This is a genomic window from Labilibaculum sp. K2S, from assembly GCF_030372765.1.
GTDB lineage: Bacteria > Bacteroidota > Bacteroidia > Bacteroidales > Marinifilaceae > Labilibaculum.
In genome coordinates, this window is record NZ_JAUCMW010000015.1 from 1 (window position 1) to 57,671 (window position 57,671).

The 57,671-nt window shown below is 35.4% G+C and carries 46 protein-coding genes, 1 tRNA gene and 1 rRNA gene (1 of these 48 running past the window's edge); 21 read left to right on the plus strand and 27 right to left on the minus strand.

The genetic code is table 11. The features are described 5' to 3' along the window. Nucleotides 1-146: 146 nt before the first annotated feature. Nucleotides 147-256, plus strand: a 5S ribosomal RNA gene (gene rrf / locus QUH73_RS15160). A 422-nt stretch (nucleotides 257-678) separates the two neighbouring features. Continuing rightward, entirely contained in the window at nucleotides 679-873 is a 195-nt protein-coding gene (locus QUH73_RS15165) for a transposase (RefSeq protein WP_289531285.1), read from the plus strand. A gap of 102 nt (nucleotides 874-975) precedes the next feature. Here the strand turns inward: QUH73_RS15165 and QUH73_RS15170 are convergent. Next, nucleotides 976-1,049: transfer RNA gene (locus QUH73_RS15170), tRNA-Ile, on the minus strand. 101 nt (nucleotides 1,050-1,150) lie between these two features. Between QUH73_RS15170 and QUH73_RS15175 the strand changes: the two genes are divergently transcribed. Further along, complete coding sequence (locus QUH73_RS15175; protein ID WP_289531286.1) at nucleotides 1,151-1,774, plus strand: HAD family hydrolase; 624 nt, start codon at nucleotides 1,151-1,153, stop codon at nucleotides 1,772-1,774. A 12-nt stretch (nucleotides 1,775-1,786) separates the two neighbouring features. On the opposite strand, the gene QUH73_RS15180 is transcribed toward QUH73_RS15175, so the two are convergent. Both QUH73_RS15180 and ispG read right to left on the minus strand, forming a co-directional pair. After that, on the minus strand, nucleotides 1,787-2,467 hold the full coding sequence (locus tag QUH73_RS15180; RefSeq protein ID WP_289531287.1) for a hypothetical protein: 681 nt from the start codon (nucleotides 2,465-2,467) through the stop codon (nucleotides 1,787-1,789). Between the two features lie 175 nt (nucleotides 2,468-2,642). Beyond that, nucleotides 2,643-4,595, minus strand: a complete 1,953-nt coding sequence (ispG, locus tag QUH73_RS15185) for a (E)-4-hydroxy-3-methylbut-2-enyl-diphosphate synthase (RefSeq protein ID WP_289531288.1) — start codon at nucleotides 4,593-4,595, stop codon at nucleotides 2,643-2,645. A 157-nt stretch (nucleotides 4,596-4,752) separates the two neighbouring features. Between ispG and gldA the strand changes: the two genes are divergently transcribed. The 4 genes from gldA (at nucleotide 4,753) to QUH73_RS15205 (ending at nucleotide 8,861) form a co-directional block, all read left to right on the plus strand. After that, nucleotides 4,753-5,652, plus strand: a complete 900-nt coding sequence (gene gldA, locus QUH73_RS15190; RefSeq protein ID WP_289531289.1) for a gliding motility-associated ABC transporter ATP-binding subunit GldA — start codon at nucleotides 4,753-4,755, stop codon at nucleotides 5,650-5,652. A gap of 44 nt (nucleotides 5,653-5,696) precedes the next feature. Continuing rightward, nucleotides 5,697-6,074, plus strand: coding sequence for a GxxExxY protein (locus QUH73_RS15195; RefSeq protein WP_289531291.1), 378 nt, complete (start codon nucleotides 5,697-5,699; stop codon nucleotides 6,072-6,074). A gap of 758 nt (nucleotides 6,075-6,832) precedes the next feature. After that, the gene (gene metK / locus QUH73_RS15200) at nucleotides 6,833-8,089 is read left to right on the plus strand and encodes a methionine adenosyltransferase (protein WP_289531292.1); all 1,257 of its coding nucleotides are present in this window, start codon (nucleotides 6,833-6,835) and stop codon (nucleotides 8,087-8,089) included. Nucleotides 8,090-8,546: 457 nt separating this feature from the next. Continuing rightward, nucleotides 8,547-8,861, plus strand: a complete 315-nt coding sequence (locus tag QUH73_RS15205) for a helix-turn-helix domain-containing protein (RefSeq protein WP_289531293.1) — start codon at nucleotides 8,547-8,549, stop codon at nucleotides 8,859-8,861. Between the two features lie 291 nt (nucleotides 8,862-9,152). On the opposite strand, the gene QUH73_RS15210 is transcribed toward QUH73_RS15205, so the two are convergent. Together QUH73_RS15210 and QUH73_RS15215 are read right to left on the minus strand one after the other, a co-directional pair. Continuing rightward, complete coding sequence (locus tag QUH73_RS15210; protein WP_289531294.1) at nucleotides 9,153-10,163, minus strand: NAD-dependent epimerase/dehydratase family protein; 1,011 nt, start codon at nucleotides 10,161-10,163, stop codon at nucleotides 9,153-9,155. Nucleotides 10,164-10,227: 64 nt separating this feature from the next. Next, nucleotides 10,228-10,638: an OsmC family protein gene (locus tag QUH73_RS15215; protein ID WP_289531295.1), complete on the minus strand. Its 411-nt coding sequence runs from the start codon at nucleotides 10,636-10,638 to the stop codon at nucleotides 10,228-10,230. Between the two features lie 1,263 nt (nucleotides 10,639-11,901). On the opposite strand from QUH73_RS15215, the gene ileS reads away from it, so the two are divergent. The 4 genes from ileS to QUH73_RS15235 all read left to right on the plus strand — a co-directional run bounded on the left by ileS (nucleotide 11,902) and on the right by QUH73_RS15235 (nucleotide 17,682). Beyond that, entirely contained in the window at nucleotides 11,902-15,342 is a 3,441-nt protein-coding gene (gene ileS / locus QUH73_RS15220; protein WP_289531296.1) for an isoleucine--tRNA ligase, read from the plus strand. Between the two features lie 35 nt (nucleotides 15,343-15,377). Next, on the plus strand, nucleotides 15,378-15,752 hold the full coding sequence (locus QUH73_RS15225) for a TraR/DksA family transcriptional regulator (RefSeq protein WP_289531297.1): 375 nt from the start codon (nucleotides 15,378-15,380) through the stop codon (nucleotides 15,750-15,752). Nucleotides 15,753-15,875: 123 nt separating this feature from the next. Beyond that, nucleotides 15,876-16,484: a lipoprotein signal peptidase gene (locus QUH73_RS15230; protein WP_289531298.1), complete on the plus strand. Its 609-nt coding sequence runs from the start codon at nucleotides 15,876-15,878 to the stop codon at nucleotides 16,482-16,484. A gap of 454 nt (nucleotides 16,485-16,938) precedes the next feature. After that, nucleotides 16,939-17,682 carry a LytR/AlgR family response regulator transcription factor gene (locus QUH73_RS15235; RefSeq protein WP_289531299.1) on the plus strand — a complete coding sequence of 248 codons (744 nt, stop codon included), beginning with the start codon at nucleotides 16,939-16,941 and terminating at the stop codon, nucleotides 17,680-17,682. Nucleotides 17,683-18,019: 337 nt separating this feature from the next. Here the strand turns inward: QUH73_RS15235 and QUH73_RS15240 are convergent, their stop codons facing one another. The 4 genes from QUH73_RS15240 to QUH73_RS15255 all read right to left on the minus strand — a co-directional run bounded on the left by QUH73_RS15240 (nucleotide 18,020) and on the right by QUH73_RS15255 (nucleotide 21,252). Beyond that, nucleotides 18,020-18,295, minus strand: coding sequence for a hypothetical protein (locus tag QUH73_RS15240; protein ID WP_289531300.1), 276 nt, complete (start codon nucleotides 18,293-18,295; stop codon nucleotides 18,020-18,022). 299 nt (nucleotides 18,296-18,594) lie between these two features. Next, entirely contained in the window at nucleotides 18,595-19,794 is a 1,200-nt protein-coding gene (locus QUH73_RS15245; RefSeq protein WP_289531301.1) for an IS256 family transposase, read from the minus strand. Between the two features lie 142 nt (nucleotides 19,795-19,936). Then, the gene (locus tag QUH73_RS15250) at nucleotides 19,937-20,323 is read right to left on the minus strand and encodes a hypothetical protein (protein WP_289531302.1); all 387 of its coding nucleotides are present in this window, start codon (nucleotides 20,321-20,323) and stop codon (nucleotides 19,937-19,939) included. A gap of 167 nt (nucleotides 20,324-20,490) precedes the next feature. Next, nucleotides 20,491-21,252 (minus strand): Cbp1 family collagen-binding glycoprotein adhesin, encoded by a 762-nt coding sequence (locus tag QUH73_RS15255; protein ID WP_289531303.1) that lies wholly within the window; start codon nucleotides 21,250-21,252, stop codon nucleotides 20,491-20,493. Nucleotides 21,253-21,697: 445 nt separating this feature from the next. Here QUH73_RS15255 and QUH73_RS15260 point away from each other — a divergent pair, with 445 nt between their 5' ends. After that, nucleotides 21,698-24,244, plus strand: coding sequence for a response regulator (locus QUH73_RS15260; RefSeq protein WP_289531304.1), 2,547 nt, complete (start codon nucleotides 21,698-21,700; stop codon nucleotides 24,242-24,244). A gap of 8 nt (nucleotides 24,245-24,252) precedes the next feature. On the opposite strand, the gene QUH73_RS15265 is transcribed toward QUH73_RS15260, so the two are convergent. Together QUH73_RS15265 and rnr are read right to left on the minus strand one after the other, a co-directional pair. Next, nucleotides 24,253-25,605 carry a sigma-54-dependent transcriptional regulator gene (locus QUH73_RS15265; RefSeq protein ID WP_289531305.1) on the minus strand — a complete coding sequence of 451 codons (1,353 nt, stop codon included), beginning with the start codon at nucleotides 25,603-25,605 and terminating at the stop codon, nucleotides 24,253-24,255. Between the two features lie 181 nt (nucleotides 25,606-25,786). Then, nucleotides 25,787-27,952, minus strand: a complete 2,166-nt coding sequence (rnr, locus tag QUH73_RS15270) for a ribonuclease R (protein WP_289531306.1) — start codon at nucleotides 27,950-27,952, stop codon at nucleotides 25,787-25,789. Between the two features lie 552 nt (nucleotides 27,953-28,504). On the opposite strand from rnr, the gene cysS reads away from it, so the two are divergent. From cysS to QUH73_RS15285, 3 genes are all read left to right on the plus strand, one after another. Beyond that, a complete protein-coding gene (gene cysS, locus QUH73_RS15275; RefSeq protein ID WP_289531307.1) occupies nucleotides 28,505-29,977 on the plus strand; it encodes a cysteine--tRNA ligase in 1,473 nt (490 codons plus the stop codon). Nucleotides 29,978-30,102: 125 nt separating this feature from the next. Next, complete coding sequence (locus tag QUH73_RS15280) at nucleotides 30,103-31,230, plus strand: glutaminyl-peptide cyclotransferase (protein WP_289531308.1); 1,128 nt, start codon at nucleotides 30,103-30,105, stop codon at nucleotides 31,228-31,230. A 164-nt stretch (nucleotides 31,231-31,394) separates the two neighbouring features. Next, nucleotides 31,395-32,519 carry a glycerate kinase gene (locus QUH73_RS15285; RefSeq protein ID WP_289531309.1) on the plus strand — a complete coding sequence of 375 codons (1,125 nt, stop codon included), beginning with the start codon at nucleotides 31,395-31,397 and terminating at the stop codon, nucleotides 32,517-32,519. A gap of 40 nt (nucleotides 32,520-32,559) precedes the next feature. Here the strand turns inward: QUH73_RS15285 and QUH73_RS15290 are convergent, their stop codons facing one another. Genes QUH73_RS15290 through QUH73_RS15300 form a run of 3 tightly spaced genes read right to left on the minus strand, consistent with a single transcriptional unit; the run spans nucleotide 32,560 to nucleotide 35,621 of the window. Beyond that, complete coding sequence (locus QUH73_RS15290; protein ID WP_289531310.1) at nucleotides 32,560-33,405, minus strand: DUF3108 domain-containing protein; 846 nt, start codon at nucleotides 33,403-33,405, stop codon at nucleotides 32,560-32,562. A 15-nt stretch (nucleotides 33,406-33,420) separates the two neighbouring features. Beyond that, nucleotides 33,421-33,732, minus strand: coding sequence for an MTH1187 family thiamine-binding protein (locus QUH73_RS15295; RefSeq protein ID WP_289531311.1), 312 nt, complete (start codon nucleotides 33,730-33,732; stop codon nucleotides 33,421-33,423). A gap of 2 nt (nucleotides 33,733-33,734) precedes the next feature. Beyond that, nucleotides 33,735-35,621, minus strand: a complete 1,887-nt coding sequence (locus QUH73_RS15300; RefSeq protein WP_289531312.1) for an Ig-like domain-containing protein — start codon at nucleotides 35,619-35,621, stop codon at nucleotides 33,735-33,737. 78 nt (nucleotides 35,622-35,699) lie between these two features. Between QUH73_RS15300 and QUH73_RS15305 the strand changes: the two genes are divergently transcribed. The 4 genes from QUH73_RS15305 to QUH73_RS15320 all read left to right on the plus strand — a co-directional run bounded on the left by QUH73_RS15305 (nucleotide 35,700) and on the right by QUH73_RS15320 (nucleotide 41,233). Continuing rightward, entirely contained in the window at nucleotides 35,700-37,028 is a 1,329-nt protein-coding gene (locus QUH73_RS15305) for a hypothetical protein (RefSeq protein WP_289531313.1), read from the plus strand. Between the two features lie 98 nt (nucleotides 37,029-37,126). Further along, the gene (locus QUH73_RS15310; RefSeq protein WP_289531314.1) at nucleotides 37,127-37,492 is read left to right on the plus strand and encodes a hypothetical protein; all 366 of its coding nucleotides are present in this window, start codon (nucleotides 37,127-37,129) and stop codon (nucleotides 37,490-37,492) included. A 129-nt stretch (nucleotides 37,493-37,621) separates the two neighbouring features. After that, entirely contained in the window at nucleotides 37,622-40,069 is a 2,448-nt protein-coding gene (locus tag QUH73_RS15315; protein WP_289531315.1) for a TonB-dependent receptor, read from the plus strand. 276 nt (nucleotides 40,070-40,345) lie between these two features. Then, nucleotides 40,346-41,233, plus strand: coding sequence for a hypothetical protein (locus QUH73_RS15320; protein ID WP_289531316.1), 888 nt, complete (start codon nucleotides 40,346-40,348; stop codon nucleotides 41,231-41,233). 80 nt (nucleotides 41,234-41,313) lie between these two features. On the opposite strand, the gene QUH73_RS15325 is transcribed toward QUH73_RS15320, so the two are convergent. From QUH73_RS15325 to QUH73_RS15355, 7 genes are all read right to left on the minus strand, one after another. After that, nucleotides 41,314-41,772 (minus strand): hypothetical protein, encoded by a 459-nt coding sequence (locus QUH73_RS15325; RefSeq protein ID WP_289531317.1) that lies wholly within the window; start codon nucleotides 41,770-41,772, stop codon nucleotides 41,314-41,316. A 26-nt stretch (nucleotides 41,773-41,798) separates the two neighbouring features. After that, nucleotides 41,799-42,695 carry a hypothetical protein gene (locus QUH73_RS15330; RefSeq protein WP_289531318.1) on the minus strand — a complete coding sequence of 299 codons (897 nt, stop codon included), beginning with the start codon at nucleotides 42,693-42,695 and terminating at the stop codon, nucleotides 41,799-41,801. Nucleotides 42,696-43,020: 325 nt separating this feature from the next. Then, nucleotides 43,021-43,800 (minus strand): radical SAM protein, encoded by a 780-nt coding sequence (locus QUH73_RS15335; protein WP_289531319.1) that lies wholly within the window; start codon nucleotides 43,798-43,800, stop codon nucleotides 43,021-43,023. A 91-nt stretch (nucleotides 43,801-43,891) separates the two neighbouring features. Further along, nucleotides 43,892-44,707, minus strand: coding sequence for an amidohydrolase family protein (locus tag QUH73_RS15340; RefSeq protein ID WP_289531320.1), 816 nt, complete (start codon nucleotides 44,705-44,707; stop codon nucleotides 43,892-43,894). Then, on the minus strand, nucleotides 44,704-45,531 hold the full coding sequence (locus QUH73_RS15345; RefSeq protein ID WP_289531322.1) for a DUF4296 domain-containing protein: 828 nt from the start codon (nucleotides 45,529-45,531) through the stop codon (nucleotides 44,704-44,706). The genes QUH73_RS15340 and QUH73_RS15345 overlap by 4 nt, the downstream gene beginning before the upstream one ends. A gap of 67 nt (nucleotides 45,532-45,598) precedes the next feature. Beyond that, nucleotides 45,599-46,351: an ABC transporter ATP-binding protein gene (locus QUH73_RS15350; RefSeq protein WP_289531324.1), complete on the minus strand. Its 753-nt coding sequence runs from the start codon at nucleotides 46,349-46,351 to the stop codon at nucleotides 45,599-45,601. Next, nucleotides 46,348-47,088 (minus strand): MlaE family ABC transporter permease, encoded by a 741-nt coding sequence (locus QUH73_RS15355; RefSeq protein ID WP_289531325.1) that lies wholly within the window; start codon nucleotides 47,086-47,088, stop codon nucleotides 46,348-46,350. The genes QUH73_RS15350 and QUH73_RS15355 overlap by 4 nt, the downstream gene beginning before the upstream one ends. Before the next feature lie 178 nt (nucleotides 47,089-47,266). On the opposite strand from QUH73_RS15355, the gene QUH73_RS15360 reads away from it, so the two are divergent. Next, nucleotides 47,267-48,355, plus strand: coding sequence for a mannose-1-phosphate guanylyltransferase (locus tag QUH73_RS15360; RefSeq protein ID WP_289531326.1), 1,089 nt, complete (start codon nucleotides 47,267-47,269; stop codon nucleotides 48,353-48,355). Nucleotides 48,356-48,401: 46 nt separating this feature from the next. Here the strand turns inward: QUH73_RS15360 and porN are convergent, their stop codons facing one another. The 6 genes from porN to topA all read right to left on the minus strand — a co-directional run bounded on the left by porN (nucleotide 48,402) and on the right by topA (nucleotide 56,914). Then, complete coding sequence (porN, locus tag QUH73_RS15365; protein WP_289531327.1) at nucleotides 48,402-49,247, minus strand: type IX secretion system ring protein PorN/GldN; 846 nt, start codon at nucleotides 49,245-49,247, stop codon at nucleotides 48,402-48,404. A 15-nt stretch (nucleotides 49,248-49,262) separates the two neighbouring features. Then, entirely contained in the window at nucleotides 49,263-50,810 is a 1,548-nt protein-coding gene (porM, locus tag QUH73_RS15370; protein WP_289531328.1) for a type IX secretion system motor protein PorM/GldM, read from the minus strand. Nucleotides 50,811-50,833: 23 nt separating this feature from the next. Further along, nucleotides 50,834-51,784, minus strand: coding sequence for a type IX secretion system motor protein PorL/GldL (gene porL, locus QUH73_RS15375; protein WP_289531329.1), 951 nt, complete (start codon nucleotides 51,782-51,784; stop codon nucleotides 50,834-50,836). A gap of 47 nt (nucleotides 51,785-51,831) precedes the next feature. Next, complete coding sequence (gene porK / locus QUH73_RS15380) at nucleotides 51,832-53,166, minus strand: type IX secretion system lipoprotein PorK/GldK (protein WP_289531330.1); 1,335 nt, start codon at nucleotides 53,164-53,166, stop codon at nucleotides 51,832-51,834. A gap of 46 nt (nucleotides 53,167-53,212) precedes the next feature. Further along, on the minus strand, nucleotides 53,213-54,145 hold the full coding sequence (locus QUH73_RS15385) for a PorP/SprF family type IX secretion system membrane protein (RefSeq protein ID WP_289531331.1): 933 nt from the start codon (nucleotides 54,143-54,145) through the stop codon (nucleotides 53,213-53,215). A gap of 378 nt (nucleotides 54,146-54,523) precedes the next feature. Continuing rightward, the gene (gene topA, locus QUH73_RS15390; RefSeq protein ID WP_289531332.1) at nucleotides 54,524-56,914 is read right to left on the minus strand and encodes a type I DNA topoisomerase; all 2,391 of its coding nucleotides are present in this window, start codon (nucleotides 56,912-56,914) and stop codon (nucleotides 54,524-54,526) included. A gap of 209 nt (nucleotides 56,915-57,123) precedes the next feature. Here topA and QUH73_RS15395 point away from each other — a divergent pair, with 209 nt between their 5' ends. Further along, nucleotides 57,124-57,671, plus strand: partial view of a penicillin-binding protein 1A gene (locus QUH73_RS15395; RefSeq protein ID WP_289531333.1) — the 5' end (the start) only. It continues 1,834 nt past the right edge of the window; only the first 548 of its 2,382 coding nucleotides appear in the window; its start codon is at nucleotides 57,124-57,126; its stop codon lies off the right edge, out of view.

A 57,671-nucleotide genomic window follows, 5' to 3' on the forward strand; every position in this document is an offset into this window, starting at 1 on the left:
GTCGACGCCAACTTTTAAAAGAGTCTTGTTCCACAATGGAATGAGACTCTTTTTTGTTATAATATTTTTTTGTGCCGGAGTGGTCCGGTACAATATAGAAGCGTATATTTTTTTATTGATGCAAGTCAAAAAAGGATCAAAATAATTAAGGTGTTTATTGCAGCAAGGTTCCACCTCTAACCATTCCGAACAGAGAAGTTAAGCTTGTTAGCGCCGATGGTACTGCCGGTGGTGGGAGAGTAGGTCGATGCCAACTTTTAAAAGAGTCTTATTCCATTGTGGAACAAGACTCTTTTTTTTGAAGTCGTGTCTGTGCGAAATAACTTAGTTTAAGAAAGTATTTATTCGGATTAAGATATTATAATATTTATTGGAAGTTGAAACAAAGACATCTATTTATTTGATGCTTTACTCTGTGGATTGTGTTTCTATTTTTGATTGGAAAAACAGTTAAGTTCTTATACTTTGTGCACATCAATAAAATGCAATAGAACATTGATGGGATACCATAGATAAAGACTATAAAACCAAAAGAGAAGCAAGAAATGCACTATTGAGAACTTTTTAAAGCAATTTTCAGCATTTCTTTAATAGTCTCAGATTGATATTTTCACAAGTTAAGGACAAAGGTGTTGCCTATGCTAAACTTGCCAGATGGTGTAATCAGGTTGAAGAAACATGATTGAAATATTTTCGGGTAGTTCCAACATCATACAAACCCATTACATTGGAATCCTAAACCATTTCGATAATCGGAGCACAAATGCTTCAGCTGAATCTTTTAATGCCAAAATTAAAGCTTTTAGGTCATCACTGAGAGGGGGAGAGATATATCTTCCTGTTTTTGGGTGGCTAAAATATATGCCTAAATAAAGATACTCTATCTAGAATCTGAATTGATCCCTGAATTGATCCCAGATTGTTGTAGATAAAAAAAGCAGCTACAACATTGTTGTAACTGCTTAATATTGGGGGTGGGCCCACATGGGCTTGAACCATGGACCCCCTGATTATGAGTCAGGTGCTCTAACCAGCTGAGCTATAGGCCCGATGAAAACAAGACGATAAAAGTATTTTATTTACCTTTGTTTTGCGAGTGCAATGTTACATATTTGTATTGAATTATTCAATATTTGAAACCACTTTTTTTATGCAAAAATACAATTCAATCCCAAATATAGTTTTCGATTTTGGTGGTGTGCTTCTTAATATTAATACTGATCAGGCAGTTAAGAGTTTTAAAGAAATTGGACTGACTGATATTGGTTTGGTAAAAAAAGAATATCAAACCAATGGTTTGTTTGATCGTTTGGAAAAAGGCATTATAAATGCAGATCAGTTTAGACTTGAAATCCGTGAGCACATTCTCGGGGAGGTTACCGATGAACAAATTGATAGGGCGTGGAATTCCATGCTTCTAGACCTACCTTATGAGCGTTTAGAGGTACTTGAAAAGCTTAAAAAGAATCATAGGATATTTCTCTTGAGCAATACAAATATCATTCATTGGGAAGCTTATATGGAAATGATTAAAAATGTTCATGGTGTCTGTCTTTCCGATTTCTTCGAAAAAGATTATTATTCCCATAACATGGGATTGAGAAAACCGGATCCTAAGATTTATACAACTCTTCTTAAAAAAGAAGGATTGATTGCTTCAGATACTTTATTTATTGATGATATGCTTGTTAATATTGAAGCGGCTCAATCGGTAGGTATGAAAGCACACTATTTGAATTTGGAAAAAGGAGAAACGATTCTTGATTTATTTTAAAATAAAGGCAAATTATTTTTTGCGGAAACTTCCCATTGTATTGTCGTAATTGATGTAATACAATCCATTTTGCAGCTCTTCCAATTTTATTTTATTGCCAAAGCCTTTAAACACAATATTTCCATAGTTATCGTATATCTCGTAAAGAGTTTCATAGGTGAATAGTAATTCATCTTTTACTTTCTCGGGGCCAAATGTAATTGCTGGTAATGTAGATTGATATTTAATATCTGAGGAATAATTAGGAGTTCCTGTATAATCGACCTGATAAATTCTGAAAATATTTTCTCCCGAATGCGGGCGGACATTCAGTTGATATTTATTTAATTGAGGGGTTCCAATACCTTCCACTTCACCAATTGTGATCCATTTGTTCCAACGATATTGTTGCACGATAAATGGCAATGAGCCTCGTTCATCTTTAGTAGCCCAATTCAGGACTCCTTTTTTGTCGATTACAGCACTTTGCAGGTTGAATGAACTTACAGGTTTAATGGCTTCTGGATTAATGATTTTAGGCAAACATCCATTTTTGTAATGGAGTGTAATATTTATTTTTTCGCCTATTGAAAAATTAAATTTAGATAAATCAACTTCAAAAGCACTACTGTTAATTTCATCAGCTGAGTTCATACCATTCACAGTTACCTCGTACACACAAAACCCTACACCTGAATCTGAAAATGGATTCATTACATAGACATTCTTGCCTAGAAAAATTCCACTTAGTTCGAGTTTATCTCCGTAAGTAAAATTAAAAAGGAAGAGAAAAATGAGTAGTATGACTTTGTTCTTCACTATGTAAAATAATATTGATCTAACTGCAAGATACTAAAACAAAGACTGATAAAAAAAAGTTTAAAATGTATTATTTATGAATCCAATCTCCATGTGCTTTAATGATCTCTGTAAGTTCATGAATGGCATTTTCACTCGGTATATTTTTCTTAATTAATTCCCGGTTTTTGTACAATGATACTTTTCCCGGTCCGGCTCCTACATAACCATAATCAACATCGCCCATTTCGCCGGGACCATTTACAATACATCCCATTACAGCTATTTTCAGATGGGTTAAGTGTGAAAATTGTTTTTTTACTTCCGCAACAACATCCTGAAGTTGGAAAAGTGTTCTTCCGCAACCAGGACAGGAGACAAATTCCGTTTTGCTTGTTCTTACCCTCGATGCCTGTAAAATTCCAAATGCTGTAGAATTTAGGTCTTCATGGGATATATTTCCCTTGTTATCAAGCCAGATCCCATTCCCAAATCCATCAAAATACAAACTCCCCAAATCAGCAGAAGCTTTTAAATGAATATCTTCCAGTTTTGATTCTTCGAATGATCTCTTAAAAATTAGGGGTGCTTTACATTTCGATTGGACCAAACGAAAGGCAAATGCTCTCTGTTCTGCAAATGCATTTTGATGCATTGATGAGCAGACCAAAACTACTTTTGGATTATCAATAAGCTTTTGAACGAATTCATCCGATAAGTCTGTATATGTGCATTCAACAAAAAAGATACTGCTGTGAAAATGGGCTAAATTAGCGTTTGTAAATTGATTTGCCTGAAACAGAGGATAAGTGTTTTCAGCATAATTATTGGCCATTTCCCAACATTCCTGATCTACAATTATTCCTAATTCTTTTGGGTAATCGGCAAAAATGGCATCGAAACCATTTACAAACAAATAATCGCTGGCTAACTTGCCTTTCTCCCATTCAAATGTATCTTCGTTTAAGATGTATCCGGCTTTTTCAGGTAGATCAGTAGTTATATATTTTTCATGACTTGCATCCGTAACCACCACAGGAACTTTTTGACTTCCAATATTCTCAATCAGAGATGTGGATCTTTTATAAAAATCAAAGAGATTGATGTTTGTATTTTTAACCGGAACAATTGGTGTATGACCAACTTTTTTGGCAACGTAATCGACTAGTATTTTTCCTACCGGAGATTCTATTTCCGGATCTTCGGTAAGTGATATCCGAATGGTATCGCCAATTCCATCATTTAAAAGAGCTCCTGTTCCAACGGCTGATTTTATTCGGCCATCTTCACCTTCACCAGCTTCGGTTACACCTAAATGCAGGGGATAATGCATTTTCTCATTCTCCATTTCACAAATCAGCAAACGAACGGTTTTCACCATCATTACCGTATTGCTCGATTTAATCGATATGGCAATATCATGAAAATTCTGATCCTCACAAATCCTGAGAAATTCTAAAGTAGCTTCTACCATACCTCGTGGCGTGTCGCCATATCTGCTCATGATTCTATCAGACAAAGATCCATGGTTGGTTCCAATTCTAATAGCGGTATTGTTTTCCTTGCAAATGCGAAGTAAGGGAATGAATTTATCTTTTATTTTTTCAAGGTCTTCCTGATATTTAGTTTCTCCATAGTCAGTAGTCGTAAAATCGGCTCGTTTATCAACAAAATTCCCCGGATTGATACGTACTTTATCAACATATTTTGCAGCAATTAATGCAGCAGCAGGATTAAAATGAATATCAGCAACCAAAGGAGTATTGTATCCTCTTTTTACCAATTCTTCTTTGATGAATTTCAGGTTTTCCGCCTCTTTTGTTCCTTGGGCAGTTAATCGAACGTATTCTGCTCCCGATTCTATCATTCTGATGGATTGTTCAATACTCGCTTCAATATTATTGGTATCTGTGTTGGTCATCGATTGAATTCGAATTGGGTTTGTGCCACCCAGCGCGGTGTTTCCAATTTTTGATTCTGATGATATACGACGGGAGTAGTTAAACAGATCTTTGCAAAAAAGTTGATGTTTCAAGAAACTCATTTTTTAGGTTTTAGTATTGAAACACAAAGGTAAGTGATAAATTTTATAAATTTGGTGAACCTTTGGCACGAAGCTTTGCAAGAAATGCAATAATTTACTCTGAGAAACTTTGTGTTGCACTTGGCGACTCCTTTGTGGTAAAAATGAAACAGATTATATGTCAGTAAAAGTTCAGGAAGTAAGCAAATTATACGGTAAACAAAAAGCTTTGGACAATTTGAGCTTTGAAATTAATCAAGGCGAAATTGTTGGATTCTTAGGGCCCAATGGTGCCGGAAAATCCACAATGATGAAAATTATTACTGGTTATATTCCTCAAACTTCGGGATTGGTGGAGGTAAACGGACTGGACATTAGTACGGATTCGCTTGAAATTAGAAGGCAAATTGGTTATTTGCCCGAACACAATCCATTGTATTTGGAGATGTATGTGAAAGAATATCTCGGTCATGTGGCATCTATTTATAAATTGGGTAAAAGTAAGGCAAAGAGAATTGCCGAAATGATTGATTTAACTGGCTTAGGCGCCGAACAGAATAAAAAAATTGCTTCTCTTTCGAAAGGATATCGCCAAAGAGTAGGAATTGCTCAGGCCTTAATTCATGATCCGAAAGTGCTGATATTGGATGAGCCGACTACCGGATTGGATCCAAATCAGTTGCTGGAAATTCGAAAATTAATTATTGATATAGGCAGGGAAAAAACGGTGATGCTTTCGACGCATATCATGCAGGAAGTAGAAGCTTGTTGCCAGCGGGTTCTAATTGTAAATAAAGGAAAGTTAGTGGCCGATCGGAATATAGATTTTCTTTCTTCCACAAAATCATCTCAGATGGTCGAAGTTGAATTCGCGTCTGAAGTTTCCATTGATTTGTTGCAGCAAATCAATGGAGTTGATCAATTGGAAGCAATTGGCAATAATCGTTTTTCGCTGGTTTCCCAAACAGATATCCGTAAAGATGTATTTCAATTTGCCGTATCTAAAAGTCTGGTGATTTTAGAGATGACTACTCAGGTGAAAAATTTAGAAGATATTTTCCATGAACTCACTTTGTGATTTTATTTGTTTTGATGTAGCTTTAAGTTTACAGAAAAAAAAATATGAAAGAAAATGAGATTACCGAAAAGATAATTAAGGCTGCAATGAAAGTACATACCCTTCTTGGGCTTGGATTATTAGAATCAGCATATCATGAATGCCTGTTTTACGAATTACAAAAAGCAGGTTTAAAAGTAGAGAAAGAAAAAGCTCTTCCTATAAGTTATGATGGAGTAAAACTGGATTGTGGTTATCGACTTGATTTATTTGTGGAGGATCAGGTTATTGTTGAGTTAAAATCAATTGACTCATTTAAGGATATTCATTTAGCACAAACACTAACCTATTTAAAACTTGCCAATAGAAGACTTGGGCTGATGATTAATTTCAACGTTGAAAAGTTAAAGTACGGAATAAAAAGAGTTGTTAATGGTTATTAATGCTCTTCAGTGGTTTTTCTGTAAAAAAATCTACCACAGAGAAAAAAAAAGAATCAGTTTAATTCTCAGACTTCTTCTTCTTCTATTTTTTCAAAGTATTGTTCTACCTCTGTGTCCCTCAGTGCTCTATGCGGTAAAATGTTGGTTTGTACTTAGCTTCACTTTCTTTAAAAAAGCCGACCATAGAGAACACGGAGTACCACAGAAAAAAAGAATCAGTTTAATTCTCAGACTTCTTCTTCTATTTTTTCAAAGTATTGTTCTACCTCTTTGTCCCTCAGTGCTCTCTGTGGTAAAAGCTTGGTTTGTAATTAGCCACCATTCTGTAAAAAAAGCCGACAACAGAGAATACGGAGTACCACAGAGAAAAAAACGAATCGGTTTAATTCTTATGTCTCTGTGGTAAAAATAGAAATCCTCACTATAATTAAGACTTACAGCTCTTTATTGGCTTGGAAGTCCCTGTTTTTCAGTTGAAGCTTTTGTTAAAATGTTGTAAAAGTGGGGCTTTAGTTTTGTTTCTTTCCGAAATAATACTTTCCTTTGCCCCGAAATAAGTGGAAAGATTTGGCTGCTTGCAACCACAGAAAAAAATGCTAAATGGTAAACTATATGCTTTTCTGCATGTAGACAACCAACCATTGCTTTCCTGTATCGTGTACATCATTATTTAGTTAATGATCTTAAACAACATTACCTGTCGGTTTCATTGATGCAATTGATGATACCGGCATTACAACTAATTATTATTAAATATTATGGGATATTTATTCACATCAGAATCAGTTTCTGAAGGACATCCGGATAAGGTTTCTGATCAAATTTCAGATGCTTTATTAGATAAGTTTTTGGCTTTCGATCCAAACTCAAAAGTTGCTTTGGAAACCTTGGTTACTACCGGACAGGTGGTTCTTGCCGGTGAAGTAAAAACCAAAACCTATATCGATGCTCAGGAAGTAGCACGTGAGGTAATTAACCGCATTGGTTATACCAAAAGTGAATACCAGTTCGACGGCACCTCATGTGGTGTATTGTCTGCAATTCACGAACAATCAGCCGATATTAATCGTGGCGTAGATCGTGAAGATCCAATGACACAGGGAGCAGGCGACCAGGGAATGATGTTTGGTTATGCTTGTAAGGAAACAGATGACTATATGCCTTTGGCTCTTGAGCTGTCGCATCGTTTGTTAATAGAGTTGGCCGCCATTCGTCGCCAGGGAAGAGAAATGACCTACCTTCGTCCCGATTCAAAATCGCAGGTTACCATTCAGTACGCCGACGATGATACCATCGAAAGAGTACACACTATTGTGGTTTCTACTCAGCACGATGATTTTGGCCCGAATGATGAATTGATGCTGGCAAAAATTAAGAAAGACGTTCGCAATATTTTGATTCCACGTGTAATTAAGCAATTGCCTGAGCGTATTCAGGCGATGTTCGATGAAAACTTTATTTTGCACGTAAATCCAACAGGAAAATTCGTAATTGGCGGACCTCACGGCGATACCGGTTTAACGGGCCGTAAGATAATTGTTGATACCTATGGCGGAAAAGGTGCTCACGGTGGTGGCGCATTCTCAGGAAAAGATCCTTCGAAAGTTGACCGTTCGGCGGCCTATGCTGCCCGTCACATTGCCAAGAATTTAGTAGCTGCAGGAGTCGCTGATGAATTGTTGGTTCAGCTTTCATACGCAATTGGTGTTGCCGAGCCTGTAGGAATTTATGTAAATACCTACGGGAAATCGAACGTAAGCCTTACCGATGGCCAAATTGCCGGTAAAGTTACCGAGCTTTTCGACTTACGTCCGGCAGCTATCGAGCAGCGATTGAAATTGCGTAATCCTATTTACGAAGAATCTGCAGCCTATGGTCATATGGGAAGAACTCCCAAAACGATTACCAAGAAGTTCAATTCTCCCTATTTCGATGGAGTAGAGCTTGAGGTAGAATTATTCACCTGGGAAAAATTAGATTACATCGAGAAAGTAAAAGAAGCTTTCAATTTGTAAACAACAATAAATACAATATATGCAAAGCCATTCCATTTATTTGGAATGGCTTTATTATTGCCAATTATTTAAAGGTTAAAATTTATTTGGGGGTTCCCCTGCGGGGCGGGCTTTCCGTTCCAACTCCTCACTCGTTCCTCCCTGCGGGGTTTCCACTGCAATCCCTAACCCAATAAAAAACCAATTATTATTAGAGTTATGCAAGTAAAATGAATAAAAATGCAAAATAGATCCCTATAAAAGCAAAAGGATGTGCCATAAAAGCAATACTTTGTAATAATAAAGAAAGTACTATAACTATCATTGCAAATATAAATTAGGAAAAAGCAGAAATAATTCTAAAAAAAAAGAATAAATATTAATTTGTAGTATTAAAATAATAAGAAGTATTAACTTTGTGTTTATCTATAATATAAATTGAAATCAATTTAAGCATTACATTAAGAGATCAATAGATATGAAAGCAAAAGTTAAAAGTCCAATTGCAATTAACGAACTGATACTATCCGAAATGAATCGGCAAGGCTTAAGTGCGGCCGATTTTGCACAAAAATTACAAATTAGCATGAATTCTATGTATCATATTCTAAAACGACCAAGCATGCAAATCGATCGTCTTTGGGAGGTTTGTGAAGCACTGCAATTGAATTTCTTTAAAGTTCTGGCTGATGAAATAAAAATTACTAATCCTGTCGATCCTCAAATGGATCAATTGCAACGAGAAAATAAAATGCTTCGAGAAGTAATTCAACTATTGGGAAGTAGTAAATAAGTCAATTTAGTGTCAACTTATTTCAGGACAGTGTCGATAAAATATTTTTGAAGCCCGATCTTATGATCTGGCTTTTTTTGTGCTCATTGTCTTTGATGGTGAAAAACAAAACTGAATTGTATTTTATGATTCCTACTGACCGTCTTAGGTGCTTTTGAAGTTAAATCTTTTTAGGATAGTGCTTCAACCTATCCTCAATACTTTTCTCAACCGAAATAAACTTGAGGAACACAAAGTCTGCAGTTTATTACTTCGTGTTTCTTCGCGAAAAAGCCTTTGTGTACTTAGTGGTTAAACCTTTTTAGGATAATGCTTCAACGTATCCTCAATACTCTTCTCAATAGGAATAAACTCAAAATTCAAAGCCTCTTTTATTTTCCGGTTCGAGTAGTATTTTATATTGTGAGATGCCCGGGCAGTTTCTTTTGTAAGTACGGCTGGTTTAAATAGAAATATTGTTTTCAAATAAGCTAATCGCCAGGCAAGTTCGGTCAATTTTCTACCAGCATATTTTTGTGGACCGGCAATTCCCAAATAATTCGCAATGGTTTTGAGAATAAATTCATAGCTGCAATTATCGCTGTTTAGAACAAAGCGTTCATTTACAATATTGCTTTTCATCAATTCAATCATCGAACGACTTACGTCACGAACATCAACATAGCCGGTAGTTCCTTGGGTGTAGTATTTTAAGCCTTTGGCAACGGTTTTAAACAGAAGAGAACTTCCTTTGTCCCATTGTCCGGGCCCCAAAATAATAGAAGGATTCACAATAACCGCATTTAATCCTTCTTCTATTCCTCTCCATACCTCCAATTCCGATTTAAATTTACTGTTTGAGTAGCCCGATCTTTTTTCTTCCGGACTCCATGGAGTTTTTTCAGTAACGGTGTTTTCTCCTTCCTCAGGTGAACCCAAGGCAGCAACGGAACTTACCATGCAAAATTTTCTAATATTTGCATCCAGGCAGGCATTTACCAAATTTCGGGTTCCTTCCACATTAATATCCAGCATGTTTTTACCATCTTCCTTCTTAAAAGAGACTAAGGCGGCACAATGGTACACATCCTCAATTCCATTAAGAGCATCCTCTAACGAAAAGGGATCCATCATATCTCCATCTATCCATTCAATGGATTTAAAAAGTTCGTTGGCATTGTCAGAGTAGTAAGTAAAAGTAGTGAGTACGAACTCTACATTGCTGTTTTTCCTTTTCAGAGCACGAACTTTGTTGCCTTTCGAAAGTAAATCAAATAGTAAATGCGAGCCAACAAGACCAGTTCCACCGGTAACTAAAATCATAGAATAGTATTAAGTAAGTATCCCCATAAAATAGAGATTTAAATTAGAGAATGAGAAATGAAAGCTACTTTGGCCAGTTTAATTTAATGGTTTGTGTCATTTGAGTATGAACACTTAAAGGTACCGGGCTTGTTCCTGCTACATTTTTAATAATTTGTTTCTCTTCTGCAGTATAATTTTTATTAGGAAAGTTGAATTCAACAATTACTTCATCAACTCTTCTCGGATCACTCGCCATAATTTTGGTGATATCCAATTCTGTTCCTACAATATCAATATTATTATCGCGGGCCACAATGCCCATTATAGTCATAATGCAGGAGCCCAGTGAGGCAGCCAGTAAATCGGTAGGCGAAAATGCTTCCCCTTTTCCTTGATTATCAGTTGGAGCATCTGTAAAAATTTTATTGCCCGATTGCAAATGGATGCACTCAGTCCGTAAATCACCCAGATACTTTGATTTGATAGTTGTCATGCTGTTTTATATTTAGTGAAATGTAGTGAGCAAATTTTGTTTTGTGAATTTACGGATTATAAAATAGATAGTAAAATCTTTATAAGAGTTAGATAATAAAATTTAAGCTAGTTGGAATATAGGAATAGAAGTTAAATACCTTGTTTATCTTATGTTTTTTTAATTACATCAGATAGGGTTTCGAGTTCTGCATGTAAGATGTTTATGGTATTCGTTGAGTGTATGATAATTTTTTATGAAAATAATCAGTGTGCTTGTCACCCTAATTTATGATTTTCCTGTTATTATACATAGTATATAAGTTTGAATTATAAGTTATTGCTCGAGGTTAAAGTTGATTTTAGTACAAACACCCCAGCGATTATTTCAAACAGTGGCATGTGGCTGATGTGTATGCAAATCATGGATTGATCTCATTATGGGCTTCAATTCAATCGGTATATATACCTGCAACAGCTCTTTGTACAGTTGATGCCAATTGAGTTGCAGAGAACAACGATTCCTGAAGAACTTATCGAAAGCCAAGCTGGCGGTTTGAAAGGAGAAAAAATAACAGATGGAAAAAATTTACAATAACAAATGAAAAATATATTTATTTATTATTTAGCGTTCATGATTGGACCAGGTATTTTAATGTATTATTTATTGTCTACTGAAAACAACCTTGGGTTTGTAATCGCTATATTAACCTATGCTTTAATATATAGACCCATCATTGATGGATTACGTTTACTATCTAAGCAGGTAATTACTAAGAGACAATCATGGAAATTATTTATCCCTTTTGGGCATATTAAATGGATGAAAGAGTTATATCTACCTTAATGGAATTAGTATAGCTATTTTTGATTTAATTCTTAGATAAGAAAAAAATCTATAGAATAAAGTTCTGCTTAAATGAAGTAAAACATGATATATGGATCTCTTGAACAGTAATGTTTAGGAGATCTTTTTTTTTGTTTCCGCTTTCAGATTCAAACCGAAATCAGAGCTAATAATTTCGAATTATAAGCAATCCGCAAAGACTCTAAAAAAATCAACTTTTATTGCTGATTAAATAGAGCTTAGTCCCTTGATTCTACAATCACTATGACCATCAATTCTTGTAATTTTTCTATATTTGTAAACTTTTTATAACAGATAAGATAATTTTAGTCGGAATAATGTCGGTAGACATTTGTCAATCAGTATCTAATTTGCACGGATAATGATGAATACGAATGTGGGTCGGTATTAGCGAATACAAGATAAATTTTACAATAAATGAGCACTAAATTCCCAGAGTACAAGAATCTTGATCTATCACAGGTCAACAAGGATATTCTAAAAGATTGGAACGAGAATAATACATTCGAGAAGAGTTTGGAGACACGGGAAGGCAATCCTTCTTTTGTATTTTATGAAGGACCACCTTCGGCAAATGGTATGCCTGGTATTCATCACGTTATGGCTCGTGCTCTTAAAGATATTGTGTGCAGATACAAAACTCTTAAGGGATTTCAGGTGAACCGTAAAGCAGGATGGGATACTCATGGTTTGCCTGTAGAACTTGGTGTTGAGAAAGAATTGGGAATTACCAAAGAAGATATTGGGACTAAAATCTCGGTTGATGATTACAATCTGGCTTGTCGAACCAATGTAATGAAATATACCCGTGAGTGGGAAGATTTGACATCAAAAATGGGGTATTGGGTAAATATGGAAGAGCCGTACATTACCTACGATAACCGTTACATTGAAACACTTTGGTGGTTGTTAAAACAACTATTCGAGAAAGATTTATTGTACAAAGGATATACAATTCAACCGTTTTCTCCTGCTGCAGGTACGGGTTTATCAACTCATGAGTTAAATCAGCCTGGTTGTTACAAGGATGTGAAAGATACAACAGCAGTTGGTATGTTTAAAGTGGCCCGCGATGAGAAAAGCGAATTCCTTTACGAAGGAATAGATTGCGATGCCTATTTTATTGCATGGACAACTACTCCATGGACTCTTCCTTCGAATACAGCATTGGCTGTTGGATCAAAAATTGAATACGTTCGTGTTCGAACTTTTAATCCTTACACAGGAATCCCTTGTGTGGTGATTTTGGCTAAAAGCCTGTTTTACAATTTCTTCGATAAAAAATACGAAGGACTTGAGTTGGGAGAATACGAAGCAGGCGATAAGCGTTTAACCTACAAAACGCTTTCGGAACATGTTGGAGCCGATTTGGAAGGTCTTCGTTACGAGCAGTTAATGCCTTTGGTGAAACCTGAAGGTGATGCTTTCCGCGTTATTATTGGCGATTTTGTCACCACCGAAGATGGTACAGGTATCGTTCATATTGCTCCGACTTTTGGTGCGGACGATGACAGGGTTGCTAAAGTGGCTGGTATCTCACCATTAATTCTTCGCGATAAAGAAGGTAAAATGCAGCCAATGGTTGATCGTACCGGTAAATTCTTTAAAATTGAAGATCTAAGTGAGGAATTTGTAAAAGAATTTGTGAATTTAGAGGCTTACAGTGAGTATGCCGGTCGTTTTGTGAAAAATGCTTACGATCCAACTTTAACAGATGATGATGCAACTTTAGATATCGATATTGCTGTTGCCCTGAAGAAAGAAAGTCTGGCTTTTAAAGTTGAGAAACATGTTCACAACTATCCACATTGTTGGAGAACAGATAAGCCAATTCTTTATTATCCATTGGATTCCTGGTTTATCGAAACTACAAAAGTCCGCGATCGTATGATCGAATTAAATAAAACCATTAACTGGAAACCTAAATCAACGGGTGAAGGTCGTTTCGGAAAATGGTTGGAGAATCTGCAGGATTGGAATCTTTCCCGTTCCCGTTATTGGGGAACACCACTTCCAATTTGGGTGAGTGAAGATCGTTCTGAGATAAAATGTATTGGTTCTGTTGCCGAATTGAAAGCTGAAATTGAAAAGTCGATGACTGCGGGTTTCATGACTGAAAATATTTTAGCTGATTACATTGAAGGCGATAACAGCAAAGAGAATTACGAGAAATTCGACCTGCACCGTCCATATGTTGATGGTTTAATTTTGGTGAGTGAAACAGGGCAGAAATTGTTTCGTGAGCTCGATTTGATTGATGTTTGGTTCGATTCAGGAGCTATGCCGTATGCACAGCAGCATTATCCTTTCGAAAACAAAGAGAATTTTGATAAATTGTTCCCAGCTCAGTTTATTGCTGAAGGTGTGGATCAAACCCGTGGATGGTTCTTTACTTTGCATGCCATTGCAACCATGTGTTTCGATGGAGTTGCTTTCGAAAATATCATCTCCAACGGTTTGGTGCTGGATGCAAAAGGCAATAAGATGTCCAAACGTCTTGGAAATGCAGTTGATCCATTTTCAACCATTGAGAAATATGGTTCGGATCCATTGCGTTGGTACATGATTACCAATGCTCAGCCTTGGGATAATTTGAAATTTGATTTAGGAGGTGTTGAAGAAGTTCGTCGTAAATTCTTTGGAACACTTTACAATACTTATAGTTTCTTCCAATTGTATGCGAATGTTGATGGATTTACTTATTCTGAAGCTGATGTAGCAATGGAACAACGCCCTGAAATTGATCGTTGGATTCTGTCTTTGTTGAATTCCTTAATTAAAGAAGTTGAAGAGTGCTATGAAGCCTACGAGCCAACTCGTGCCGGTCGTGCAATTCAGGATTTTGTAAATGAAAACCTATCAAACTGGTACGTTCGTTTGTGTCGCAAGAGATATTGGGGTGGAGACTATTCTATCGATAAAATTTCTGCTTACCAAACTCTTTACAGATGTTTAGAGACTGTTTCTGTTTTGGCATCGCCAATTGCTCCTTTCTATATGGATCAATTGTTTAAAGATCTGAATTCAGTTACCGGTCGTTTTACTGAAGAATCGGTTCATTTGGTGAATTTTCCTAAATACGATCCAGAAGTAATTGATTCTGAATTGGAAGAGAGAATGGATATGGCTCAGAAAATTTCATCAATGTCACTTGGATTACGTCGTAAAGTGAAAATACGTGTTCGTCAGCCATTGAGTAAAATTATTATTCCAATTCTTGATGATTCTATGGTTCCTCAGTTAGAGGCAATTAAAAATATCGTTCTTTCAGAAATTAATGTGAAGGAAATGGAATTTATTACCGATACAACAGGTGTTTTAGTAAAAAACATCAAGCCTAACTTTAAGACTTTAGGGCCAAAGTATGGTAAGATAATGAAACAAATTGCTGCTGAAATTGGAAAAATGAATCAGGAAGATATTGTTGCTTTCGAAAAAGAGGGTAGCTATACAATTGTTGTAAACAATGAAAATATCAGTCTGACTCCTGAAGATGTGGAAATTGTTTCTGAAGATATTCCGGGCTGGTTAGTTGCCAACGAAGGGAAACTTACTGTTGCAATGGACGTAAACATAACTGATGAATTACGTAAAGAAGGAATTGCTCGGGAGTTTATCAATAGAATTCAGAATTTAAGAAAGGACAGTGATTTTGAAGTAACAGATAAAATCAAGCTTCAAATTATGATGCATGATTCTATTAATGATGCTGTTCTTACTCATAAAGAATATATTGGGACTCAAACCTTAGCTGTGAGTATTGAATTAGTAGAGAAATTAGCGGAGAATGAAGCTAAAGCAGTAGAGATTGAGCAGGGTGTAGAGAGCTTTATTAAGATTGAAAAAGTTAGTGAATAATCGATTTTTTGTTATCTTTAAAAAAAATAGAAACAATGACAGAAAAGAAGCGATATACAGACGAAGAGTTGCAGGAATTCAAAGATTTGATTAATGCTAAACTTGAGAAAGCAAAAAAAGATTACGTGACTTTAAAAGCTGTAATCTCGAATAGTTCTGGAAATGATACTGAAGATACTTCGCCTACTTTTAAGGTATTGGAAGAAGGTGCTTCTGTATTGTCGAAAGAGGAAGCAGGACGTTTAGCTGAACGTCAGGCGAAGTTTATTTCTCATCTGGAAATAGCTTTAATCCGCATTGAAAATAAAACCTATGGTATTTGTCGCGAGACAGGTAATTTAATTGCTAAAGAAAGGCTTCGCGCTGTTCCTCATGCAACATTAAGTATCGAGGCTAAAAACAAGCAGTAAGATCTTTAATTGAATATATTAATGATTGGAAGAATATTCTTCCAATCATTTTTGTTTACAAGTCAAGGTTTTTATTTATTTGGAATCTGAAATAGATTAGCAGTTAACGATTAAATAGTCAATATGTCTTTATTTAAAAAATCGATAGCATTTATTGTATTACTTCTGATTTTGGATCAGGTAGTAAAAGTTTGGATCAAAACCCATATGATGCTGGGAGAAGAGTATTCCGTATTCGGAGATTGGTTCTTGATTCATTTTATTGAAAACAATGGAATGGCCTTCGGAATGGAATTAGAAGGTCAGTGGGGGAAAATTCTTTTAAGTTTGTTTCGAATATTTGCTGTTTGCGGTATTGGTTGGTATCTGTACGATATTTCGACTAAGAAAGCACCTTTGGGATTAGTGATTTCAATAGCTTTGATTTTTTCCGGAGCAATGGGTAACATTATTGACAGTGCATTTTATGGATTAATTTTTAATGACAGCTACTATCAGGTTTCAACTTTTATGCCCGAAGCGGGAGGCTATGCATCCTTTTTACATGGCAAAGTAGTTGATATGCTTTATTTCCCTCTCTTGGAAGGAAGATTTCCTGAATGGTTACCCGTGTGGGGCGGAGAACATTATGTTTTCTTTCGTCCGGTATTTAATATTGCCGATTCATATATAACAATTGGTGTTACATTTATTCTTTTATTTCAGCGAAAGTATTTCATGAAAGAAAAATAAAAACAATTCATATCGATATAGTAATAATAAAAGCCCGTTTAGGGCTTTTTGTATTATTGATAAGTTAGTACTCCCTGACAAATCCTGATTTAGTTAAAATGTCTGGTAATATATAATGTGAAGTTTTCCTATGAATTTTCCATTGTTCAAATATAAAACATAAGTTATTATTTGCAAGTGATTTCAGATTGTCTTATATTTATTATTAAACTCATGTTTGTGATTATATTTCTTTACTGAATTGTGATTAAAGATTTTGTGTATTAATTATGGACTACTACTAACGACTTACAATTGTATAATTATGAAAAAACCATTCATTTCTATTAAATGGGAGATACTCTCTCAATGACAGTTTTTTTCTCAATTTTTATCTGAATGACGTAAGAATACTTCTGTATACAAAAGAAGTACTCGCTATTGTGCAATTGTTGTATTTAATTGACTAAAGAGCATGAAAAGTAAGATCCGAATTTTAATAGTTGAGGATGAATATGCCATTGATGAAGGAATTCTGTGTTGCTTAAACGATATGGATTATGAGATAGTTAAAACGGTATATCATTCTAAATCAGCTCTCGAATATTTAGTATATGCTGAAATCGATATTGTTTTGATTGATGTAAATTTGAATGATGATCTTAACGGATGTCAATTGGCAGAAATTATTAAATGTGAATTCAGAATTCCATTTATATTTCTAATTTCAACAGACAGGCAAATTTGTATTGAAATGCTAAAGGAGACGAATCCAAGTGTAATCGTATTGCAAAATCCAACATTAAGTCAAATACATTTCTCACTAACACTGGCAGTTAATACCAATGAGAAGTTGAATTACTCTTTGGGCGAAAATAAAGAAGAAAATCCAACCTTAGATCAGCTAAATAATTGTCTGTTTTTAAAAAAGAACAATCATTTTGACAAGGTCAGTTTTGAGGAGATATTTTGGCTAAGGGCTGAGAATAACTATACGGTAATTCATACAACAAAGGGAGACTATCTATACTCAACTGTTCTTAAGAAGTTCACAGAAAAATTGCCAGGCAATCAGTTTATTAGGGTGCATCGGTCATATATAATTAATCTCACTAAAATTGATGGTTTTGAAGGGAAAATGATCATAGTTGATGGTCAGCACATTCCAGTTGCAAAAACTTATTGCAATAATGTGTTTGATTTATTGCATACCGTATAATTATCAGTTCCCAAACAGCAAAACTGATCAAACAGAATAGCAGAAATAAGAACTGCATACAAGTGAATGTTCTTGTTGAAACGAATCGAAGAAGTAGGCCGTAACATTATCGAAACAGCTGGCACAATTATATTGAAAGATCCAGGTGTATTCTTAATTATTTTTTGTTGAATTATTGGTACAGGCTATTAGAAGTATCAAAAGGAGAAGATGCTGATAACGCATATAAATCAGAGTTATAATAGGAAAAGGAGTTCCGGGAATAGAAAAAGAGGCAGTTTCGTAGTTATGAGACAGTCTCTTCTTTAGATTAAGTGATTTGCGTAAGTATTTTTAATTAACATCTACTAATTTCGGAAATCCGGGGAATGCCATTTATAGGTTGATAAATTTCAATCATTGCAGCCGTGGTAGGAGCATTTGGAGAGACATCTTTAGCATTGCAAATGAATCTGAAGTTGGTTCCGCTAACAATTTGACAAGCTACAGCGAAAGGACTATATTCAACTCCTACTAAATCCTCAGTGGCTTTTTGAAATATATCTTTAGCTTCTTTTGAAATCTTTGTGCTATACGGAGTATAAGCACCTGTTGTTACTTCTGATTTTTCCATTTTCGTTGTTATTAATTATTGTATTGCAGGATATAATTCCTGAAAACAAATATTAAGTTAACAGACTTGTAAAAAAAATTAAATGAGTGGATGGTATGAATGTTTTAGTGAAAAGCTAGTATTTGCGAGTAAAGAAAAATAATAGTGATTATAATCGAACTTATAAAAGATATCTGAGAAAGTAATTCCGTATTTTGTAAATGAAATTTGGTTTTGTTTTTTGAGAAGTTGAATGGTATTATAAGTAAAAAAGGACACTGTCCCGCAAAGTGTGTAAGTGATATTTCCAGGGTTAGACTTTAGTTAAGTCTGACCCTTTCTTCAAATATAGCTAAAAACTGATTGAGTATCACTCCCCAGTTTTGAATTGGCATCGTCCATTTTCTGGTCGCTTCCCTTGTGGCCAGATAGGCCGATTTCATTACTGCATCATCAGAAGGAAAGGACAATTTATTCTTTGTATACTTTCTGATTTTACCATTCAGATTCTCGATTAAATTGGTGGTATAAATGATTTTTCTGATCTCCAGAGGAAATTCAAAAAAAGCAGTCAATTCTTCCCAATTCTCCCGCCAGCTCCTTACAGCATAGGAATATTTTGAATTCCATTTGTTGGCAAAATCCTCTAAGGCAGCCTCTGCTGCATTTTTAGTAGGAGCACCATAAATGAGTTTTAGATCTATTGTAAACTCCTTCTTATCTTTCCATACAACGTATCTGCAGGTGTTTCGGATCTGATGAACCACACAGATTTGAGTTGTTGCCAGCGGGAATACGTTTCGAATGGTATCTGTGAATCCGTTTAAATTATCTGTTGCGGTAATTAGTATGTCCTCAAGTCCACGAGCTTTCATATCTGTTAAAACACTCAACCAATAAGCCGAGGATTCATTTTTACCCAGCCATAGTCCCAAGACTTCCTTAAGTCCATCTCTTCGGAGTCCTACGGCAATGTAGATGGTTTTGTTGATGATCTTAGAATTCTCCCTCACCTTAAAGACAATACCATCCATCCAAACGATTAGATAAACCGGTTCTAATGGGCGGTTTTGCCAGGCCACAATGTCTCCAATTACTTTATCGGTAATACGGGATATCGTACTGGCAGAAACATCAAAGTTGTAGAGTTCCCGAATTTGCCGTTCAATGTCGCTGTTGCTCATTCCTTTGGCATAAAACGATACAATGATATTTTCCAGACCTTCAACCATACTGCCACGCTTGGGTACAATCATTGGGTTAAAACTAGCATCCCTATCGCGGGGTACAACGATTTCAGACTCTCCCAAACTTGTTCGCACTTTCTTGGTACCATAGCCATTTCTAGAATTATGCGCTATTGCCTTTTCGTGCTTCTCATAGCCTAAATGATCATCAAGTTCCCCTTCCAGCATTTTCTCAATGCCTCGCTTTTGAACCTGCATCAGAAAGTCATTTAGCTGTTTTCCTGTTTTGAATTGCTTTAAAATTTCATCGGTCAATAAATCTTTTGGTTCCATAATAAGTGTGCTTTTAATATGAGACTAACGTAAAGTTATTTCCAATTTTTTTCTTGAGCTAGAAAAGGGCTCCGAAAAAATCAGAATAACTTTACTTACACACTTCATGGGATACGGCTTAAAAAAGCCCGTTAGGGCTTTTTTATGATTTAGCCTGATTGGCTTTCCTTTTTCGTTGTGCTTTAAAGTATAATATCTGACTGCGCAAACTCCATATTCCACCAGCTATAATAATAAGAAATATCCATTGTTTTCTGCCCCATCCGGCATCTCCAAAAATACCTTTCGACAGCATCACTACAGACATGATTATCAATAGGCTTGTCACAAGCGCAGCAACATGTCCTACTGCTGCATTCTCTTTCTGAATGCCTGTGGTGCAAAAGTACAGTATAAGGCCAAAGAAAGTAGGAATCAAGGCTGTCAGTTGCCAATCTCCTACATCAAAATATCTTGCTGTAATTCCAATTAATCCGACAAGTATTAGGATTATAGAATAAACTTTATTGATTTGATATGCTTCTTTCATGAATCTTATTTTTATTTAAATCAAATTAAAACACTAAAATACAAAAACTCATGAACAATCAAAACAGTTTAATCATTTGAATATGGATTACAAAATAGAAAGCATAAGAAAGGCTGCCACTCCTGACAGCCTTTCTTGGACAACCTTAAAACTCAACCATGTATTGATTATCGTACCGCGATTACCAAATACTTTGAAGATTTCCAGAATTCAACCGGATCTAGAATTGTAATGCCTTCAACTGTTTCAACTCCCTCAACCTTATAAGAGCTACTTGGATGATTTGTTACAAAACTAATCTTCTTCCCGATGACAGGAATAGTAGTAACTTTGGTGATATCAATTTTTTCAAATTCACTTGTATTAAAATCTTTATTAAGAACTGCTGTTTTCCCAATTCCGATAAATCCACCGTCTTTGGTAATAACATTTTTCTCTTGTAATTCTTTGCTGGTTCCAAATATATAGTAAGCTGTATTTAGTTCGGTTGTTGCGTTTTCAATTACTTTTGTTTTGTTTTCGTTTTCAGTATTTAAAGCCAACACAGTTCCATTTAACTCTGTCACTTGTCCATTTAAGTTATCCACTTCAATGTTCAGTTTAGCTACTTTGTCATTCAGAACAATAATTTCACCTTCTTTAGCTTCCAATTCTGTTTTTAAACGATCAGTTAATTTACGTAGCTTAGAGTTTTGATACCAGCTATTATTTAATTTTTTGTCTAATTCTTCAATTTTCAATTTATTCTGTTCTAATAAATTATTGATTGAAGTTAAATCACTTGCAATTTTTTGTTTTTGAGATTGATTCGGATTCTCAGAGTTAACTGCAATAATATTTTCTTTTTGCTTTATAATTTCAAGATTCTCTTCAATTGCATTTAATGATCCAATAAATTCATTTATTGAAGAATCTTTTTCTTGAGCCATTACAGTTAGTTGCTGGTTTTGCTCTCTTAATTGTTTTAACTCTTTTTGATTACACGAGATAAACAAAGGAACAATTAGCAATGCTATAAGAATACGTTTCATAAATTAGTTTTTAGAGATTAGGTTTCATTTCTTGTTTTTACTGAATATGTGAATATCATGCCAAGATTGTACACCAAATAATATTATTCATATATTCATTGCAACTAACATGTTATCAGTGTTTAATACGCCGTTTCATTTTCGTGAATGATTGCTTTTTTAGAGTTGAGGAATTGGAGTTGGGGAATATTTCCCCAATTTATGGGTATAAAATACCCAAAAGGTTAAGGGTTGTTTAAAGGAATGTGTACCAGTATTTTGAGCACGGACTAAAAATATTCTTATTAACTTTACCTTAAAGAATTTAAACCTTGCGGTGATATAAGAAAACAAATAAATTCAAATGGTATCAGAAAATAGAAGTAATATAAAGGTAAAAGTAGTTGCAGGGTATATATTTGTATTCCTGGCTATTTTTGCTTCTGTTTTGATTGCTTATCAGTCTTATAATAAACTTTTGGATTCGGTGGATTTCTTATCGAAACCAGATGCCGAGATTGCCAGGATGAATCGAATTCTCACCAATTTATCGGAGGCTGAAAATAAGATCAGAATTTATTCTTTAACAAAGAAAGAGCGTTACTTGGCTAAATATGCTGATAATATTATTGAGATACAAAGTGATTTGGATTCGCTAAGATATTATAGTGATGATAGCAGTAAATCGTTTCTTTTAATTGATTCAATGAATTATTTACTAGAGGAACGTGCGGATAAATTAGAGAGGTTTGTTGAACTAAAAAGGTCAAAAGAAAAGGAAAATCTTTCGCAAAAAGCCATGCAACAGCTTAGTGAGGTTTCTGATGCCACTAAAACCAAAATCAAGACAACTACCACTACCACTACCTTTTTGGATACAGTTGTAAGTCCTACCGAGGTAAAAGAGAAGAAGAAAGGATTTGTTGCAAGACTTTTTAGTGGAAAAAAGAGTGAGACTAAAATAGATTCCATTGAAACTGTAATTCAACGAACTCAAATTCAGATTGATACAAGTTATTTGCCACAAGCCGATAGTTTGCTGAGAAGTTTGGAGACTATGTTACTTACTGCTCAGGCCAAAGAGCGATTGAACAGAGAGATTGTTTCGAATGAGGAATTGCGGTTAGTTGAGGAGAATTCTTTAATGTGGGACAAGATTAAAATTTTATTGCATCAGTTGGAAAAGGAAAGATTGGAGCAATTAACTCATGAATCGGATAGTGCAAAAGAGATTGCCAGTAATTCGATATTTATTATTTCTGTGATCATCATTGTTGGATTTGTGCTGGGTATCTTGTTTATAATTTTCATTCTTACGGATATCACCAAAAGTAATTTTTATAGAAAAGAATTAATTGTTGCTAAAGGGAAAGCAGAAAAGTTGGCAAAAGTGAAAGAAGATTTTTTAGCCATAATGAGTCATGAAATAAGAACTCCTCTTAATGCCATTTTAGGTTTTACAAATCAGCTCGATAAAACAAAATTGGAAGATCAGCAGCAGGGATTCCTACGGGTTCTTAAAAACTCTTCGAAACATTTACTTGGTTTGGTCAATGAAATTCTCGATTTGTCGAAAATAGAAGCTGGAAAACTGCATATTGAAAATATACCGTTTCATCCTTATTCACTTGTTTTTGACGTATATGATGTTCTGAAAATTAATGCTGAAAACAGAGATATTGATTTTACCTGGGAATACGATGGTGATTCTCAGATTAATTTAGATAGTGATCCGTTTCGAATTAAACAGATTCTATTGAATTTGGGTAGTAATGCCATAAAATTTACTCCTAAGGGGGCTGTTAGAATCAAATCATCGGTTATTCAAATCGATAAGTACTTTATGTTCGAAGTAAAAGTAATTGATACAGGAATTGGAATTGATGAGAATAAATTGGAGACAGTTTTCGAAGATTTTAGTCAGGCTGATTCGTTTTCGGCAAGAAAGTATGGGGGAACCGGACTCGGTTTGGCAATTAGCAGAAGATTATCACGATTGTTGGGGGGAGATTTGTTCGTGGAAAGTAAGTTGGGAGAAGGCTCTTGTTTTACTTTACGAATATCACTATTGGAATCGAAAGAGGAGCCTGCTGAGTTTAAGGGAATACAAGAGCTTAAAATTCCTGATTATTTAAAGCAAAGGTCTTTTTTGGTTGCAGATGATGATCCGTACAGTTTATTACTGCTAAAAACCATTTTTTCCAGCTGGGAATTACAAGCCGATTTTGTGGAAGATGGATCCAAAGCCTTTGATTTGATCAGGCAAAAAGATTACGATTTGATTCTGACAGATATTCATATGCCGGAAATGGGTGGAATTGAGCTGTGCAAAAATATTAGAAAGTTGGAACAGACTCAAAAATCTAAAATTCCAATTATTGCTTTAACGGCAAATGTGAGAGAGTCTGATTTAAAAAAGTATATCCATTCTGGGATGACTGATTGTCTTGTGAAACCGTTTGATGAAGTAAATTTGATAAATATGCTTTGTAATTTATTTGAAGATGCAGAAGAGGAGAAGAATATTGAAAGGATTCGTTCTGATGAAATAAATTCGGATGATCTGTTTGACTTAACTCAAATTAAGCAGTTTACCTCCGATGATCAGGGATTAGTTAATCAGATATTGGAGCAGTTTATTGTCTCTGCACAAGAAAATGTCGATTTATTGAATAGAGCTTTGATTGATAAAAATTATCCGGCAATTGGTGAAATTGCTCATAAGATGCTTTCTTCGTTTAACCAGCTTAGGGTTGTAATTGTGGTTCCTATCTTAACGCGATTGGAAACCATTCTTCATAAAAAAGAAAATACTGAACTAAACCACGAAGAGATAAGAGAGTTGGTTGCAACTGTTACTGCCAACACTAATTTAGTAATATCATCTATTCAGGATGAAATGATTGCCTAAGTCTATTTTTAAATATCGATTCCGTATTGTCTGATCTTATTGTATAGGGTTTTTCTGTCGATATTAAGCATTCTCGCGGCCTTCGATTTGTTATAATTCACCTTTCGGAGCGTGGATACAATTAGTTCCTTTTCGTTTGCGGCCTGAATTAATTTAAGATTGGAACCTTCTACAACAAAACTACTATTGGCATTGTCATTTAAGATTTCATTGGGTAAACTGGTTAGTTCTACTTTCTTTTCAGGACTAAGCAAAACAGATCTTCTTATAACATTTCGAAGTTCTCTTAAATTGCCCGGCCATGAATAGGATTTGAATTTTTCCAAAACCTCAGTGCTAAATCCTGTGATTTCTTTATTTAGCTCATTATTTGATAGTTCAAGAAAATAATTCGAAAACAGATCAATGTCTTCAATTCTGTTTCGCAAGGAAGGAACAGTAATTTTGAATTCGTTTAAACGATGGTAAAGATCTTCTCTAAAGTCTCCATTATTTACTGCTACTGATAAGTCTTCGTTGGTAGCGACAACAATCCGGACATCAACATCAATATCTTTATTGCTTCCAATTCTACGAACTTTACGTTCTTGTAAAGCTCTTAATAGCTTCATTTGAATTTCATAGGATAAATTTCCGATTTCGTCAAGAAACAAGGTGCCTCCCTGAGCTGATTCAAATTGACCTTCTTTATCGTTTATAGCTCCGGTAAATGAACCTTTTATATGACCGAATAGTTCGCTTCCTGCTAAATCTGTAGATAAAGCACCACAATCAACGGCAACGAAAGCCTTCTTTTTTCTTTTACTGTCAAAGTGAATTCTTCGGGCAGCAATTTCTTTTCCAGTACCGCTCTCACCTTCAATAATAACTGACATGTCTGTGGGCGCTACCAATTTAATGTATTGATCAATTTGTAAGGAATTTGAACTGTTTCCACTAACAAATTCAAGCTCTTCCTTGTTCTTTTTCTCTTTTGAATTTTTAGAACTCTTTGGATCTTCTGATTTTGCAAGAGCAGAATTGATTAGCAAGAGAATTTCATCTGGGTTAAGCGGTTTGGTTACATATTCAAACGCGCCCATTTTTATTGCACTCACAGCGGTTCTTATATCAGCATAAGAGGTCATAATAATAACAGGAACGTGTGGATGCATGGATTTGATTTTCTGAAGAAGTTCCAATCCATCAAAATCAGGCAAACGGAAATCACTTAATACAAGATCAAATTGATTGTTCTCCAATTTTTTCAATGCTTCTCCAGCAGAAAACACTGTATCTGCGTCAAAGTTTTTACGCTTTAGCAAGCCCTGAAGCATCAGGCAAATAGTTGGATCATCATCAATTATTAATATCTTTTTCATGCGGAACCTTACCTTTATTAATATGTGCGGGTTTCAATCAAAATTACATAAAAAGAGTGGATGAATGAAATGATGCCTCTCATTTTATCATTTATTAAGAAATGTGTTTTATTAAGTTGATTAACAATAGAAAAAAGGTTGGATTTCAAATAGGAAATCCCAACCTTATATTTCTTATGAATTAATTTTTTTTCTCTGAATCAGCTAATACAAAATCAAGTTGCTTGGCAACTAAATTTGCTTTGGCAACCAAAATTTCAACTTTATCTCCCAATTGATAAATTTTACGATGATTGCGTCCAACAATACAATAGTTGTCTTCGTCGAATTCGTAGAAATCGTCTTCTAATTCACGAATCGAAACCATTCCTTCGCATTTATTTTCATCCAATTCCACGTAAAATCCCCATTCGGTAACACCTGAAATAGTTCCTGTAAATTCTTGCCCAACATGTTCCTGCATGAATTCTACTTGCTTGTATTTTATAGATGCGCGTTCGGCTTGTGCCGCTTTTTGCTCCATTTCACTGCAATGTCGGCAATACTCTTCGTACTTCTCTTTATTTACCGATTTAGCACCTGAGAAATATTTCTCCAGCAATCTGTGAGCCATCATATCGGGATACCTTCTAATTGGCGAGGTGAAGTGTGAGTAATAATCGAAATGCAAGCCATAATGACCAATATTTACAGTAGAATATTCAGCTTTTGCCATGGAACGAATTGCCAGGGTTTCAACCAGATTCTGAATGTTTTCGCCTTTTACATCGTGCAATAAAGCGTTTAGCGAACTTGATATTGCTCCCGGATTTGTCGTTTTAAGACTGTATCCGAATTTTTGAATAAATTGGTTGAAGGTATTTAATTTCTCCGGATTTGGTTGATCATGAGTTCTGTAAATAAACGTTTTAGCGGTTTTTCCTTTTGGTACTCTTCCAATTACTTCAGCAACGCGTTTGTTCGCCAAAAGCATAAATTCCTCAATCAGCTTGTTCGAATCTTTTGATTCTTTAAAATAAACGCGTGTAGGTTTTCCTGTTTCATCAATTTCGAATTTCACTTCGAAACGATCAAAATCAATTGCTCCTTTTTTGAATCTTCTTTTGCGCAGCAATTTAGCCAGTTTATCCAATTCAAGAACTTCTTCACTAAAATCTCCTGCTCCTGTTTCAATGATATCCTGTGCTTCTTCGTAGGTGAATCGTCGGTTCGAATTAATTACGGTTTTACCAATCCATGTATTGATTACATCTGCAGTATCATCCATTTCGAAAACAGCAGAAAAAGTTAATTTTTCCTCATTGGGTCTCAATGAACATATTCCGTTCGATAAACGTTCCGGTAACATTGGAACCACCCGGTCTACCAAATAAACAGAGGTTGCTCTGTCAAAAGCTTCTTGTTCAATGATACTCCCTTTTCTCACGTAATGTGTAACATCAGCAATGTGAACACCAATTTCCCAGTTTCCATTCTCCAAAGCCCGAATCGACAACGCATCATCAAAATCTTTCGCATCGTGCGGATCGATGGTGAAGGTTGTAGCCTCTCTGAAGTCTCTGCGAAGAGCAATTTCTTCTTTTGTTATTACATCGGATATTTCCTCTGCGGCTTCGTTTACATTTTCAGGGAAAATATGTGGCAGATCAAACTCAGCCAGAATTGCATGCATCTCGGTATTGTTATCGCCTGGTTTACCCAAAACAGTTGTAATCTGACCAACCGGATTTTTCGATTTTTTTGGCCATTCAGTTATTTGTGCAATTGCTTTATCGCCATTCTGAGCTCCATTCAACTTTGCCAAAGGAATAAATATATCGTATGGCATTTGTTTGCCGGAAGAGACCAGAAATGCGTAATTCTTGGACACATCAACGATTCCTACAAAAGTGGTTTTCTTTCTTTTAACGATTTCAACCACTTCACCTTCGGGTTGTTTGCTTTTTTTACGTGCATACAAGGAAACTTTAACGATATCGCCATGTAAAGCTCTGTTTAAATTTGCCTGTGATACAAAAACATCTTCTTCAATTTCTTCCGAAACAATAAATGCAGATCCACGCGCAGTCATATCTACTTTGCCGGTAATATTGCCAATTTTCGATTTCAATTTGTATTTTCCAGTGGAGATTTCACTTAAAACATCTAAATCAACCATATCGCAAAGAATTCCGACTACAAGCTGTTTTGTGCCCATGTCTTTAATTCCCAGTTCACTTGAAATTTGTTTGTAATTAAGTGTTTTAGTTGGGTTTTGAGCGAATATTCCATCAATTAGTTTTGAAAGACTTTGGCGGTTATGTGTTGGACTTCCTTTTCTATGTTCTTTTTTATTTTTTTTTGACATTTCTTAAATTTTATAATTCTACTATTGAATTAACCTTGTATGAGTTGACAGTTTAAAGTAAGAATAAAAAATGTATTTATAATGGTATAATTATTATTACATTCTTAAGATTTTCTTCTCAGCCTATGTGTCACATCTCACCTTCCAAATTAGATCAATTTCTATATTTTTTTTGTTGTTATTTCCTTTATTGATTTTCCTTTACATTCAATGAGGAAAGTGAATGTATTCTGGTAATCTTGCTAATGACGGTAATCGCAATTAAGGATATTGGAAAGAATATTTTATGTCACAAAGATAGTGAAGGAATCTATATAGACAATAAAAAGAGTGGATTATGATTGAACACAAAGTTGGATTGTTGATTTTAAGCTCAAATTTTTGAGTTGAATGGAGTTTTATTCACGTAGTTTATTCCTTGGTAAAGTTGGGAATCAGGATAAAATGGTGCCTATCTATCAGAATTCTAAAGTTATTCGCAAGATATTTTATGGCGAGCAATAATTTTTTATAATTTTACACACCCAATAGAATTTCGATTATATTACAGTTATGGAAAATAAGTTGTTCATTTATAATACACTAAATCGTAAGAAAGAATTGTTTGAACCCATTAATGCTCCCCATGTTGGGCTGTATGTATGTGGTCCGACAGTATATGGAGATGCGCATTTGGGTCATGCCCGACCAGCAATCACATTCGATTTGGTTTTTCGTTACTTAATGCATCTTGGATATAAAGTTCGCTACGTTAGAAACATTACCGATGTAGGACATTTGGTGAATGATGCAGATGAGGGCGAAGATAAAATTGCCAAAAAGGCTCGTTTGGAACAACTGGAGCCAATGGAAATTGTGCAGTTTTTCACCGATCGTTATCACAATGATATGAATGATTTGAATGTATTGAAGCCAAGTATCGAGCCTCGTGCATCAGGACATATTATTGAGCAAATGGAGGTGATTGATAAATTGCTTGCGAATGGGTTTGCCTACGAGAGTGAAGGTTCTGTTTATTTTGATGTGAAAGCATACAGCGAAAAATACGATTACGGCAAGTTATCAGGAAGAAAAATTGAAGAGTTGCTTTCAAACACCCGCGATTTAGAAGGACAAAGTGAAAAGAAAAACAGTTTTGACTTTGCTCTTTGGAAAAAAGCGACTCCGGAGCATATTATGCGCTGGCCTTCGAAATGGAGTGATGGATTTCCTGGCTGGCATTTGGAATGTTCTGCAATGAGTCAGAAATATCTGGGTGCTAAATTTGATATCCACGGAGGTGGACTGGATCTGCAATTTCCGCATCACGAATGTGAGATTGCTCAATCAACAGGCTCGAATGGTCACGAAGCCGTAAAATACTGGATGCATAACAACATGATCACCATCAATGGTCAGAAGATGGGTAAATCATTGGGAAACTTTGTGAATTTATCTTCTATGTTTTCAGGAGAGAATGATGTATTGGAGCAGGCATACAGTCCGATGACAGTTCGTTTTTTCATGCTTCAGGCTCATTACCGCAGTCCGTTGGATTTTTCGAACGATGCGCTTCAGGCTGCAGAGAAAGGTTTTAAACGTTTGATGACGGCTGTTGCAACGATAGATAAAATACAAGCATCGGCTTCTTCTTCCAATTCAGTAGAGGAATTAAAAGCGAAGTGCTATGAGGCATTAAATGATGATTTTAATACACCGATATTAATTGCTCACTTGTTTGATGGAGTGAAGATGATTAATTCATTAGTTGTTGGAAAGGAAACGATTACTGCTTCTGATCTTGCAGGATTAAAGGATTTGTATCACAATTTGGTGTTTGACGTGTTGGGCTTGAAAGATGAAGGTGAATCAGGAGGGAATAACGAAATACTCGATAAGGTTGTTCGTTTGCTGCTTTCGACCCGCGACGAGGCCAAAAAGAATAAAGATTGGTCTACCGCCGATAAAATACGAGATGAATTGACCAATTTGGGCATTGTTGTAAAAGACACCAAAGACGGTTACGAGTGGGAAATTTTAAAATAATACAAACTGTCCTGATGTATCAGGGCAGTTTTTTATTTTTTAGCTAATTTTAAAGCTTGTAATACCATACTGCATCCAAAACTAATTGTTGTTTTAACTGATCGTTTTATCCTAAAAGAATTACTATGAATACTCACTCTTTTTTATCGCTTGTTTGTTCTTTGCTGTTAGTCTCGTGTAATGGCAAGAGTGTAAACAATAATAAGCTTACCGATAAAAGCCTTGATGAGCAGACAGAAAAAACGACAGTGATTGTTAATAGTTTGCGTTTAAAACAACCGCATCGGGGTGATTTGTATACCATGGGAGGAGATGTTGAAATAGAAATGACTCCCAGAAATAGGGCGGCCGGAATAGACTCTGCCCAGTTTTGGGCTGACGAGACTTTAATTGGAAGTTTGACCGATGAGCCATGGATTATGAAATGGGTTCCTGAGGATCAAAAAATGGGGAAACACAACCTGAAGGTGATGGCTTATCATGAGGATGGTACCATTGGTGTTGTTTCTACTTTTGTAGATTTAAAAACAAATATTCCGCCAGTTGAATATTCATATAAAATTGTAAATGAGTTTCCCCACGATAGAGGTGCTTATACCCAAGGATTGTTTTATCATGAAGGATTTCTATATGAGGGAACAGGGCAAAGAGGAGAATCTACTTTGCGTAAGGTTAAATTAGAGGATGGTGAGGCTCTTTCGGTTAAGAATCTAGAGCAGGAATATTTTGGGGAAGGAATTACGTTTTCTAAGGGTAAAATTATTCAATTGACCTGGAATGCGAAAAAAGTTTTTGTTGTTGATCCTGTAACTTTTGAACAGGAGGATACTTTTGAGCCAAATACAACTAATCATCAAGGTTGGGGAATTACATCAGTTAACAATGAGTTGATTCTTTCGGATGGGACAAATGTGCTGACAGTTCTTGATGCTGACAATTATAGTTGGAAGAGAATAATTGAAGTGTATGATAATTCGGGAATGGTAACCAATTTGAATGAATTGGAATACATAAATGGAAAAATTTATGCCAATGTTTGGCTTACCGACCGCATTGTAATTATAAATCCGGAAACGGGAAGAGTGGAAGGCAATTTAAATTTAGGTAAGATTTTAAAATTGGCCGACAAGAAAATATTGGTAGAGGGAGACGAGGTATTGAATGGAATAGCATGGGATTCTATTAATAATCGTTTGTTTGTTACCGGTAAAAGATGGCCTAAACTTTTTGAGATTAAAATAGATAAACAATAAGCTCCTTTTTTTTCATTTCGTAGAAATGATGTATCAATTAAAATCTCAGGCTGGTCATGCTCTGACTGTAAACAAGCCGACCCTGTCAGGTATGACTTGGGTAAATCTAAAAGAATTATTTTATAAGATGAGTTTTGATGTTAATCTGGTATAACTCACCAATGATGACAAAAATTATTTTAGCTCCGGATAAATTCAAAGGCTCCTTAACCGGAATTGAATTTTGTGATGCTGTTGAGAGAGGGATCAGAAAACACACTTCTGATGTTGAGATCATCAAACTACCGTTGGCCGATGGCGGCGATGGAACCATCGAAGTCCTGAACTTTTATCTGGCAGGAGAAATGAACTCCATCGAGGTTCACGATCCGCTGCATCGAGAGATTAATGCCTCCTATTTGTATTCCAAAGAGAAAAAGACCGCTTACATTGAGATGGCTGAAGCTTCGGGAATTCGTTTGCTAAAAGGCGATGAGGCAAATCCAATGCTGACAAGTACTTATGGAACCGGCGAATTAATTAAAGATGCGCTGGACAAAGGTGCAGAACACATTATTTTGGGTATTGGAGGAAGTGCAACCAACGATGCCGGTTTGGGCATGGCGCGGGCATTGGGTTACGTCTTTTTCGATGAAAATAATAATGAGTTGAAAGGTACTGGAAAAGATTTAATTCTCCTCAATTCCATTGATCATTCGGCAGTTCATCCAAGACTAAAAAGCGTAAAGTTCGAAGTTGCCTGCGATGTGGATAATCCTTTGTTTGGCGAAAATGGAGCGGCTTATATTTACTCTCCGCAAAAAGGAGCTGCACCAAAAATGGTACTGGAATTGGATGCCGGCTTACAGCATTTTAACGAAGTGGTTAAAAAACAATTTGAACTCGATTTACAGCAAATAAGTGGTGCAGGCGCAGCAGGTGGTTTGGGCGCCGGGTGCATTCTGTTTTTAAATGCAGCCTTGAATTCAGGCATCGATTTACTAAAAAAGGAGGCCAATTTTGATGCGCTCATTAAAGGTGCCGATTGGATAATTACCGGAGAAGGAAAATTGGATGAGCAGACCTTCTCGGGGAAAGTTATTCGCGGTGTATTGGATTCCGTTAGTGATCAAAAACTGACAATCTTTTGCGGCCTTGTTGATCTCGATGAGGCAAGAGTAAAAGAAATGAATATCCATCACATATCCGAAGTTACCCAATATGCCGCAAGTATTGAAGATTCCATTCAGAATGCTTTTGCCTATTTGGAAAAAGCAGCGGAAGATTTTGCCCTAAAGTTTTTGCAATAAATCGAACCACTACTAGTCCGGGAACCGGTCAGAAAAAATCTTATTCCGCAATATCAAGATTCCCTTTGTTACTCTTGAAGAAAGAATTTTTGGTGTTTCGCAGGCCGTCGTAGCTCTCCAGAATTCCCTTAACACTGCCAACCAACACTTTTGCTTCCACCATAATCGGAATGCGGTTGTCGTCGTTGCTTAGCCAAACGGTCATGTCTTCGCCACCTTTAAACATGGTGCCTTCAACCAAAAGGGGAGAGAATTTGAGGCATTCGAAACGTTCACCCGAATTTGCTTTGATGGTTTCCAATCCGCGATAACGAATGTATAGGGAGTGAATTTCATTATCAATCAGCATCGAAATCGGAATTTTATCGCCTTTCTTGTATTTCGAGAAATCGAGATTCCGCACGTAGTAGGCAACCGATAAAATATCGAAAGTGCAGGGCTTGTTTTTTAGCGTATCGAGTTTTACAGGCTTATCGCGTTTCTGAATTTGTGATCTAATCTGATTCGATTTGTAATCAAACCAATACTCATGATGTGCATCGTATTTGGCTTCATGAGTTCGTCTGTCGAAGTAGAGTGGAGCAAGAGTTTTAGCGTCGGCATAGCAGCTTAATGTATCTCTAAGCTTAAAAAACCAGTCGAATGCTTTCGCATTTTTGCCTTCGCCTTTTATTTTGAATACCTCTTTATTTTGAAACTGGTCTGTTTTTACAGACAGTTCAACTTCACCCGCAGCAACCCAAATAAATCCCCAGTTGTAGTACCCTCTGAAAACTAATTTTTCGCCCGATTGAAATGCAAAATTTTCTACGACACACTGAGATTTCATGTCTTGGGCAAAACACATCAGGATGATAAGAATTAGAAAGGATATTTTCTTTAACACGATAATTAATTAAACCTATTTATTAACCTTGCCAATCTTATTTTCGATGGCTTCTACTTTGGTTTTTAGTCGATTGTGTTTGTTCTTCTGAATATCAATCGTCATTGTAGTATAAACACGTTCAGAATCGTCTGCTAAAAGATCATAACAGCGGTTCACAAGCGCTAAAGCTTCCGGTAACGCATCAGTCTCAATCAGCGTTCCCATTGCTGTTAGCTGGTAGCTAATACCGCTTTCGCGGATCAACTCAATAACCTGACTAACTTGTTTGCTTACGCTATCACCTTTGTCGGTTGGGAAAATAGCAAATTCCAGAAGTACTGACATATCTAATTGTTGTTTTTGGTTCTTGTTTTCTTTTTATTTTTTTCAGCATCTTTCAGTAATGCTTTTTCAAGCTTTTTCTGCCTTTTTTGCTCAAGTTCTATTAAATGCTGATTGAAATTTATTTCCGGACCATTTTCCGGAATATAAATACGATCTTCTACATCGAAATACGAACGGACTTTAATTTCTTTTCTAAAGTAATGAACCATTTCAGGCTGAAGACCTTCTTTGTAATTGCCTGTGTCCCATTTACCGTTGTCGTTCTCATCTACAATTAATTTAATGATATAGGTGTCAGGAGCTAAATAATCGAATATTACGGTTTGATCGGAATAAATCCTTTTTGTCTGAACAATCCCTTCACTTTTATTGTTTTTTAATAGTTGAACAATCAGCGGCTTTTTTACGTTGGATACATTCAATAAGATTTTTCCGTAATATTCTTCTTCCCGGGTTGTCATTTTCCCATTGTATTTATCGCTGTACAAACCATAAATATTGCGAAATGCGGTAGAATCAAACTCAACTTTATATTGGGTTTCTGCTTTCCAGTCAATTTTTATATGATAACGAAGAATAGCAGCAGAATCTTGCTCTATTTTATAATCAACAGGTATTAGTAATGTATCCTGAACTTGATACAAATGAATACTGTCTTTGTTGATTTCGGCAAGAGGCTCATTAAAATCAATAATTACATCTTTATTTAAATCCTGGGAACTACTGGCATTGAATTTAAATTCATACATAGGAATTTTAATTTTTGCCTGTTTCTTTTTATTCCTCGAAGCTTTTGCTTTTTTAGGAGCCTTATAATTTAATTTAACTGTATCGGTAAAGCTTACAAGTTTACCCAACGAGTCAGTTTTTAAATATTCCAGTTTCGCCAAAAGAGTATCTCTTTGGTAAATAGTCGAATCGGTTATCCAATAGGAAAGAGTATCGTTTGTTCTATTTTTTTCAAGCAAAAACCAATTTGGATCTTCATCAACATCAATAAAATCAATTTTAAGACTATCAGTTCTTTTCGAGTTAAATTCAAAATAGATCTGTTCTCTTCGTTCTCTTTTGTAGGTTGTAAGGTATTGCAGAGGATTTTCTTCATCAAACATTCTAAGGTAAATATTTGACGGTTCTGTTGTCATCATTTGTCTTACAACAAGGGAGTCAGCACTAATGCTGTCCAATTGTTCGTAAGTATGCACTGTCGGCGTAATAATGTCATTGCTAAAACCGATCATTTCGCCGGGGCCATTGTACAGAAAATCGCGGTTTCCATCAACAATTGCAAATAGCTTATAATCTCCGCTGCTCAAATTATTCAGCTGAAAATAACCTGCCGAATCGGTTTTAGCAACATAACTTGGAATTACTGTAAAGGGAACAGAATCATTCGTATTTAAGTAAGCCATTACCATTGCTTTTTCAACGGGTAATTGATTGAAGGAATTATCTAGTTTTCCTTTAATGCTTAATGAATCCAGTTGGTTACCTGTTGAGAAAACAAATTGATATTCTCCCAAAGGATTCCCTTCATTGTTATCGGCAATGCCATTTCCAAAATCGAGAGTATAGGTTGTGTTTTCACGAAGTTTCTCTTCTAACTTCACATAGATAGAACGACCTTTTAATTTCACCAAAGGTTTCTTTTTTAGTGGCGGGGAAATTGTGAAATTTGAACTTATATCTTTTAGCTGAACAAATTCATCAAAGAAAATTTCTACTTTTCCACCTTTAAAGTTTGTTGAGTAGTTTTGAGGCTTGGTCAATGTAACCTTTGGAGCTGTATGATCAAGAGGTCCTCCGGTAGGCATTCCCTTTCGTGCACATGAATATAGTAAGGTTGAAATTGCAAATCCCAAAAGGATATAAAACGCTATCTTTTTCAAATTGATTAGTTTTGATATTTGATTATTAGGCAACAAAATTACAAAGATTCAAAACAAAAATAAGTTAATAAAAGTAAAATGGTGGACTCCTTGCAATATTCCGTGTTAAAAAGAGATAAGTTTTTTGAAACAGCAGCAAATACTCAATTCGATTTTGTAATACTAAGTGTTGGTATAAAGGAGGTTCTGTTTGCTCTTTTGGCTGTTGTTAACGGATATAAATGCGCCATTTTAACCGAAAATGATTTTCAAGAATCTTTGCATCCGATTGTTGATACTTCGGAAAGTACACATCCTTTAGTTCTTGCTTTTCGAAACCGTTTCCCTCATTTAATTTTACCCGATGAATATTTAAAAGTAAAACGAAACGCTTCAAAATGGGAAAAAATATTTTCGGGAAGTATTCGTGATAAGGATATTTCAAAATACGAATCGGCTCTTATTACAGAAGCAGATGATGCTGTTTACATTGATAAGGAATTTAAGATCTCAACAAATCGCTTGTTACTTTCTTTACTGAAAAGTGCAGTTCAACAGGGAGCTGTAATTCTAAATCATGTTACAACAGAGATAAAAAGCAACTCAGAGATTGTATGTTGCGATAAAGTAGATGCAAATTCTAAAACGTATACCATTTCCTATCAATCGCAGCTTTCTTTTTCAGCGATAAATAAAACAAAGACCAAGACCGAAATCAGGTTCTGGTTGCATAAAAAAGACTTATTCTTAAAACGAAGTTTGAAGTTTAGTCTGGATGGTGTTTTGATAAGAATGCTTAGGTATCAGGATTATTTTATGATTGTTTGCGATTCACAATTGGATAACAGGCAATTTGTTAGGATGATTATTCAGGAAATAAACCGAATCGTGAAACGTGAGAATGAATTCAACGAAGATGATATTATCAGTTCAGAATTGGTAGAGACAACATCAAATGATTCTTTGAAAAATCACCTTACGGATTTTGCCAAAGTTGTTGAAAATAAGCTTTCCATTTCTTTCTCTCAATTACTACAGCTAATTCCATCACTACCGGTTATCGATGCACAATTTGAAGGAAAAACAGAAATACAGCAGCTAATCGAATTTGGAGATTATCGTTTTGATGAGGCAAAGCAAACCGGTGTGCACCCGGTACCTTTTAAAAATATGTTTTACCGATTTGGATCAGGAATAGAAGAACTAACGGAAAAAGCTTACGAATTACGAGCACAATTTGGCCCGGGAAATGATTTGTGGGTTTACGTTCAGTTTTGGTATTTGTATCAGAACGAGATGGTTTGCTCCAAAGAAGATTACATTTCCCGAATCAGAAAATCTAAGCCTGTTTTGGAATCCGATTTAGTTGCTTCTGAGGATGTTGTACAGGAATATTTCAATCTTTTTAATGAAAATCATGTTAAGTAACATGCTTGGTGTTTATGAATACCAACATATAGGTATTGTTAAACGAATCACGACTTCCTACTTTTGAACCGTAATGTTAATGCCAATTTAATTCGTACATGAACGGTTTTCGAAAAATAAAAATAGCAATTGTAAGTATACTGCTCCCGGCAATGATTTTGTTGGCGGGTAATGCTGTTTTTAATTGGCACGTTCATAGACAAGTTGATGGAACTTTAATCGTTCATGCTCATCCCTATCAAAAATCAGGGAGTTCTAACGGAACAACAAATCATCATCATTCTTCTCATGAATGTTTTTCATTGCAACAATTTACGAGTTTCCTGTTTGCGCTCGCTTCTGTATTCTATTTAGCTGCATTAATAGGAAAATCTTATGAAATTAGTAATGTCTACCACCTTTTTATTAAGAAAGGAATTATAAGTTCTCTTCTTGACAACAGGGCTCCACCTGCCTTCCTGTAACACCTTTATTATCACCTGAAAAGGTCCATTTAAAATTAGAGTATGTAACTGTTTCCTGATACTGGTTGATAGTATGAGGGAGTGTTATGTATATCAATAAATACAAACATCAAAAAAATATACCTTATAATGAGATTACTAACTCATCTATCTATTAGCATTGCTGTGCTAATTAGTCTGGCATTTTCTGTTTCTGCCGAAAATATTACTTCAAGTGTAAAAGGAAAAGTGATTGACAGTAACAGCAGCAAACCCATTCCTTATGCCAGTGTTGCTCTTGAAGGATTGAGCATGGGAGCAGTAACAAATTTCGATGGTGAATTTGTAATCGAGAATGTTCCTGTGGGGCATTATCATGTAATTGCCTCTTGTGTAGGATACAAATTGGATAAGAAGGAATTGGAACTAAAAGGAGGAAAGAGCTCTGTTCTTGAATTTAGAATAGCAGAAGATTTTATTGGCCTGGATCAGGTTGTGGTTACGGCCGATCGAAATAGTATTCAGCGAAAAGATGCTCCGGTTGTTGTGAATTCTATATCTACTAAGTTGCTGGAACAAACATCATCAGCAAACTTGGCTGATGGTTTGGTTTTTTCTCCGGGTTTACGAGTAGAGAATAATTGTAACAATTGTGGTTTTTCGCAAGTAAGAATGAATGGTTTGGAAGGACCATATACGCAGATATTAATTAACAGCAGAGCTATTTTTAGCGGATTGGCCGGAGTATACGGATTGGAACACATTCCGGCAAGTATGATTCAGCGTGTAGAGATTGTACGCGGAGGTGGTTCAGCTCTTTTTGGAGGGAATGCAATTGCCGGAACAATTAATATCATTACAAAAGATCCTGTTGCCAATACTTTTAAAGCAGGAGTTAAATATGGAGCTGTAGGTATTGGTGTTGATGGTGGTGGAGATGCTGCCAGTGATATGACTGCCGATTTTAATGCGTCAGTTGTTTCTGAAGATCATAACAGCGGGATATTTATTTTTGGTGTGAACCGTCAGCGCGACGATTGGGATGCAAATAAGGATGGTTATTCCGACATGGTTAAATTGAAAAATATAAGTGCCGGTTTGCGTGCTTATCATCGTCTTTCAGATTTAGCCAAATTAACTTTGGAATATCATGTAGTTGATGAGTACCGAAGAGGAGGAGATCAGCTAAATTTAAAAGCTCACGAAGCTACTGTTGCCGAAGAAGTAAGTCATCGTATTAATTCAGGAAGTTTGGCCTGGGATCAATACTTTAGCCAGGATCGAATCAGTAAATTGTCTGTTTACGCTTCGGGACAAAGTATCGATAGAGATAGTTACTATGGAGCTGCCACTATTTATGATGAAAATGGTGCAGAATTATCTACACCAATTCCTGATTATGGTGCGTATGGTCAAACTGATGATTTGGCTGTTTCTGCCGGAGTGCAATTCTTTACAAAGTTTGATAATCTATTTTTCGCTCCTGCCGATATCACTCTTGGGTTAGAGAATGTTTACAACAGTCTGAAAGATGATAAATTGGGGTATTATGATTTTACAAATAATGAATTTGTGAAAACAACCAACATTGCCGATCAAACCTCAAATACCATAGGTGCATTTGCTCAAAGTAAATGGGATTTAGGAGCTGTAAAATTTCTATTGGGTGTAAGAATGGATTCCTATGAAATTAAAAATTCTGCGGAAAAGTCCAATTATTCAAATACAGTATTTAGTCCCAGAGCTAACGTGTTATTCGATATCTTTAAAGGTTCGCAATTGCGGGTTAGTTATGCAAGAGGTTTTAGAGCTCCGCAAATTTTCGATGAGGATTTACACATTGAAGCTTCAACGGCCAGAAGAATAACACACGAATTGGCTGATGATTTAACAGAGGAGAAATCAAACAGTTATACAGTATCCTGGGATTACACCAAATCCTTTGGTAAAATGCAGACCTATTTTCTTGCAGAGGGTTTTAATACCCAATTAATAGATCCTTTCTTTAATGAATTTAGTGAGGTAGATGCGAGTGGAAATATGGTTATGCTTCGAAAAAATGCCAATGGCGCAGTCGTTAAGGGAATGAATTTTGAATTCAAATTAGCTCCTTCTTATAAATTCGATTTTCAAATGGGTTTGACCATCCAATCCAGTAAATACGATGATGCTGTTGATCAGGGAGAGGATGAGGATACAGCCAATACTACTACTGATGATATTTTGAGAACGCCAGAGCAGTATGGCTATTTTGCAATGAACTGGAAACCCCTTCATGAGTTTACTACTACCTTATCAGGCTCATATACCGGACCAATGAATTTGATTCACTTAAGCGGAGGAGATGATAAATATGGGAATGAGATTCAGGAAAGTTTAGTGAAATCAGATCGTTTTATGGATTTGGGAATCAACTTTGCTTACCATTTCGATTTAGGCAGTGATGTGAAGTTACAGTTTGATTTGGGGATGAAGAATATCTTCAATTCTTTTCAGGATGATTTTGATTTTGGCCCATCTCGTGATGCCGGTTACGTTTATGGTCCTTTAAATCCAAGAACAATCTATTTTGGTGTGAAATTGGGTAACATCCTGTAGAAAAAATCTACCTCATAAAAAACAAACTATAGGGTTAGTTTGGTAACGGGGCGCATTCTTTAACAGGATGTTAGCTCCGTTATTTTGTTTAGTGATTTCAGGTTTCGAAATTTGGTTTGTTTATTGCTGTGGTTCAATTGACAATTGTATTTGGTTTTACAATGCATTGATTCTATTCATTATTGATGAGCAGCATGTACTCAAACAAATATGAATTTGAGAATACTATTAAAAAAAAGATAAGTAAATTTGTTCGAATTAATTAAGTAGAGTTTTATGACAGAGATTAAAGGTAAGAGTAAAAAAGACAACATTTATATTGGGGTGTTGTCAACTTTAGGGGTAATTCTTGTGATTTTAGCGGTAATGTATTACATGGAACATAGAGATAATAAGCGCTATATCTCCGAAATTACTACCGAAAAAATAAGTTTGGAAAACGAATTGAAATTACTTTCACAGGATTATGATTCTCTGCAAACCAGCAACGATACCTTGAATGTTCAGCTGAAAATGGAGCAGGAAAAGATAAATGAACTTTTAGATCGAATGAAAGTATTTCGAAACAATTCTTATTTCGAAATTAATAAATACAAAAAGGAGTTAGGAACTTTAAAAGGAGTATTAAGGGATTATATTGTTCAAATCGATTCTCTAAATACACGCAATCAATTGCTTACTGCGGAAAACGTGAGGGTTAAAAAGCAAATCGATTGGGTAAAAGACCGTAATACCAAACTTGAGGAATCAACCGAAACAATGAAAGAAGTAATCAGCAAAGCTGCTACTCTTTCATTAGTGGATCTTGCTTGTTCTCCTATAAATAGAAAAGGCAAAGAGGTGAAAAAGATTTCCAAAACGGAAAAATTGGTCACCAATTTTACGATTCAAAAGAATGTAACTGCATCAACTGGGGTTAAAGCAATATTTGTGCGTATTACCCGACCTGATGAAGTTGTTTTGGGTAATCCGGAAAATCTTTTATTCGATTTTGAGAATACTAAACTTAGCTATTCTGCATCACGAGAGATTGATTATGAAGGGGAACAGCTTGATGTTGCTGTATTCTGGGATAACGACGGAAGTCTTATTGAAGGAGAATATAAAGTGGATGTTTTCGCTGAAGGAAACCATATTGGTTCAGCTAAATTTTTGCTGAAATAATTGCTGAAACTGCAGAAATGAAAAAAACCATCCTTTGCGGGATGGTTTTTTTGTTTCGTAAGTTTCAACTCAGAAAATGATCATTTAAAAATAGTTCTCGATCCAAAAGCTCTAAAGCCAATTAAAATTGAAACGCAGCCACTTTCAATCCGCTCCTTTTCTGGATTCTCAGGTATCAGTACCCGAATTACAAAATCATCGGTACTTTCAACCATAAAATCCCACAAGTTTGTGTGATCTTCATCTGCATTATCATACAATAAGTTGTAATCAGTATCAAAAAGCTGAAATTGAATTTTACCAAGGCTCTCTTCTCCTTCAACCAGAATTCGATATTCCTGATCCTTATAAAAAGTAAGTTGCAATTCAGCAGTTTCACCTTCCGATAACACCGCATTGTTTAATTGTCCGTTAAACGTGTAAGGCGTAAGTTTCGGAATGCATTCCTTTTTGGTGTATTCGTTACACTGCGCAAGCACAATATTTGGCAATGCGAATAAGTAAAAAATAAGTAATATGGTTTTTATAGTTGTTTTCATTCCAATCGTTTTAGTGCTCCCCAATCCTATAATTCCGTAATTGTTTCTCTGATTTTGCCGTTGATTTCTTTTATTGCCCTGATTGTTTCGTTCGAGGCAGTTAAAGTAACCTGATTTTTTATAACCGTTTTGCCGTCTTTTGTTTTAATGCTCGATGCAGAAGATTTAGTTTGTGATATTTCCTGAAATTTCGCATCCAGTTTCTTTAAATCCGGTAGAATCTGATTTATTTTATAGTTATCTCTATATTGATTTAGTAAACCAATTAAGTTTTTTACAGAATGTTTTTGCTGTGAAATTAAGTTGACCATTTCTTTTTGAGGATTTTTTAAATCAACAATATTTGTTGCCAGATACAAGGTTTCAATCCATCCACCAAAAACAATTAAAGCCGCAACACCACCTCTTTGATTTTCTTTCAGATAACTGTCCGATTTTGTAAAAGTTTCAGTAATAATTTGAAGCAAAGAATCTTGGTTTTCAATATTTTCTTCCATCCTTCGGGCAGTAATTCTTTCCTGCTCTTCAGGAATTCCCAAATGGCGTGTAAATTTCTTGATTACAGCTAAATATCTTGCTGCATCCTGAAACTGTTCATAAATTCTAATGTAACTTAAATCTGCACCGTAAATACCAATGTTGATAGCCACATCTGCTTGTGATAAATAATTATCTGCATTGGAAACCGGATTCATTAAATCGGGCTGATAGGGCAAGTTCATTTTTTTGATAATTCCAGTCACTTCAATAGGACTCGGCACATTGTAAAACAGAGTTTTAACCGATTTAAACTCCTTTTGTTGTGGTGCAGTTATCTCAGGCACTTTATCAGCTGAGGGTTTCTTATTTTGACAACCAAAAGTCAGCACTGATGAAGTGAAAAAAAGAATGAAACAGCTTATTTTAATAGATGTTTTAAACATAGATTTATTGTTTTCTCTTAGGTTTTATTTTGTAATAAACTTAAAGTTATACTTTTAGGGAGAAATTGCAAATAAAAAAGAGATATAAGCAATTATTGTAAAGAAACTCCTGGAATGGAGAAACAAAAGATATTTGCAGACGTAAAAATGAAGTTGAAATCGAACTTCATAACATCAAAAATTCCTTTTCTACTGGGCTTCCGGGCGAGTAAAATATTTTTACTTGAAAAAGAGTTTTGAGATGTAGCTTACCTTAGCATCCGTTAAGCATTAAATATGAATTTCAGGAATCGATAGCACCTTATCGTCTTACGAAGACAAAATATTAACCACTGATTTGCGTTTTAAATCCGGCATCCTCTACTTTTTGTGCAATCTGCTGCAATTCTTCCATTGATATTTTCTCCAGATTATCACTTGGCGTATCCCTCGAGATGGTATAAATCATCACCTCTTTAGGTTGTATTTTTTGCAGGTGTGTCAACCAAGCTTCTATTTCTTCTTTGGTCGTATTGTCTATAATTTTACCCTTGTATTCTCCTCTGATAAAAAGGGTCTGAATTATTAAATTGCCATCGAATTTTGAGAGAAGGTCAACCAAATAATTTAGATTGAATTTTCCAACAGGCTGATTTAAATTGATTATGGTTTCTTCTGTTCCGCCATCTAACTTTAAAATGTTATCATCTACCTTATTTAGAGCGTCAAATACCGACTTTTTGTGAATCATCGATGAATTAGAAAGGACAGCGATTCTTGCCTGTGGAAATACTTGATTTCTAACCTCGATCGTGTAATTAATAATTTCGCCAAATTCAGGATGAAGTGTTGGTTCTCCATTTCCTGCAAAGGTAATCACATCCAAATTTTCATTATTGGCTTTCATCTGGGTCAATTTCTCGAACAGACTCTCTTTCACCTGATCTTTAGGGTGAAAGTTAATTTTCTGTTCATAGTGATCTGGATTCCAGCCACATTCGCAATAAATACAATTAAAACTGCAGAGTTTGCAATCGTTGGGTAATAAATTAATACCTAATGAAACCCCAAGTCTTCTGCTTTTTACCGGGCCGAAAATAATTTTATCGAAGAGAAAAGTTGCCATTACACGTTTTTTTTGTTGCCCAAATTTAGATAAATTCCTGAGTTGATCCATTAAAATTGGGAGTTTAAATCGAGAAGTTAATTGGTATTGATTAAACAAGGATTTTCAGTTCGCTTGCCGCGTTAAATTTCTGATTGGAATAATCAAGATTTGTGAGCAGGTTCAAGCCAGGTTTTTTACCAATTTCAAGACTTCCAAATTCATTTTCAATTTGCAAATGTTTTGCTCCGTTTATAGTTCCCCATTTAATCAATTCCCAGAACGCAAGTGTCGGTAGAATTTCCTGCAAAGCTTTTAATTCCTCAAAAACAGATAGTTTCAAATGCGTTCCAAGTGATCCTGTTCCAATGCAGTATTGGCTCATTTCACTTACAGCAGGTGTAAACCCTTTAAATTTTTCTAAAATTATCCGATTTAGCAGAATGGATTGGTTTGGATTTAATTGTTTGTTTGATATTGGGATTTGTAACGAACAGTTTGATTCTGCAAGGTTAATGTCGGAAAAAGACAGCTTCGATTCTCGTTTTTGCTCAGCATGATTGTTTACTGTAAAAAAGTCGGCGACAGCAACAGTACCATAAGCTTCCAATTGATTAATCCCTCTTTGTATTGTATTGGGAGTAGTTTCTTTTAAGAGTAAGCTTTTTTTAAGTGCAGAGCCAAAGTCATCACGAAAACATTCTTCAAAATCTTTTTCAGAGAAGGACGGAAAACTAAGTAGTGTAAATACATCAATAAATCCGGGTACAATTACACCACTGTAGAACTCCAGGTTTTGAATTTCTTTAAATTGTCCCTTCGTATCAACTATATCGACAATATAATTTTTCTCATCAATTACAATAATTCCATTTTTTAGAGGAGTAGCTGTAACAGGAAAAATGTAGTTCGCTGCTATTTTTCTCATCGCACACGCCTAAGGTTCTGTTCCTCATCTTGCTCTAATTCCTTAAGTACCTGCAGGGAATCAGGTCTAATCTGCGGATTGAAAATCATGATGTCTTTAATTTCGAAATGCTGAGTAAACTCAACAAGATCATTCTCTCCGGCAAATAAGTTGCCGCGTAGTTCTGTGTAGCTCGAATCCGGATAGGACAAACTTAATTCATAAGTATTGAATTTTATTTCTTTAGTAATTGGCTTTGGCATAAAGTTTACTTTATGTTCTTCGCCTAAACTATCCTGTTTCCAAAAATAGGCTTCCAATTTAGGCCGATCAGTTTGATCATCCTTAAATATTCTAATAGAAGCTTTAATGGTGTAAATGCCTTTTTGTTTGATTGGAATAGCAAAAGTAAGTTGGTTTTTGTCTTTTTCAGGAATTCTCCAATCTTTCTTTTTTGTCCAAAGGTTTACTGTGTCTTGTTCCAGTTTCTTATTTTTAACCTCAATACGATAATGGGTTTCAAGTCGGTTAAGCGAATCGATAATTACATCGTAAATTCGGGTGAATCTTTTTGTATTATTAGAATAATAGGATACGCAGGAATCAAATTGCTCGCGGGTAATATCGTATTTCTTAAAAATAGAATTGTAATAGTAGCTGGGGCGGTAATTATCTCCCGAGCGATAAATATTTTGGGATTCTAAAGTTCCATCAATAATATGAATATCAATAAGCATCTTAGTGAATTGATCTTCATTTAACTGAGGAGTATTTTTATTATTATTTTTGCAGGATATCAAAAAAGAGAATGCACAGCAAATAAAGAAAAGTAGTATTTTATTCATGAATTGTTTCTTGTTGATCTGAAAGCAAAGATAATAAATCGAATAGAATGTGCGAGTGAGATTTCTGCTAGCTTATTTTTTTAATCTTTTTATACAATTCCGAAGCAAATACAAAATCATTTAAATCCTGATTGTCGGTATCAAATATTTCATTTTTGGAACCTTCCCATGCTTTGTTCCCCTTACTTATAAAAATAATTTTCTCTCCAATTTCCATTACTGAATTCATATCATGAGTATTAATAATGGTAGTCATATTATATTCTTTTGTTATTTCCAGAATCAAATTATCAATCAAAATAGCAGTTACAGGATCTAAACCGGAATTGGGTTCATCGCAAAAAAGGTATTTCGGATTCAACGCAATTGCTCTCGCAATGGCAACACGTTTCTGCATACCACCACTAATTTCAGCGGGAAACAAATGATTTGAATTTTGTATGTTAACACGGTTTAAACAGAAGTTGGCACGATCTTTTTTTTCTTTTTCATTCATATCTGAAAACATATCCAAAGGAAAGAGTACATTTTCTTCAACACTCATAGAATCGAATAAAGCACCTCCCTGAAATACCATGCCTATTTCCTTTCGAATCTCTTTTTTTCCTTTCAAATTCATTGAGGTGAAATTTCTGTCGTTATAGAATATACTGCCGGAATCAACCTCATGAAGTCCAACGATTGATTTAAGTAAAACTGTTTTACCTGATCCACTTTGTCCTATTATAAGATTGGTTTTGCCAGCCTCGAAATTGATAGAGATATCATTCAATACTTTTAAGTTGGCAAAAGATTTATTTACATTACTTACAGTGATCATTTTAAAAGGATTTGTGTGAGTATCACATTAGCAAGAAGAATAAGAATACTGCTGTTTACAACTGCTTTTGTACTTGCTCTGCCTACCTCCAGTGCACCTCCTTTTACGTAATATCCATAGAAGGATGGAATTGCTGTTATAATAAAGGCAAAAACGGCTGTTTTTATCAGGGAATAGGTAATGTAATAAGGAATAAAAGCATATTGTACACCGTCAATATAATCAGTTAAATTTACAGTACCTGTTAGATAGCCAGCAAGTAAGCCTCCTGTTATTCCAACAAATACGCTTAGTACATATAAAAATGGATTAATAAATATTGCCGCTATAATTTTAGGTAAAACTAAATGGTTGGCAGAATTGATTCCCATGATTTCCAAGGCATCAATTTGCTCAGTTACCCGCATCGAACCAATTTCAGAAGCTATATTTGAACCGACTTTTCCGGCTAATATTAAACCAACTATTGTCGATGAGAATTCAAGAAGCATCGATTCTCTTGTAGTATAACCAACCAAATAATCCGGAAGTAAGGGATTCAGCATATTGTATGCTGTTTGCAGGGTAATAACAGCTCCCATAAAAAGAGATATTATCACAACAATCCCAATAGAATTGATTCCGAGTTTATCAATTTCACGGATTATTTGTGAAAATAAAGTCTTGCCTTTTTCTGGTTTTGAAAATACCAAAACAAGAAATCTTGAGAATTTTCCTACGTTTTCAAACAAGTTCATAGTTATTTTGCTTTACGATAAAATTACAAATTATTTGTTTACCATCTTCCAGGATAATTGTATCTATTGAAATTTCTGTTCTTTTTTGATTTAATAAGGCTTTTCAGTATTTTAGAGTATAATTTTACTACTCTTGAATTCTTACTTAATGAGCATAGATTCAGATAAATATTTTCCAATGGATAAAAATAATTATTGTGTAATTATGGCTGGCGGCGTAGGCTCGCGGTTTTGGCCTCTAAGCAAAAATAATAAACCCAAACAATTTCTTGATATTCTTGGTACCGGTAAGACTCTAATTCAGTTGACTTATGAGCGTTTTGCGTCCATTTGTCCGGCAGAGAATTTTTTCGTGGTAACCAATACAAACTACAAGAGTCTTGTGCTTCAGCAACTCCCAAATATTAATGAAGACCAGGTTTTGTTAGAGCCAATTAGAAGAAACACGGCACCTTGTATTGCTTATGCCAATCATAAAATACAAAAGCGAAATCCGAATGCATCAATTATAGTAACTCCTGCAGATCATTTAATATTAAATGAGACCAAGTTTTTAGGAGTTTTGTCGGAAGGAATTCAATTTATACAAGATGGAAATAAATTATTAACATTGGGAATTACCCCCTCAAGACCGGAAACTGGTTATGGTTATATTCAGGTTTCAAATAAAGCCGTTGATAATTATTCCGATGTTTATCCTGTAAAAACATTTACAGAAAAGCCACATCTCGAATTGGCGAAAATATTTCAGGAATCGGGTGAGTTCTTTTGGAATTCAGGAATATTTGTTTGGAAACTTTCGGCAATACAGGATGCGTTCCATAAGTTTTTACCGGATATGAAATATCTGTTTGAGACTACTTTGGATAAACTTGACACTGGAGAAGAACAATATTTTATTGATCAGATTTACCCAAAATGCGAGAATATTTCTATCGATTATGGAATTCTGGAAAAGTCTGAAAGTGTATTTGTGTATTGTTCTGAATTTGGTTGGTCCGATTTGGGTACATGGGGTTCTTTGTATGAACATTCTGCAAAAGACAATAATGCAAATGCCATTCAGGGGGAAAATGTAATGCTTTACGAATCAAAAAATTGTCTGGTAAATGTACCAAATGACAAATTGGTTGTTGTACAGGGCTTGAAGGATTACATTGTTGTTGAGACTAATAATTCTCTACTCATATGTCGTAGAAGGGATGAGCAGGAGATAAGGAAAATCGTTAATGATGTGAAAATAACAAAAGGGAAAAAATTTGTATAGCAAAAAAGGACCTGTAAGGTCCTTTTTTTATATCTGTATGTTCTTTTTAGAATTCCCAAAGATCATGTTCAAATGTGAAAATCTCATTCTTAATTCGTTCTGCTTCAAGCATTGAGTTTAAACCAACAGTATATTCACTAATTTGACGATTGTTGTGAACGTTGGAGATTTGTGAAATAAAACTCGAAAAATGTCTTTTTAAGAACAAATCATCAAATGAATAACGAGCCGCGTCGTTATTTGGATTAAATACTTCGTGAGAAGCAAGCAAAGGCCGGGCCTCAGGAAAATAGATCCAGAACAGTTTTTTCTGCTGAATACCATCTAACTCCGAATCACCATCTTTTATGTATTCACGAATTGGGCAAATTCCAATGATCCGAACCTGTAGAGTTGATGTTTGTTTGTCGAAGAACCACTGTTCTTTTACCATATATCTTTTTACATCATCCGTATGCATTTCGCCAGGAAGAATTTTTTGCTCAAGTTCACCTGTCAATCTATTACGTTGCATGATTGTATCATTTTGAGCATCAAACTTCGAACGAATCTGATCAATGGTCATAGGAACCTTAAATTCATCATCGTTTGTTTCGTAAGCAGTTAAGCCCTCATTCTCAATTCCATACATCAAAAGATCGATTAAACTGTAGCGGTCATCTTCAGGTGTTGTTGGATAATACATGGGAAGGTTCATTTTTTCCCGCAGATCCACAAATCTCCACACTAACTTCGACCACATCACATCCGACTCACGTATATTTGAGTAAGGAATAGGTTTTCTGTTTTTGATATGATTTTTTGAATAAACACTTGTAGCATTTGTTTGTGCACTAGAATAGGAAGCACAAATCAATACAAAACCAATTATTAGTAATAAGCTTTTCTTCATCGTATATAAATTTTATTACTCAATTCTAAATGAAATTGTAGGTAAGTCTCTGGTCACACCATCCGGACCAACTGCCCTAATATCTTCAATATAAACTTTTTGACTTCTTTTTAAATTTCGAAACATCTCAGTTTGTTCCTTGGTAAATACATCCGATCTGGATTCCTGATCAACAGTAAAACCTTTAACTATTGTAGAAACAGTAAAGCCGGTTATTTTAAACTTTAAGTCGAAATCAAAATTATCCATAACCGCATCAACACCAGTTTGCGCCAAGAGCAGATTCTTTTTGATTTTACCTCCACCTAAACCAGCAACTTTTGCAATTGGATCTGGAATTGGTTTCACTCTAAAATCCACAGTGCGCAATGGTCTCCAGCCATCCTCAAATTGTGCTTCAACTTGCACTCGTGCAGTCTTAAATGCTACTTTAGGTCTTGCAATATAAGCATCTCCTTTTTTAACCAAACTACCATTGTCCATGGTAGCACGCACTCTGTCCGATGCAAAGCCCGGAGCTGAAATGCTTACTGGATTGTCAACACCTACATAAAAAACATTCATTTTAGTAGCAGAAACCACTACATTAGGTTCTGCTACAATATAGCTCGATTTAAACTCGTATTTTTTGTCAATTCCAGACGGACTGGTGTACGTAATAACGCCTCCCCATGTTACTTCGCCAACCTTATCTGTTTTTGCTGTATAAACACCTCGGCCATCTTTAAAGTTCTTAATTGCGCCCTCTCGGTCAATAACTATTTTAGGGTTCTGTGTTGTATCAATAGCAGCAAGAAAAACCTGAGCTTCGTAGGTGTCACCTTTTAAAATATAATTTGACGGCGAAAATACTTCTGCTCTTAGTTTATTGAATTTAAATGATTCTGCTTCAATTTTATTGAATAAATAACTTACGATATCCGATTCAGTACTGCGTATATCTGTCTGAATTTTAGATAGTAGAGTGACAGCTCCAATTAATGGAGTATGTGAAAATTGTATAGATTCCCAACTGTAATTAGGATCACCTTTAGTCATCTTTTTTGGTTTTTCCGTATTCAGAGTTTTCATAATTGCTTTACGCAGAGTAGAATCTTTTCCTGCAACGTGACTTAATACCAAATTACGGTAGGAATCAATAGCTTCTCTTAAAACTTTACCCTGTCCGCCAACAATCATAATTTCAGGAGGCACATCCAAATTGTCTCTACTCTCGATGTTATTCATATCGTATTCAGGACCATCTGCACTTTTAACGATTCGATGTTTCAGAGAATCGATTAAATTTGATAAGTTATTTGATTCAGATTTTATCTTATTTGCATTATCCCAAGCTTCCTGAACTTTAGCCGGGTTTGCTTCCAGGGCAATTAGGAAATCCTTATATTTATTTTCATTTTTTTCTTCGAATGTCTGAATGGTTTTTGATAAACCATTATCAATAATCGTGAAAGCATTAAGGACCTCGTTTGATACATTTATCGCTAACATTGCTGTCAGGAATAAATACATCATCCCAATCATTTTTTGCCGTGGTGTTTCTTTACAATTCGTTGCTCCCATTTCAGCTCAGCTTGACAGTTAAATTAATTTTTCTTTCTTACATCCATGGCACTCAGCATATTACCGTATATGGTATTAAGTGCGGCAAGATTTTCGTTTAACTGTTCGGTTTCTTTTTTGTAAGCTTGTGCATTTTGTAAAGTTACAGTAAGAGTTTCAAGAACTTTACCCAAATCCTGATGTACAGTTTTCGAATTAGTCATTTGCTCGTTACCTTGTTTCAATTGCAACTCATATATTGTGTTTAGTGATGACAGGTTGTTATTCAAGGTTGACATGGAACCATTAAACGTATTGCTGTTTTCAGAGATTTTATCAAATCCGGTTTGTAAAGATTTATCCAAATTTTGATAAGACTCTACCAATTTATTTCCAGATTCGTTAACATTTTTAGTAAACCCTTCACCTGAAGTACTAATTGCATTAGCAGTTTCTTGGTAAGAATTACTTAGTTTTTGAGCTGAGTTAGATAATTCTTCAGTTGATTCAGCGTATTTGTTAGAAAATTCACCAACAGAGCTTGACGCTTTCTGTATACTTTCAATGTAACCATTGGTTGCAATAGCTGCTTCTGACAGGTTTGAAAGGTTTTCTGCAGCGTTGGTTAATTTTGCAAGCCCTTGACTTAAATTCGATATTTTGTCCGGATGAACACTCATCTTCTCTAGGAATGATTGTAATTGTTCCAGTCCTTCAACCTGAACACCGCCTCCGGTAACACCTTCTCTTGGTTCCAATCCAATTAATTCCGGATATACTAAACTCCAGTCTGGTTGCTCGTGTGGTGGTTCAAAAGCAGAGAAGAAAAAGATAATAGCCTCTACAGTCATACCAACGGTAAGAAGTTCTCCTGCATATGGGTAATGTTGTATTTTGAATAGTGCACCAATTAAAACTACGGAAGCACCCCAGCCATATACATAGCCCATAAATTTTTTCCATCTAGGAGATTGAACAAGTTCGGTAATATTCATGATCAGTTAAGTTTGAAAGGTCTAAAATAAATAGTCTACGGGTAATATTATTTACCTAAATGAGTTCTGACACAACGGAATCCGATATAAGATTTTGCAGTATCCTGATACTCGTATGTTCTGGTTGCACACTGCAAATAGTAGCCTATATCTTTCCAAGATCCTCCTCTGGTTACTTTTCTTTTTAAAGCTGGTGGATCATCGGGTAATGCATTGTATTCATAATTCGGATTCATATCATGAGTAAATGAATAGGCCGACTCATCGTAAGCTCCTGAAGTCCATTCTGCAACATTACCGGCCATATCATACAACCCAAATTCATTTGGCTCGTAGCTGCCAACAGGAAGGGTTACAAGACCTCCATCATCTACGTAATTACCTCGCAGAGGTTTAAAATTAGCAAGAAAACACCCTTGGTCGTTTCTTGTATAGGGGCCACCCCAAGGATACATATTTAATGCAATGCCTCCTCTGGCTGCATATTCCCATTCTGATTCTGTAGGTAAGCGATAATCCTGAACAGGATAATCACCTTCTGCTTTTAATGCAGAATTGTGAAAACGGGTTCTCCAGATAGAAAATGCAGATGCTTGTTTCCAGGAAACTCCAACAACAGGATAATCATCATAACCAGGATGCCAAAAATATTGTTTTGTCCAAGGTTCGTTATATGAGTAGGTAAAATCCTGAATCCAGCATAATGTATCCGGGTAAATGTTAAGGGCTTCTTTCATGATAAAGGAAGAACGGTCTTCAATTTGTTTACGACCTCCTTTGTAATCATCAACCATTCCTTCATATTCTCCCGTTTCATAATTGTAACGGTTCGATTTTTTTGCGGCTTGCTGAAGATCAACCCACTCGTACTGATACTTTAGTTTACGCGAATCAATTTCTTTATTTCTGAAAAATCTTTCGTTAACAGGCAAATACATGTCTTCCAGAATTTCAGTATATTCTTCGTTGTCCCATTCCAATCTTTCGTTCCAATTGATGAAAGGAGGATCTATTGGATTGCCATTGTCATCTTCAGCAATTAAGAACTCTTCGAATTGTTGTCCTAAAAGTTCACGTGCTATAGAGTCTCTAACCCAATATACAAACTGACGATACTCATTGTTTGTAATTTCGGTTTCATCCATCCAATAAGATTCGACAGATACGGTTTTGGCTGTAGCATTAAGTGCCCAAGCTACATCCTGATCATTTGGACCTACAGTAAAGCTTCCACGGGGAATCAATACCATACCATATGGTTTAGGTTCAAACCATTTACCTCTCTGACCCGCACCGATAAGTTCTCCGTTCCCAGTGTTTTTACCACAACTGGTTAAGAACAATAAAACAATTACACAAAGTGTTGTAAGTAGTTTATTCATAGTGGTTTTGTAAATTATACTGATTGTATAGTTTTTCTAATTAATATTATAAAAATCGAATGCTCTTATATTTTTGATTTCGTTTTTCCAATTTAGTACTGAATCGATAAGCTAATAAAAACTCATGTGATCCTCTTGCAATTTTCGAGGTTGAAATATCGTATGCATATCCAATTTGAATACCATTATTAAACAAAATACCTAACATTCCAACAATGGCGTCATCAACCCTATATGAAACGCCTCCCCAAATCTTTTTATTGTATCTGATGTTTGTATTTAAGTCAAATTGAGATACTACGGCATCAGTTTTATAAAAAACCGAAGGTAAAACTTCCCACGATTCATTTAATTCGTATCGATATCCTGCCATGGCGTAATAATGACGGGCAAGATAGGTTTCAATATTTTCATTATATCCAATATTGGGTTTGTTCAGATGGCTTACGGAAGTTCCAACATAAAAGTTGTCTGTTTTATAATAAATTCCTAGTCCTAAATCAAAAACCATTTTACTGTCATCTACAGTTGAAGAACCAAGATCGTCTTCGGGAGTAGAAAAACCATCTCCGTCGGGAACAAACCATTCTCCTTTAAGGGAATTGTTTTGAAAACCGAAACTGAACCCAATATTTAAAGAACTTTCACCTGTTTTTTTTTGATATGCATAACTAAAACGCATGCCGGTATTCTTTTCGAAGCCTAATTTATCACTTAGTATGGTTAATCCAATTCCGTGATCTGTTCCCATAAATGTAATTGGTGTGCTTATATTAAACACAGTGGTAACAGGTGCATTTTCGAAACCAACCCATTGCTGACGATTAATTGCCGACACAAATATATCTTTGTCTGCCCCAGCAAATGCAGGGTTCACAGAAAGAATATTGAACATGTTTTGACTGAACTGCGGATCTTGCTGAGCCTTTATTAATAAGGTGTAGCAAAACAAAAATATGAAGAAAATAAATTTTTTCATGTAATACATTATGGTTCAGTAACGGTCAAAAACTGTGAAGGGTAAAGTAAATAAAAATAAATGTGCCTTACAAGTTTTATCAGAGGTTCAGGTGCATTAATCAATAATTTTTATAGTTCTATATTAAAACTTAATTTTATAAATTATAACATTAAATTAAATAACAGGATGGTAGTCTACTTCCATAGATTAGAGATTCCCGCATTTTATTGTAAGTCTTATTTACGAGGGTTTTATTGTTTTGTTAAGAGTTTTTGTAATTTTTAATGTGAAATTAACAATAAGATAAGATTATATGTTGTTTGAATTTAATTGTATGGCAATAAAAAAGGGCTGTCTGTATAGAAAGACAACCCTTAACTTTTTTTTTATTTTTTTTTATTTTTTGGACTTTTTCGCTACTAAAGTCTTCTTTGTTGGTGTAGCTTTCTTTTTGGGCGGTGCTTTTTTTGCTGTTTTCTTTTTAGGTGCAGATTTAATAATTTTTAAGCAATCCTCATAACTTAGTGTTTTTGGGTCTTCTAAATCTTTAGCCAAACGGTAGTTTTCCTTTTGGTAAGAAATATAAGGCCCCCAACGACCGTTAAGTATTTGTAAATCTGCATCTTCATCAAAGGATTTGATATGCTTCAATCTGTCTTTCTCCTTTTTTTCCTCTATAAGAACGATTGCTCTTTCCAAATCAATTTCCATTGGATCATCTACATCTTTCTTTAAAGAAGCAAATTTTCCATCGTGGCGAACGTATGGGCCAAATCGACCAACTGCAACGACTACTTTCTTGTCTTCGTAGAGGCCAAGGTCTCTGGGAAGCTTAAATAAATCGATTGCTTCCTCAAGTGTGATTGTTTCCAGATGCTGGCCGGTACGAAGGCTTGCAAATTTTGGAGCTTCAGCATTTTCATCATCAGAGCTTTCTCCTAGTTGTGCCATTGGACCATATCTTCCAATACGTACCAATATTACTTTGCCGGTAGCCGGATCATTACCAAGAATTCTTTCTCCCGTTTCTCTTTCTGATTCTTCAAGAGTTTTTTCTACGTTGGCATGAAATGGATTGTAGAATTTTCCAATCATTTCGTACCATACCAATTTACCTTCAGCAATATCATCAAATTCTTTTTCCACATCAGCTGTGAAATTGTAATTCATGATTGTTGTAAAGTGCTTATTTAAAAAGTCAGTAACTACCATTCCTATATCTGCAGGGAAAAGTTTTTTATTTTCCGCTCCGGTTATCTGAGTCTTGGTTTCTTCTGAGATGTTATTATTAACAAGTGTTATTACTTCATAGTTTCTTTCTATTCCATCTCGGGATTCTTTTACAACATATCCACGATTTTGAACAGTTGTAATTGTTGGGGCGTAAGTTGATGGTCGGCCAATTCCAAGTTCTTCTAATTTCTTCACTAAGCTGGCTTCGGTATATCTTGCAGGACGATAGGTGAAGTTTTGAGTGGCATTCATCATTTCTTCGCGAAGTAAATCGCCAATAGTTACAGTTGGCAGAAGTGTTTCTTCTTCCTTCTGATTTTCATCATCCGAAGATTCCATATATACTCTAAAGAATCCGTCGAATTTGATCATTTCGCCAGATGCTACCAATTCCTTATTATTTGTGGAGATACCAATCTTGATATTTGTTTTTTCAAGTTTTGCATCAGCCATCTGAGATGCAATGGTACGCTTCCAGATTAAATTGTACAAACGAACTTCATTAGATTCTCCCGAAATTTCGTCCTTATTTAAATAGGTAGGACGAATTGCTTCGTGAGCTTCCTGCGCTCCTTTGTTTTTTGTTTTATATCTTCTAGTTTGAACATATTCGGAACCATGACGTCTGGTGATTTCTTCCTTAGTTGCTGTCAATGCAGTTTCTGCAAGATTTACCGAGTCAGTTCTCATGTAGGTAATATTTCCAGCTTCATAAAGGCGTTGAGCAACAGTCATTGTTTGTGCTACTGAAAATCCGAGTTTTCTACTTGCCTCTTGTTGTAAGGTAGAAGTTGTAAATGGTGCTGCCGGTTTACGGGTTGATGGTTTCTTCTCGATATCATTAACTCGGTACTCCGCATTTTTGCAGCTATTTAAAAATTTAAGAGTTTCCTCTCTTGTCGAAAATCTTTTAGGGAGTTCTGCTTTTAGCGTTTTTTCATCGCCCTTATCATCCGTTACGGTAAGAAGAGCAATAACTTTAAAATAAGATTCAGAGGTAAAGTCAATAATTTCACGTTCTCTTTCAACAATTAATCGTACAGCAACTGATTGTACCCGTCCGGCCGATAATTGTGGCTTAACTTTTTTCCATAAAACAGGAGAAACTTCAAAACCAACCAATCTGTCCAGAATTCGTCTGGCTTGCTGCGCATTTACCAAATTCACATCAATATCTCTCGGATTTTTTATTGCATTTAAAATTGCCTCTTTTGTAATTTCATGGAAAACGATACGTTTTGTATTTTCTTTTTTAAGCTTAAGTACTTCGTATAAGTGCCATGCAATTGCTTCTCCCTCGCGATCCTCATCAGATGCGATCCAAACCGTAGAAGCTTCTTTAGCTAATTTCTTTAATTCGGCAACAACCTTTTTTTTATCTGTGGAAACAATATAATTGGGGGTGAAATTATTCTTAATGTCAATTCCAAAATCTTTCTTCTCTAGGTCTCTAATATGCCCAAAGCTAGACTTTACCACAAAGTTTTTACCTAAAAACTTTTCGATAGTTTTTGCTTTTGCAGGGGACTCGACTATAACTAAATTCTCTACCATACTTGTATCTTTACTTTGGAAAGTTTCGGTTAAAATTTTTGCAAAGTAAAACAATAAGGAACCTAACTTCAAAATTTAATGATGATTATTTTGAAATTACCTTTTTCATTTATCTAAAATAATTCTAAATCAATAGATGATGTGCCTCCAATAATTGTTCTAATAATATTTGCTATTTTTACAGCACAAATTAAATTAATTGATTTAAAATGTCAGAAAGAAACACTGAGTTTAACTCGGATACCGAACCAATTTCGAAATTACAAATGTTTAAAAAGCCATTGATTATTTTCTGGGCAGTTTTTTCGATATGTGTATTAGCAGCAGTACTTTTTTTTGCCGGTGTTTCAAATGGAACATTTGGCTTTATGCCTTCGTTCGAAGAATTGGAAAATCCTAAAAACAGTTTGGCTACAGAAGTGTATACTGTAGATGGAAATTTGATCGGTAAATTCTATTTTGAAAATCGATCTTTTGTTGAATATCACGAATTGTCTCATTTTTTGGTGGATGCATTGATTGCTACTGAAGATGTTAGATTTAATGACCATTCGGGGATTGATGTTCGTGGTTTAGGTCGGGTAGCGAAGGGATTGGTTACCGGTAATAAAAGCGCTGGAGGAGGGAGTACAATTTCTCAGCAATTGGCGAAAATGTTATTTCCGCGTGAGAGTTTTGAAAAGAAGATGGAGATCGTTTTCAGAAAATTTCGTGAATGGGTGATTGCGGTGAAGCTGGAACGAAGCTATACCAAAGA

Coding starts and splice junctions, on each gene's coding strand:
- rnr (WP_289531306.1), bottom strand. CDS start 27,952: ATGTCAAAAAAAAATAAAAAAGAACATAGAAAAGGAAGTCCAACACAT.
- QUH73_RS15240 (WP_289531300.1), bottom strand. CDS start 18,295: ATGGAAAAATCAGAAGTAACAACAGGTGCTTATACTCCGTATAGCACA.
- QUH73_RS15350 (WP_289531324.1), bottom strand. CDS start 46,351: ATGATCACTGTAAGTAATGTAAATAAATCTTTTGCCAACTTAAAAGTA.
- cysS (WP_289531307.1), top strand. CDS start 28,505: ATGGAAAATAAGTTGTTCATTTATAATACACTAAATCGTAAGAAAGAA.
- porM (WP_289531328.1), bottom strand. CDS start 50,810: ATGGGAGCAACGAATTGTAAAGAAACACCACGGCAAAAAATGATTGGG.
- QUH73_RS15345 (WP_289531322.1), bottom strand. CDS start 45,531: ATGAATAAAATACTACTTTTCTTTATTTGCTGTGCATTCTCTTTTTTG.
- porN (WP_289531327.1), bottom strand. CDS start 49,247: ATGAAGAAAAGCTTATTACTAATAATTGGTTTTGTATTGATTTGTGCT.
- QUH73_RS15195 (WP_289531291.1), top strand. CDS start 5,697: ATGAAAGAAAATGAGATTACCGAAAAGATAATTAAGGCTGCAATGAAA.
- QUH73_RS15310 (WP_289531314.1), top strand. CDS start 37,127: ATGAACGGTTTTCGAAAAATAAAAATAGCAATTGTAAGTATACTGCTC.
- porL (WP_289531329.1), bottom strand. CDS start 51,784: ATGAATATTACCGAACTTGTTCAATCTCCTAGATGGAAAAAATTTATG.
- QUH73_RS15315 (WP_289531315.1), top strand. CDS start 37,622: ATGAGATTACTAACTCATCTATCTATTAGCATTGCTGTGCTAATTAGT.
- QUH73_RS15285 (WP_289531309.1), top strand. CDS start 31,395: ATGACAAAAATTATTTTAGCTCCGGATAAATTCAAAGGCTCCTTAACC.
- ileS (WP_289531296.1), top strand. CDS start 11,902: ATGAGCACTAAATTCCCAGAGTACAAGAATCTTGATCTATCACAGGTC.
- QUH73_RS15175 (WP_289531286.1), top strand. CDS start 1,151: ATGCAAAAATACAATTCAATCCCAAATATAGTTTTCGATTTTGGTGGT.
- QUH73_RS15235 (WP_289531299.1), top strand. CDS start 16,939: ATGAAAAGTAAGATCCGAATTTTAATAGTTGAGGATGAATATGCCATT.
- gldA (WP_289531289.1), top strand. CDS start 4,753: ATGTCAGTAAAAGTTCAGGAAGTAAGCAAATTATACGGTAAACAAAAA.
- QUH73_RS15180 (WP_289531287.1), bottom strand. CDS start 2,467: ATGAATCCATTTTCAGATTCAGGTGTAGGGTTTTGTGTGTACGAGGTA.
- QUH73_RS15320 (WP_289531316.1), top strand. CDS start 40,346: ATGACAGAGATTAAAGGTAAGAGTAAAAAAGACAACATTTATATTGGG.
- QUH73_RS15385 (WP_289531331.1), bottom strand. CDS start 54,145: ATGAAAAAATTTATTTTCTTCATATTTTTGTTTTGCTACACCTTATTA.
- QUH73_RS15360 (WP_289531326.1), top strand. CDS start 47,267: ATGGATAAAAATAATTATTGTGTAATTATGGCTGGCGGCGTAGGCTCG.
- QUH73_RS15255 (WP_289531303.1), bottom strand. CDS start 21,252: ATGGCTCAAGAAAAAGATTCTTCAATAAATGAATTTATTGGATCATTA.
- QUH73_RS15265 (WP_289531305.1), bottom strand. CDS start 25,605: ATGAAAAAGATATTAATAATTGATGATGATCCAACTATTTGCCTGATG.
- topA (WP_289531332.1), bottom strand. CDS start 56,914: ATGGTAGAGAATTTAGTTATAGTCGAGTCCCCTGCAAAAGCAAAAACT.
- QUH73_RS15245 (WP_289531301.1), bottom strand. CDS start 19,794: ATGGAACCAAAAGATTTATTGACCGATGAAATTTTAAAGCAATTCAAA.
- QUH73_RS15355 (WP_289531325.1), bottom strand. CDS start 47,088: ATGAACTTGTTTGAAAACGTAGGAAAATTCTCAAGATTTCTTGTTTTG.
- QUH73_RS15325 (WP_289531317.1), bottom strand. CDS start 41,772: ATGAAAACAACTATAAAAACCATATTACTTATTTTTTACTTATTCGCA.
- QUH73_RS15210 (WP_289531294.1), bottom strand. CDS start 10,163: ATGATTTTAGTTACCGGTGGAACTGGTCTTGTTGGCTCGCATTTACTA.
- porK (WP_289531330.1), bottom strand. CDS start 53,166: ATGAATAAACTACTTACAACACTTTGTGTAATTGTTTTATTGTTCTTA.
- QUH73_RS15330 (WP_289531318.1), bottom strand. CDS start 42,695: ATGTTTAAAACATCTATTAAAATAAGCTGTTTCATTCTTTTTTTCACT.
- QUH73_RS15280 (WP_289531308.1), top strand. CDS start 30,103: ATGAATACTCACTCTTTTTTATCGCTTGTTTGTTCTTTGCTGTTAGTC.
- QUH73_RS15295 (WP_289531311.1), bottom strand. CDS start 33,732: ATGTCAGTACTTCTGGAATTTGCTATTTTCCCAACCGACAAAGGTGAT.
- QUH73_RS15165 (WP_289531285.1), top strand. CDS start 679: ATGATTGAAATATTTTCGGGTAGTTCCAACATCATACAAACCCATTAC.
- QUH73_RS15340 (WP_289531320.1), bottom strand. CDS start 44,707: ATGAGAAAAATAGCAGCGAACTACATTTTTCCTGTTACAGCTACTCCT.
- ispG (WP_289531288.1), bottom strand. CDS start 4,595: ATGAGTTTCTTGAAACATCAACTTTTTTGCAAAGATCTGTTTAACTAC.
- QUH73_RS15230 (WP_289531298.1), top strand. CDS start 15,876: ATGTCTTTATTTAAAAAATCGATAGCATTTATTGTATTACTTCTGATT.
- QUH73_RS15250 (WP_289531302.1), bottom strand. CDS start 20,323: ATGAAAGAAGCATATCAAATCAATAAAGTTTATTCTATAATCCTAATA.
- QUH73_RS15335 (WP_289531319.1), bottom strand. CDS start 43,800: ATGGCAACTTTTCTCTTCGATAAAATTATTTTCGGCCCGGTAAAAAGC.
- metK (WP_289531292.1), top strand. CDS start 6,833: ATGGGATATTTATTCACATCAGAATCAGTTTCTGAAGGACATCCGGAT.
- QUH73_RS15260 (WP_289531304.1), top strand. CDS start 21,698: ATGGTATCAGAAAATAGAAGTAATATAAAGGTAAAAGTAGTTGCAGGG.
- QUH73_RS15215 (WP_289531295.1), bottom strand. CDS start 10,638: ATGACAACTATCAAATCAAAGTATCTGGGTGATTTACGGACTGAGTGC.
- QUH73_RS15205 (WP_289531293.1), top strand. CDS start 8,547: ATGAAAGCAAAAGTTAAAAGTCCAATTGCAATTAACGAACTGATACTA.
- QUH73_RS15305 (WP_289531313.1), top strand. CDS start 35,700: ATGGTGGACTCCTTGCAATATTCCGTGTTAAAAAGAGATAAGTTTTTT.
- QUH73_RS15225 (WP_289531297.1), top strand. CDS start 15,378: ATGACAGAAAAGAAGCGATATACAGACGAAGAGTTGCAGGAATTCAAA.